Origin of the sequence: Paraburkholderia phymatum (assembly GCF_040965635.1) — a bacterium.
Lineage (GTDB): Bacteria > Pseudomonadota > Gammaproteobacteria > Burkholderiales > Burkholderiaceae > Paraburkholderia > Paraburkholderia phymatum_B.
Genome location: NZ_JBFRCH010000005.1, coordinates 115,344 through 172,660 on the forward strand (window position 1 = coordinate 115,344; position 57,317 = coordinate 172,660).

48 protein-coding genes, 2 tRNA genes and 5 pseudogenes (1 of these 55 only partly in view) are annotated in these 57,317 nt (G+C 63.4%); 33 read left to right on the forward strand and 22 right to left on the reverse strand.

Annotated features, from left to right (window positions below):
* Positions 1-504, reverse strand: the 5' portion of a protein-coding gene (thiC, locus tag AB4Y32_RS12220; protein ID WP_368721602.1) for a phosphomethylpyrimidine synthase ThiC. It extends 1,428 nt beyond the left edge of the window; 504 of the gene's 1,932 nt are visible here — the first part of the coding sequence; it begins with the start codon at positions 502-504; the stop codon falls past the left edge of the window.
* A gap of 535 nt (positions 505-1,039) precedes the next feature.
* Here thiC and AB4Y32_RS12225 point away from each other — a divergent pair.
* From AB4Y32_RS12225 to AB4Y32_RS12235, 3 genes are all read left to right on the forward strand, one after another.
* Positions 1,040-1,504 carry a hypothetical protein gene (locus tag AB4Y32_RS12225; protein WP_368721603.1) on the forward strand — a complete coding sequence of 155 codons (465 nt, stop codon included), beginning with the start codon at positions 1,040-1,042 and terminating at the stop codon, positions 1,502-1,504.
* 432 nt (positions 1,505-1,936) lie between these two features.
* Positions 1,937-2,884 carry an EamA family transporter gene (locus AB4Y32_RS12230; RefSeq protein ID WP_368721826.1) on the forward strand — a complete coding sequence of 316 codons (948 nt, stop codon included), beginning with the start codon at positions 1,937-1,939 and terminating at the stop codon, positions 2,882-2,884.
* 518 nt (positions 2,885-3,402) lie between these two features.
* Positions 3,403-4,191 carry a DUF4397 domain-containing protein gene (locus tag AB4Y32_RS12235; RefSeq protein ID WP_368721604.1) on the forward strand — a complete coding sequence of 263 codons (789 nt, stop codon included), beginning with the start codon at positions 3,403-3,405 and terminating at the stop codon, positions 4,189-4,191.
* A 120-nt stretch (positions 4,192-4,311) separates the two neighbouring features.
* Here AB4Y32_RS12235 and AB4Y32_RS12240 read toward each other — a convergent pair whose 3' ends face one another.
* Entirely contained in the window at positions 4,312-4,452 is a 141-nt protein-coding gene (locus tag AB4Y32_RS12240) for an entericidin A/B family lipoprotein (RefSeq protein ID WP_368721605.1), read from the reverse strand.
* Positions 4,453-4,753: 301 nt separating this feature from the next.
* Positions 4,754-6,226 (reverse strand): sensor histidine kinase, encoded by a 1,473-nt coding sequence (locus AB4Y32_RS12245; RefSeq protein ID WP_368721606.1) that lies wholly within the window; start codon positions 6,224-6,226, stop codon positions 4,754-4,756.
* A 185-nt stretch (positions 6,227-6,411) separates the two neighbouring features.
* On the opposite strand from AB4Y32_RS12245, the gene AB4Y32_RS12250 reads away from it, so the two are divergent.
* The 5 genes from AB4Y32_RS12250 (at position 6,412) to AB4Y32_RS12270 (ending at position 8,702) form a co-directional block, all read left to right on the forward strand.
* Positions 6,412-6,588 carry a DUF1328 domain-containing protein gene (locus tag AB4Y32_RS12250; RefSeq protein WP_368721607.1) on the forward strand — a complete coding sequence of 59 codons (177 nt, stop codon included), beginning with the start codon at positions 6,412-6,414 and terminating at the stop codon, positions 6,586-6,588.
* Between the two features lie 96 nt (positions 6,589-6,684).
* On the forward strand, positions 6,685-6,846 hold the full coding sequence (locus tag AB4Y32_RS12255; RefSeq protein WP_090872098.1) for a DUF1328 domain-containing protein: 162 nt from the start codon (positions 6,685-6,687) through the stop codon (positions 6,844-6,846).
* Positions 6,847-6,945: 99 nt separating this feature from the next.
* Positions 6,946-7,491 (forward strand): bacterioferritin, encoded by a 546-nt coding sequence (locus AB4Y32_RS12260; protein WP_368721608.1) that lies wholly within the window; start codon positions 6,946-6,948, stop codon positions 7,489-7,491.
* Between the two features lie 112 nt (positions 7,492-7,603).
* A complete protein-coding gene (locus AB4Y32_RS12265; protein WP_368721827.1) occupies positions 7,604-8,236 on the forward strand; it encodes a response regulator in 633 nt (210 codons plus the stop codon).
* A 34-nt stretch (positions 8,237-8,270) separates the two neighbouring features.
* Positions 8,271-8,702: a response regulator gene (locus tag AB4Y32_RS12270; protein ID WP_368721609.1), complete on the forward strand. Its 432-nt coding sequence runs from the start codon at positions 8,271-8,273 to the stop codon at positions 8,700-8,702.
* A gap of 81 nt (positions 8,703-8,783) precedes the next feature.
* Here the strand turns inward: AB4Y32_RS12270 and AB4Y32_RS12275 are convergent, their stop codons facing one another.
* The 7 genes from AB4Y32_RS12275 to AB4Y32_RS12305 all read right to left on the reverse strand — a co-directional run bounded on the left by AB4Y32_RS12275 (position 8,784) and on the right by AB4Y32_RS12305 (position 16,411).
* Positions 8,784-9,998 carry an MFS transporter gene (locus tag AB4Y32_RS12275; protein ID WP_368721610.1) on the reverse strand — a complete coding sequence of 405 codons (1,215 nt, stop codon included), beginning with the start codon at positions 9,996-9,998 and terminating at the stop codon, positions 8,784-8,786.
* 116 nt (positions 9,999-10,114) lie between these two features.
* Positions 10,115-10,954: a phosphodiesterase gene (locus AB4Y32_RS12280; protein WP_368721611.1), complete on the reverse strand. Its 840-nt coding sequence runs from the start codon at positions 10,952-10,954 to the stop codon at positions 10,115-10,117.
* Positions 10,955-11,362: 408 nt separating this feature from the next.
* Complete coding sequence (locus AB4Y32_RS12285; RefSeq protein WP_368721612.1) at positions 11,363-12,424, reverse strand: ABC transporter ATP-binding protein; 1,062 nt, start codon at positions 12,422-12,424, stop codon at positions 11,363-11,365.
* Complete coding sequence (locus tag AB4Y32_RS12290; protein ID WP_368721613.1) at positions 12,421-13,347, reverse strand: ABC transporter permease; 927 nt, start codon at positions 13,345-13,347, stop codon at positions 12,421-12,423. The genes AB4Y32_RS12285 and AB4Y32_RS12290 overlap by 4 nt, the downstream gene beginning before the upstream one ends.
* Before the next feature lie 30 nt (positions 13,348-13,377).
* Positions 13,378-14,202 carry an ABC transporter permease gene (locus tag AB4Y32_RS12295; protein ID WP_368721614.1) on the reverse strand — a complete coding sequence of 275 codons (825 nt, stop codon included), beginning with the start codon at positions 14,200-14,202 and terminating at the stop codon, positions 13,378-13,380.
* Positions 14,199-15,263, reverse strand: coding sequence for an ABC transporter substrate-binding protein (locus AB4Y32_RS12300; protein WP_368721615.1), 1,065 nt, complete (start codon positions 15,261-15,263; stop codon positions 14,199-14,201). The genes AB4Y32_RS12295 and AB4Y32_RS12300 overlap by 4 nt, the downstream gene beginning before the upstream one ends.
* A 74-nt stretch (positions 15,264-15,337) precedes the next feature.
* Positions 15,338-16,411 (reverse strand): LacI family DNA-binding transcriptional regulator, encoded by a 1,074-nt coding sequence (locus AB4Y32_RS12305; RefSeq protein WP_368721616.1) that lies wholly within the window; start codon positions 16,409-16,411, stop codon positions 15,338-15,340.
* A 461-nt stretch (positions 16,412-16,872) separates the two neighbouring features.
* Here AB4Y32_RS12305 and AB4Y32_RS12310 point away from each other — a divergent pair.
* The 3 genes and pseudogenes from AB4Y32_RS12310 (at position 16,873) to AB4Y32_RS12320 (ending at position 19,683) form a co-directional block, all read left to right on the forward strand.
* A tRNA-OTHER gene (locus tag AB4Y32_RS12310) sits at positions 16,873-16,982 on the forward strand.
* Between the two features lie 186 nt (positions 16,983-17,168).
* Positions 17,169-18,342 (forward strand): annotated as a pseudogene (locus tag AB4Y32_RS12315) (tyrosine-type recombinase/integrase).
* Positions 18,343-18,523: 181 nt separating this feature from the next.
* Positions 18,524-19,683 (forward strand): IS3 family transposase gene (locus tag AB4Y32_RS12320; protein ID WP_368721617.1). Its coding sequence is split into 2 segments (ribosomal slippage): positions 18,524-18,755 and positions 18,755-19,683, totalling 1,161 coding nucleotides; the frame shifts between segments, so codons are not numbered across the junction.
* 518 nt (positions 19,684-20,201) lie between these two features.
* On the opposite strand, the gene AB4Y32_RS12325 is transcribed toward AB4Y32_RS12320, so the two are convergent.
* From AB4Y32_RS12325 to AB4Y32_RS12335, 3 genes and pseudogenes are all read right to left on the reverse strand, one after another.
* A complete protein-coding gene (locus AB4Y32_RS12325) occupies positions 20,202-21,167 on the reverse strand; it encodes a SphA family protein (RefSeq protein WP_368721618.1) in 966 nt (321 codons plus the stop codon).
* Positions 21,168-21,202: 35 nt separating this feature from the next.
* Positions 21,203-21,361 carry a pyocin activator PrtN family protein gene (locus AB4Y32_RS12330; RefSeq protein WP_368721619.1) on the reverse strand — a complete coding sequence of 53 codons (159 nt, stop codon included), beginning with the start codon at positions 21,359-21,361 and terminating at the stop codon, positions 21,203-21,205.
* 16 nt (positions 21,362-21,377) lie between these two features.
* Positions 21,378-21,509, reverse strand: a pseudogene (locus tag AB4Y32_RS12335) (hypothetical protein); the annotation flags it as partial.
* A gap of 454 nt (positions 21,510-21,963) precedes the next feature.
* Here AB4Y32_RS12335 and AB4Y32_RS12340 point away from each other — a divergent pair.
* Complete coding sequence (locus AB4Y32_RS12340; RefSeq protein ID WP_368721620.1) at positions 21,964-22,113, forward strand: hypothetical protein; 150 nt, start codon at positions 21,964-21,966, stop codon at positions 22,111-22,113.
* A complete protein-coding gene (locus AB4Y32_RS12345) occupies positions 22,113-22,829 on the forward strand; it encodes a hypothetical protein (RefSeq protein ID WP_368721621.1) in 717 nt (238 codons plus the stop codon). The genes AB4Y32_RS12340 and AB4Y32_RS12345 overlap by 1 nt, the downstream gene beginning before the upstream one ends.
* A gap of 68 nt (positions 22,830-22,897) precedes the next feature.
* On the opposite strand, the gene AB4Y32_RS12350 is transcribed toward AB4Y32_RS12345, so the two are convergent.
* A complete protein-coding gene (locus AB4Y32_RS12350) occupies positions 22,898-23,272 on the reverse strand; it encodes a hypothetical protein (protein ID WP_368721622.1) in 375 nt (124 codons plus the stop codon).
* 423 nt (positions 23,273-23,695) lie between these two features.
* Between AB4Y32_RS12350 and AB4Y32_RS12355 the strand changes: the two are divergent.
* From AB4Y32_RS12355 to AB4Y32_RS12390, 8 genes and pseudogenes are all read left to right on the forward strand, one after another.
* A pseudogene (locus tag AB4Y32_RS12355) lies at positions 23,696-24,803 on the forward strand (transposase).
* 1,031 nt (positions 24,804-25,834) lie between these two features.
* Entirely contained in the window at positions 25,835-25,978 is a 144-nt protein-coding gene (locus tag AB4Y32_RS12360; protein ID WP_368721623.1) for a hypothetical protein, read from the forward strand.
* Positions 25,979-26,553: 575 nt separating this feature from the next.
* Positions 26,554-27,174: a glutathione S-transferase family protein gene (locus tag AB4Y32_RS12365; protein ID WP_368721624.1), complete on the forward strand. Its 621-nt coding sequence runs from the start codon at positions 26,554-26,556 to the stop codon at positions 27,172-27,174.
* A 196-nt stretch (positions 27,175-27,370) separates the two neighbouring features.
* Complete coding sequence (locus AB4Y32_RS12370; RefSeq protein ID WP_368721625.1) at positions 27,371-27,562, forward strand: hypothetical protein; 192 nt, start codon at positions 27,371-27,373, stop codon at positions 27,560-27,562.
* A gap of 123 nt (positions 27,563-27,685) precedes the next feature.
* Positions 27,686-29,089 (forward strand): FAD-containing oxidoreductase, encoded by a 1,404-nt coding sequence (locus tag AB4Y32_RS12375; RefSeq protein ID WP_368721626.1) that lies wholly within the window; start codon positions 27,686-27,688, stop codon positions 29,087-29,089.
* A gap of 8 nt (positions 29,090-29,097) precedes the next feature.
* Complete coding sequence (locus AB4Y32_RS12380) at positions 29,098-29,439, forward strand: cupin domain-containing protein (RefSeq protein ID WP_368721627.1); 342 nt, start codon at positions 29,098-29,100, stop codon at positions 29,437-29,439.
* Positions 29,440-29,654: 215 nt separating this feature from the next.
* Positions 29,655-30,443: a hypothetical protein gene (locus tag AB4Y32_RS12385; protein ID WP_368721828.1), complete on the forward strand. Its 789-nt coding sequence runs from the start codon at positions 29,655-29,657 to the stop codon at positions 30,441-30,443.
* 23 nt (positions 30,444-30,466) lie between these two features.
* The gene (locus tag AB4Y32_RS12390) at positions 30,467-30,949 is read left to right on the forward strand and encodes a metallophosphoesterase family protein (RefSeq protein ID WP_368721628.1); all 483 of its coding nucleotides are present in this window, start codon (positions 30,467-30,469) and stop codon (positions 30,947-30,949) included.
* A gap of 66 nt (positions 30,950-31,015) precedes the next feature.
* On the opposite strand, the gene proP is transcribed toward AB4Y32_RS12390, so the two are convergent.
* From proP to argA, 3 genes are all read right to left on the reverse strand, one after another.
* Positions 31,016-32,485 (reverse strand): glycine betaine/L-proline transporter ProP, encoded by a 1,470-nt coding sequence (gene proP / locus AB4Y32_RS12395; RefSeq protein WP_368721629.1) that lies wholly within the window; start codon positions 32,483-32,485, stop codon positions 31,016-31,018.
* Positions 32,486-33,221: 736 nt separating this feature from the next.
* Entirely contained in the window at positions 33,222-33,497 is a 276-nt protein-coding gene (locus AB4Y32_RS12400; RefSeq protein ID WP_012400884.1) for an oxidative damage protection protein, read from the reverse strand.
* 62 nt (positions 33,498-33,559) lie between these two features.
* A complete protein-coding gene (argA, locus tag AB4Y32_RS12405) occupies positions 33,560-34,939 on the reverse strand; it encodes an amino-acid N-acetyltransferase (RefSeq protein WP_368721630.1) in 1,380 nt (459 codons plus the stop codon).
* Between the two features lie 23 nt (positions 34,940-34,962).
* On the opposite strand from argA, the gene hrpA reads away from it, so the two are divergent.
* Positions 34,963-39,324, forward strand: coding sequence for an ATP-dependent RNA helicase HrpA (gene hrpA / locus AB4Y32_RS12410; protein ID WP_368721631.1), 4,362 nt, complete (start codon positions 34,963-34,965; stop codon positions 39,322-39,324).
* A 156-nt stretch (positions 39,325-39,480) separates the two neighbouring features.
* Here the strand turns inward: hrpA and AB4Y32_RS12415 are convergent.
* Positions 39,481-40,116: pseudogene (locus tag AB4Y32_RS12415) on the reverse strand (YadA family autotransporter adhesin); the annotation flags it as partial.
* A gap of 149 nt (positions 40,117-40,265) precedes the next feature.
* Between AB4Y32_RS12415 and AB4Y32_RS12420 the strand changes: the two are divergent.
* From AB4Y32_RS12420 to AB4Y32_RS12435, 4 genes are all read left to right on the forward strand, one after another.
* Complete coding sequence (locus tag AB4Y32_RS12420) at positions 40,266-41,279, forward strand: YVTN family beta-propeller repeat protein (protein WP_368721632.1); 1,014 nt, start codon at positions 40,266-40,268, stop codon at positions 41,277-41,279.
* 102 nt (positions 41,280-41,381) lie between these two features.
* A complete protein-coding gene (locus tag AB4Y32_RS12425; protein ID WP_368721633.1) occupies positions 41,382-42,365 on the forward strand; it encodes a sterol desaturase family protein in 984 nt (327 codons plus the stop codon).
* A 212-nt stretch (positions 42,366-42,577) separates the two neighbouring features.
* Positions 42,578-43,456 (forward strand): EI24 domain-containing protein, encoded by an 879-nt coding sequence (locus tag AB4Y32_RS12430; protein WP_368721634.1) that lies wholly within the window; start codon positions 42,578-42,580, stop codon positions 43,454-43,456.
* A gap of 19 nt (positions 43,457-43,475) precedes the next feature.
* Positions 43,476-44,312, forward strand: a complete 837-nt coding sequence (locus tag AB4Y32_RS12435; RefSeq protein WP_368721635.1) for a competence/damage-inducible protein A — start codon at positions 43,476-43,478, stop codon at positions 44,310-44,312.
* 215 nt (positions 44,313-44,527) lie between these two features.
* Here the strand turns inward: AB4Y32_RS12435 and AB4Y32_RS12440 are convergent, their stop codons facing one another.
* Entirely contained in the window at positions 44,528-44,992 is a 465-nt protein-coding gene (locus tag AB4Y32_RS12440) for a rhodanese-like domain-containing protein (protein WP_368721636.1), read from the reverse strand.
* Positions 44,993-45,438: 446 nt separating this feature from the next.
* On the opposite strand from AB4Y32_RS12440, the gene glnA reads away from it, so the two are divergent.
* The 3 genes from glnA (at position 45,439) to ntrC (ending at position 49,788) form a co-directional block, all read left to right on the forward strand.
* The gene (gene glnA, locus AB4Y32_RS12445; protein ID WP_368721637.1) at positions 45,439-46,854 is read left to right on the forward strand and encodes a type I glutamate--ammonia ligase; all 1,416 of its coding nucleotides are present in this window, start codon (positions 45,439-45,441) and stop codon (positions 46,852-46,854) included.
* Between the two features lie 241 nt (positions 46,855-47,095).
* Positions 47,096-48,238: a nitrogen regulation protein NR(II) gene (glnL, locus tag AB4Y32_RS12450; protein WP_368721829.1), complete on the forward strand. Its 1,143-nt coding sequence runs from the start codon at positions 47,096-47,098 to the stop codon at positions 48,236-48,238.
* A 35-nt stretch (positions 48,239-48,273) separates the two neighbouring features.
* Positions 48,274-49,788 (forward strand): nitrogen regulation protein NR(I), encoded by a 1,515-nt coding sequence (gene ntrC, locus AB4Y32_RS12455; protein ID WP_368721638.1) that lies wholly within the window; start codon positions 48,274-48,276, stop codon positions 49,786-49,788.
* A 78-nt stretch (positions 49,789-49,866) separates the two neighbouring features.
* On the opposite strand, the gene AB4Y32_RS12460 is transcribed toward ntrC, so the two are convergent.
* The gene (locus AB4Y32_RS12460) at positions 49,867-51,156 is read right to left on the reverse strand and encodes an amidohydrolase family protein (protein ID WP_368721639.1); all 1,290 of its coding nucleotides are present in this window, start codon (positions 51,154-51,156) and stop codon (positions 49,867-49,869) included.
* Between the two features lie 198 nt (positions 51,157-51,354).
* On the opposite strand from AB4Y32_RS12460, the gene AB4Y32_RS12465 reads away from it, so the two are divergent.
* The 3 genes from AB4Y32_RS12465 to xth all read left to right on the forward strand — a co-directional run bounded on the left by AB4Y32_RS12465 (position 51,355) and on the right by xth (position 53,183).
* Positions 51,355-52,059, forward strand: a complete 705-nt coding sequence (locus AB4Y32_RS12465) for an aspartate/glutamate racemase family protein (protein ID WP_368721640.1) — start codon at positions 51,355-51,357, stop codon at positions 52,057-52,059.
* A 104-nt stretch (positions 52,060-52,163) separates the two neighbouring features.
* Positions 52,164-52,240: transfer RNA gene (locus AB4Y32_RS12470), tRNA-Met, on the forward strand.
* 166 nt (positions 52,241-52,406) lie between these two features.
* Positions 52,407-53,183, forward strand: coding sequence for an exodeoxyribonuclease III (xth, locus tag AB4Y32_RS12475; RefSeq protein WP_368721641.1), 777 nt, complete (start codon positions 52,407-52,409; stop codon positions 53,181-53,183).
* Between the two features lie 129 nt (positions 53,184-53,312).
* On the opposite strand, the gene AB4Y32_RS12480 is transcribed toward xth, so the two are convergent.
* The gene (locus tag AB4Y32_RS12480) at positions 53,313-55,427 is read right to left on the reverse strand and encodes a M3 family metallopeptidase (protein WP_368721642.1); all 2,115 of its coding nucleotides are present in this window, start codon (positions 55,425-55,427) and stop codon (positions 53,313-53,315) included.
* 416 nt (positions 55,428-55,843) lie between these two features.
* On the opposite strand from AB4Y32_RS12480, the pseudogene AB4Y32_RS12485 reads away from it, so the two are divergent.
* Positions 55,844-56,076, forward strand: a pseudogene (locus tag AB4Y32_RS12485) (acyltransferase family protein); the annotation flags it as partial.
* Positions 56,077-56,188: 112 nt separating this feature from the next.
* On the opposite strand, the gene folD reads toward AB4Y32_RS12485, so the two are convergent.
* Positions 56,189-57,046 carry a bifunctional methylenetetrahydrofolate dehydrogenase/methenyltetrahydrofolate cyclohydrolase FolD gene (folD, locus tag AB4Y32_RS12490; RefSeq protein WP_368721643.1) on the reverse strand — a complete coding sequence of 286 codons (858 nt, stop codon included), beginning with the start codon at positions 57,044-57,046 and terminating at the stop codon, positions 56,189-56,191.
* Positions 57,047-57,317 lie beyond the last annotated feature (271 nt).

Here is a 57,317-nt window from a genome sequence, read left to right on the forward strand (position 1 = left end):
CAGATACTCGGCGCGGCGCTGGTTCTCGCGGATCGCGATGTATTCCATTTCCGGCGTGATGATGCCCTGCTTCGCGTAGTGCATCTGGGAGACGTTCTTGCCGGGCATCGCGCGGCGCGGCGTGCGATGCAGGCCGGGAAAGCGCAGTTGCGCGGTGGCGGGATCGGCGGCGCGTTCCCGGCCGTATTCGCTCGACAGGCCTTTCAGCGATTCCGTGTCTCCGCGCGCTTCGATCCAGCGCTGACGCAGCGCGGGCAGGCCCGCGCGGATGTCGATCTTCGCGTCCGGGTCGGTGTACGGGCCCGACGTGTCGTACACGTAGATGGGCGGATTCTTTTCGCCGCCGAAGCCCGTCGGCGTGTCCGACTGCGTGATCTCACGCATCGGCACGCGGATATCGGGTTGCGAGCCGGTCACGTAGACCTTGCGCGAGTTCGGCAGCGGCGCAACGGCGGCCTCGTCGACGTGCGCGTTCGCGGAAATGAATTTCGGGTTGGCGTTCATGCATCTCTCCTGTCTCAACGTGGGGCAACACAGCTACGCAGGAGAACGAGATGGAGGGGAAGTTGGCCGGGTTCGCGCGAGGAGGGTGGTACGTCAGGTGAAGCGGCGAGCCCGAACGCTTCCCTGCGCTGGCATTATCCAGATCAGGTTCAAAGGGTATTTCTCACCCACGCCGTACGCCGCCCGTTTTTGCTCCCCGGCGACGCACAACGCAGGACCCCCGCGTTAGCAGCGCACACGATAACCTGGCGGGGCGGGGTTTGGCAACACATCTCAAAATTGATGGCGCGCGCAAAAGCGCAAGGCTTTCGATTAGCTGAAAGCCGCGCCACGCCCGGCTTTCGCTGCGTCCGTGCCACTCGTGCGCACTACGCATCGAATCAGTCTCTAATCTCATAAATACGGGAAAGACCTCATCCCCGGGCGAATTTCCATCGCCCATATTCAAGATTGCCCGAAGCGAGCCGTTAGATCAGTTCGCGGCGGGCAATTGATCAGTCTGCCTAACAAAAATCAATTCAAAACGGAGAGTGCAATGAAAACATCGAGGCTGGCAGTCGATCTGCTCGGCGCATGCGTTGTCGCCGCAGGGCTGGCCGCGCCGCTGGCGGCCGGTGCGACGCCGCAGTTTTCCACGGGTGGGACCATCACGTTCACAGGCGCGATCGTTGCCCCGTCGTACGGTATCGCGACTTCTGTATCAGAATATTCTCAAGGATTCCGTACTGATGTTCCGTTAAATAGGAATGCGTCGACGGTCGATGTGAAGTTCACGCGCGCGCCGAATACATCGACGGCTGCGCATGTCTATGTGCTGGTCAACACGGCGTCGGGCGTCACGGCTCCGCGCACGCTGACCACGCGTTTCGTCGATAACGCAAAGCGCGCCGCGCCGCAGACGGGCACGCAGTTCAGCATGGGTCGGGCAGGCGGCACGCTGTCGATCGCAAGCGGCGCAGTGGGCGAAAGTGCGGTGACGGTGGTGGTGAGCTACGACTGAGCGCGCATCGCAGCGAACTCGACATCACACGGGCGGCGACGGATGCCGCCCGTGTCGTTTCCATATCGGCCTTCGGCACGCGGATAAAGCGGAAAAACCCTCGCGCAAAGCGCTCGCGTTCTTTCGATTACCGGTTTCGTCCCGCTTGCAACGAAAGTTACGATTCTCTTGCCGAAGGGTCGTCCGGATATTGCATAATGCACGGCGGCGCGGCTGCTCGCGCCCGTTGGCCGCTGTCGATGCATTCCGCATCACGAAGGCCATCAATTCGCGCCATTGACATGGTGCTTCCGTTGCCGATCGACGGCTTTCGACTGCCGCTTACCGTTCTACTGCCATGCCCGCCCGCTTTGCCCTTCATGCCGTGTCGCTGACGCGGCGTCCGCCGTCCTGTTCGTGGCTGTTCATCGGGGCTGTGGCGCCATCACCGGCATGGGCGGGCTGAACGTGGCGCTGAATCTCCCTGCCCGTTTTCCGTTCCGCCTGCCTCAGTCCCACGGTGGACAGATCGCGCTCGCGCTCGGCGTCGTCTATATCGTCTGGGGCTCGACCTATCTGGCCGTGCACGTTGCGCTCGGGTCGTTCCCGCCGCTGCTGATGTCGGGGCTGCGCAACTTCTTCGCGGGCGTCGGGCTCTTCATCTTCGCGATGCGGCGCAAGCCCGTCTGGCCGCCCGTCGCGGAAATCCGCAATGCGGGCCTCGTCGGCACGATGCTCGTCGGGCTGTCGAGCGGCATGCTCGCGTACGGGATGCGCACCGTCGGCACGGGCACGGCGGCCGTGATGGTCGCGACCGTGCCGCTCTTCGCGACCGTCATCGCGGCGATCGCGGGGCGCAAGATCGCGAGGGTCGAATGGTTCGCCGTCGGGCTGGGGCTCGTCGGCATCGCGATCCTCAGTCACGGCGACCAGACGGCGGGCTCGGCGGGCGGCAGTCTCGCGATTCTGTGCGGCGCGCTCTTCTGGGCGGGCGGCGCGCATCTCGCGTCGCGCCTGAAGCTGCCGTCCGATCTTTTCCTGTCGACCGCGCTGCAGATCGGCCTCGGCGGCGCGATGTCGACAATGGTCGCGTGGCTCTCCGGCGAGCGGATGATGGACATTCACTTCCTGCCCGTGCTGGCGTTCGTGTATCTGATGCTGATCGGCACGATGGCCGCCTACGTCGCGTATGGCTTTCTGATCCGCCATACGAGCCCGATCATCGCGAGCAGCTGCATGTACGTGAATCCTGTCGTCGCCGTGGCGCTGGGCGCGCTGCTGCTCGGCGAGCCCGTGACGCGCTCGACGGTCATCGCAACGGCCGTGATTCTGGCAAGCGTCGGCCTGTCGTTCTGGTTCGACTACCGGCGGCGCGGTACGGCGCGAAGCAGCGCGTCGTAAAGCGGCGCGCGACGTCACTGACGCGTGCGTCACGCCATGCCACAGCGCCGGCAACCTGTTGTTGCTCAGCGGCAAGCGCACGCCGGAAACGCGCGGTTTCCGGCGAGTGCCTTGGATAAGACGTGCATGGCGCCATGTAAAGTTGCGCCGCGCATGAATCACACGCGCCGGAGCCCCACCACACCTTCGGGAAAACTCCGCTCGCCTGACACCCCATAAAGCGCCAGATCCTTTATTCGCCCTTGGTAACTAATAAGCGATGCGGCACGGCAATTGCTGACGATACTCGTCCAATCGATGCCGGCAAGCGGGCGTAGCGCGCTGTCCGGCCTCCGGGACAAGCGGGCGCGCCGCCAAGGCGAACGCGCCGGCGCGCGGCATCGGTGAACAACGGCGGCACTGCAGCGATACCAACGAGGACGTCAACGATACGGCAGCGTCGACAACGAACGGTCGCATCGGCGCAGGCGGCAAGCCACGGATCAACGGGTTCATACCCAATCAGGGAGAGGTGGCAAATGAAGGTTATCCGGACCATGACCGCGCTGGCGGGCGCGGCCGCGCTGATGACGGCGTGCGGAGGCGGCTCCAGCGATGTCGGCAAGGAAGTCGGCTTGCAGAACCCGTTGATCCATTTCGTGCACGCGATTCCGAGCGGGCCGACCGTCGACTTCGTCGTGAACGGCGGCGCATTGCAGAAGGGCATCTCGTACAAGAACGTGACGAACTTCGCGAACATCAATACGGGGCAGACGTCGGTTGCCTATGCGCTGACGGGCACGACGACGCCGCTCGCGAGCGGCTCGTTCCCTGATGTCGCGCAAGGCCACGAATACGCGGTGATTGCCGTGCCCGGCTCGACGGGGCCGGACATAGGCCTGATCGACGATCCGTTCGACAAGGGGCTGCTGTCGAACAGCGCGCGCGTGCGGGCATTCAACGCATCGGCGAATGCGAGCAATCTCGACCTGTATCTGGTGCCGTCGAACAACGCCAACATCGCGAACGTGAGTCCGTCGATGGCGGGCGTGTCGTTCAAGAACGCGGTGCCGCCAAGCGGGCAGGACTCGATCTACGTATCGGGCGGCTCATACGTGCTGATCGCCACGCCGGCGGGCACCAAGACGGCGATCTTCCAGTCGGGCGCGTTCGATCTCGCGAACAACTCGGACTGGCTGGTGACGTCCGTGCCCATCGGCGGCGCAGTGACCCAGTTGCTGCCGAATCAGATTCACCTGCTGGTGGCGCAAGGAGGGAATACGTCGCAGCCGGCGCTCGAACTGACGAACGCGTTGAACGGCCAGTAAATCGACGATAGTTCAACGGACACAGCGCAACAAACAGCACGGCGGCTCATGCGATTGAGCCGCCGCGCTGTTTGTTGTGCCGTCGTGCGGTTGCACCGCGTGCAGCGTAGGGCAGCGCGTTTAATCCGAATGCTTCTCCGCCGAATTCGTAATCGCGTGGCCACCCTTCGAGATATCCTGGCCTGCGCCGGCGACCGTATGGCAGGCCGCGAGCGTCGCCGTGCCGGCGAGCAACAAGAGTGCGATGAGTCGTCGAGTCATGGGTTCTCTCCCTATCAGGTACGCGCAGGTACGCGCCCGAACGCGTCGAGGTGCACGCAGGAACGCGTCGGTCGCGATTCGCGCTTGCCGGCCTGTGCCGATGCGACATCCGGCCGTGTCCAGCGTGCGCGCGTTGTTGTCGACCGGGGCATCACGCACGCGGGCCGATCCGGTCTGATTCCATGGTAAGAGACGCACGTCCGTGCTGCTGTCAGTCTCGCCATGAATTTCATGTCGGCGCAATCCTACGCAGCCGAACGCTGATCACGCGATGGCGCGACGCATCAGGAGCGCAAGTGCATCAGCCGTCTTCCAGGCTTGCATGTCCCGCCGGCGTATCCGTGCGAGCCGCTTCCTGTGTCGCGCTGACGTTCGCGACGGGCAGCACGACGCGGATATCGGTGCCGCGCAGATCGCCGCGCCGGATGTCGAAGCGCCCGCCGCGCGCGGCCACCCGCTGACGCATGCCCATCAGCCCATGCGTATGCGTGCGCTTCAGGTCCTCGGGCAGGATGCCGATGCCGTTGTCCGCGATATGCAGCGACACGTCGCCTTCGCCCGCCGTCAGGCCGATCGTGATCTGCGTCGCGCGCGCGTATTTGGCCGCGTTGGTGAGCGACTCCTGCGCGACGCGAAAGAGCGCGATCTCGGTCTGCTCGTCGAGCTGGATATCGTCGGCGGGCAGTTGCAGGTCGAGCAGCCAGCCGTTGCGCTGCGCTGCTTCGTCGCCGAGCGTTCGCAGCGCGGTGACGAGCCCGAAGTTCGCGAGCACGGTCGGCCGCATGTCCTCGATGATGCGGCGCTTCAACGCGATGCCCTGATCGAGCGTCGCGAGCGCGCGCGCCAGTTTCTCCGCGATGACGGGATCGGCGTCTTGCAGCTTGCGCCTCGCCCACGCGACGTCCATCTTGCTTGCCGTGAGAATCGCGCCGAGTTCGTCGTGCAGTTCGCGCGCAAGCTGCGTCTTTTCGTTTTCGCTGACGGCCTGCAGGTGCCAGCCGAGCGCTTCGAGTTGCCGCGTGCGTTCGTTGACGAGCTGATCGAGTTCTTCCTGCTGCGTGATCAACTGCTTCTGCACGCGCGCCTGACTGTCGATCTGAATGCCGAGATTGCGGAACAGCAGGATGAACAACACGATGTTGAGCGCCGACAGTCCCGCCGCGACGAAGGTCGACACGCGCTGATCGGCGCGGCTCGCATCGAGCGCGCGTTGCGCGCGGCGCTCTTCGTTGTCGCGCAGCAAGGCGAGGGTGCTCGTCACGAGCGACGCATCGACGGCGCCCGCGGCATCGACCTTGCCGCACGCAGAGAGATCGAGTGGATCGGGCGCGGCGCGCTGCATCGCCCGCGCGCCGTCGCCGATGCGTTTGTCGATCAGCGCGGCGATGTGCATGAAACTGGCGAGCTCGGCGCTGTCCGCAGCACGTCTGAAGTAGCTGTCGAGCGAGCCGACGGCGCGGCGGATGTCGATCGCGCTCGAGCAGTAGCTGCGCGCGTCGCTATCGCTGCTGGTCAGAAGAAAGCCGCTCTCGTGCACGCTCATCTGCGCGAGATGACGTTCGAGATCGCTCAGCTGTACGGTCGCGCTGCGTGCTTCGAGGGCCGCTTCGTATTCCGATGCGATGCGCTGCCGCGCCGTCTCCAGAATGACGAGGCCGCCGCACGTGATGACGATCGCGACCGTCATCGCGATTGCCCAGCTGCGCCTTCGCATCCAGTCCGTCAGCCTTGTCGTGAATCCCGCTTCGGCTACGCCCGACACAGCTGTCTCCATGAGATCCCGTCATCGACAGTGTAGCGTCGCTGACGCTTCTGCGTTCCCGTAACAAGCGCGGGCCGCGCGCCGAAAGCCGGTGTCGGCGGATTCCCACATGAAAAACAGCGGGCCTCCGAATGCGGGTACGCAACGTGCTCCCTACGATAGGTGTTAGCGATCGTTTATCGAGGGAGGTTGCCGTCATGCTGAAGTGGGCATTGTTCTTCGCCGTGATTGCCGTGATCGCAGGACTGCTCGGCTTTACGGGCATTGCGGCAGGCGCGGCGGCCATCGCGAAGTTACTGTTCGTGGTGTTCCTGATCCTGTGCGTCGTGTTCCTCGTGCTCGGCTTCATCGTCACGAAAAAGATGATCGATTAGCGAAGCCCAGCCCCATGCAACGCAACAGAAAAGGAAAGCACGCACCACTCGTCGGACCGCGATAGCAACATCGCTTAAACAGCAAGGAGCGTCGCCATGCTGCACTACGCACTCGTTTTCTTCGTGATCGCGATCATCGCCGCCATATTCGGCTTCACGGGCATTGCAGCCGGCGCCGCCGAAATCGCGAAGATTCTGTTCTACATCTTCCTGGTTGTGTTCGTCGTCACGCTGCTGCTTGGCGTGTTCCGAACGTAGCTCAGGCATCACTTCCCCAGCGCGCACGGGCCGCTGCCGCGCATCTCAGACGGCGGCCCGGTGCGCATTTCCCACGATATCGGTACAAGGAGTCAGTCAATGTCGAAGTCATCGAAAGGCGAGTTCGTGATGGACCTCCAGAAAATTCGCGAGCAGGCCCGCAAGGACATGGATGAGGGCCCCGTCACGCAAAGCTATGGCGCAGACCGCGAGGCGGTGCTCAAGCTGCTGAACGGCGCGCTCGCGACGGAGCTGATCTGCACGCTGCGCTACAAGCGCCACTATTTCATGGCGAAGGGCATCAATTCGGAAGCCGTCGCGCAGGAGTTCCTGGAGCATGCGACGCAAGAGCAGGAGCATGCCGACCAGCTCGCCGCGCGCATCGTGCAACTGGGCGGCGAGCCCGACTTCGCGCCCGACAGCCTGACGGCGCGCTCGCACTCGGAATACAAGGAAGGCCGCGACCTGACCGACATGATTCGCGAGAACCTGGTCGCGGAACGCATAGCGATCGATACGTATCGCGAGATCATCCGCTACCTCGGCGACGGCGATGTCACGACGCGCCGCATCTTCGAGGAGATCCTCTCCGTCGAGGAAGAGCACGCGGACGACATGGTCGATCTGCTGGCGGGCCGCGGGTAGGGCGAGCGCATCGCGCGAACGCGGCTCGTGCGCTTGCGCCGTGTTCCCGTGTATCGCACTGCATGGACAACGACGTAGCCGACTGCGTGCATAGCTGGGCGGACAGCGAATGATGATTCGAGTCTTGATAGCCGACGATCACGCGATCGTCAGAGGCGGGTTCAGACAGTTCGTCGCCGACGAGCCGGACATGTGCGTCGCGGCGGAAGCATCGACGGGCGACGAGACGATTCGCCTCGTGCGCGAGCAGCCGTTCGACGTCGTGCTGCTCGATATCGCGATGCCCGACAAGAACGGCATCGACACGTTGCGCGTCATTCGCCAGATGCGCCCGGAGCAGGGCGTGCTGATCCTCTCCGGCTATCCCGAGAGCCAGTACGCGATCAACCTGCTGCGCGCGGGCGCGAACGGTTATCTGAACAAGGAGTGCGAGCCCGACGAGATCGTGCGCGCGATACGTTCGGTGGCGCGCGGGCACCGCTATCTGTCGGAGGCCATCGCCGATACGCTCGCGAACAGTCTCGACCGGCCCGCCGCCGCGCATCCGCACGAACTGCTGTCCGGGCGCGAGTTCCAGATCTTCTGCAAGCTCGCGTCCGGGCAGATTCCGACCGATATCGCCGAAGAACTGAACCTGTCCGTGAAGACGATCAGCACGTATCGAGCGCGCGTGCTCGACAAGATGCACATGACGAACAACGCCGACATGACCTACTACGCGATCAAGAACGGATTGATCGAATGAAGCCGCAATGAACTGAGAGCATGGAACGCCACCGATGAACGCCGACTCCGCCACTGCACACAACGATTCCGGCCGCGCGCCGCTGCGTGTGCTGCTGATCGAGGACTCGCCGCTGATTCGCCGCAGCGTCGTCGAAGCAATCGACGCGTCGGGCGTGATGCAGGTGGCCGCGCATGCCGAGTCCGCCGACGAAGCGATTGCGCTGCTCGACGGCGAAGCGTTCGACGCCGTGATCGTCGATCTGCAGCTGAAGGGCGGATCGAGCGTGCCCGTGCTCGCGTATATGCAGAAGGAAGGGCTGATCGACTCGACTTTCGCCGCCGTGCTGACCAATCATGCGCTGCCTGCCTATCGCGAGCGATGCGAGCAATACGGCGTGCGGCACTTCTACGACAAGTCATTCGAGTTCGATCGCGTGATCGACGCGCTGCACGAGTATGCGCAGGCGCGTCTCGATGGGCGCTAGCGCGATGCTGCTCGCGCGATGGCTGCCAGCGCGGATGCAATAACGGAGCGGTAACGAAACGCTAGCCGGCGACAGCAGAGTTCACTCGGCCGTGCCGGAAGCCGCGATCGACTCGGGACGGCCGCGCATGTGATTGAATCCGGCAGCGGCCGTGAACAGCAAGCCGGCGATGCTCACGCCGACCCATCCGAACAGCGGCCACACGAACGCGCCGACTGCAGACCCCGCCGCGCCGCCGATGAAATAGCAGACCATGAACACCGTATTGACGCGGCTGCGCGCTTCGGGCTTGAGCGCGTAGATGCGCGACTGGTTCGAGATCTGCGCGGCCTGCACGCCGACGTCGAGCACGATCACGCCGATCACGAGGCCGATGAGGCTCGTGCCCGACAACGCGAACACGACGAACGAGATTGCCGCCAGCACGATCGACAGCGAAACGATCGCGCGCGGCCCGCGCCGGTCGGCGAACTTGCCCGCGAGGGGCGCGGCCATCGCGCCCGCCGCGCCGACGATCCCGAAGAGCCCCGCTGCTTGCGGCCCGTAGTGAAACGGCGCGCCAGCCAGCAGCAGCGCGAGCGTCGACCAGAAGAGGCTGAACGCGGCGAAGAGCGCCGCGCCCGTCAGCGACGCTTCACGCAGGCCGCGCAACTCGATGACGAGATGCCACATCGAGCCGATCAGCTTGCCGTATGCGAGCGTCGAGGTCGGCTTGCTGTGCGGCAGCTTCGAGATGATGACGGCGGCGAGCGCGATTAGCGCGATGATCGATGCGCCGAATACCGCGCGCCAGCCGAAATACTGGCCGACGAAACCGGCCGCCGTGCGCGCGAGCAGAATGCCGAGCAGCAGGCCGCTCATCACGGTGCCGACGGCCTGGCCGCGGCCCGAGGGCGGCGCGAGCTCGGCGGAAAACGGCACCGCTTGCTGCGCGATCGTTGCAAGCACGCCGATCGCGAGGCTTGCGAACACGAGCACGACGAGATTCGGCGCGGCGGCCGCGAACAGCAACGCGATGCACATGCCCGCGATCTGCAGCAGGATCAGTCTGCGCCGATCGAAACGGTCGCCGAGCGGCGCGAGCAGCAGCATGCCCGCGGCGTAGCCGAGCTGCGTCATCGACGGCACCACGCCGATCCACGATGCGCTCTGCGGAAACGACTTGCGGAAGTCGTCGAGCAGCGGCTGGTTGTAGTAGATGTTCGCGACGGAGACGCCCGCGATCGTCGCGAGCAGCAGCAAAAGGCCGTGCAGCGAGCGTTCGGACGTAACGGTGTCGGAGGAAGATGTGGACATGTTGCGGCGGCCGGCAAGCGCCGGCGCAAGAGAGTCGAGCGTGCCGATCATACCGGAGCGTGGCGGAGTTTGCTGGAGGCGTTCCGACCTCGAACTCTTGGCAACACGCACACCCCTCAATCGATCAACTTTCCCTCCGGCTCATAGAACGGATATGGCCCATCCGCCGCATCGACATACGCATGATGCGTGATCAGCCCGTTCACGCTGTCGTAGCGGTGCAGCGCGAACGCGGGCGGCTCCATCATGAACGCCGACGGCGCGTCGTCGCGCAGATCGAGCGCCACTTGATGCGCGGGCGCGGGCACGGCTGAAGCGATCGTGCCGCCGAAGCGCACGAACATTGGGCGATGCACGTGTCCGCAGATCACGCGCTCGACGTTCGGGTGACGCGCGACGATGGCCGCGAGCTTGTCCGCCGATGTCGGTTCGAGCCGCAGCGCGTCCATATGGCCAATGCCCGTCACGAACGGCGGATGGTGCAGCGCGACGATCACGGGCTTGCCGCGCGCCGCGTCGAGCTGTTCTTCGAGCCACGCGAGGCGCGCATCACACAGCAGACCCGCGCTCTCGCCCGGCACCATCGAATCGAGCGCGATCAGGCGCAGCGGACCGCGCTTGGGACCGATATCGACCGCGTATTGCACGAACTCGCCGCCCGTCTGCAATTCTTCGCGCTCGCGGAACGCATCGCGCAGCGCCTTGCGATCGTCGTGATTGCCGACCAGCAGGTAGTACGGAATCTCGAGCGTCGCAAGCAGCGACTTGAGGTGCTCGTACTGTTCAGGTTCGCCCTGGTCGACGAGATCGCCCGTCATCACGACGGCGTCGGGACGCGGATCGAGCGCGTTCAGGCGCTCGATGCAGCGCGCCAGATGCGCGGCCGTGTCGACGCGCCGGTAGGCGAGCGCGCCGGGGCGTTTGATGTGCAGATCGCTGATCTGGGCTAGGAGCATGGAGATTCCTTTAACGGTTTTACCCAAGGGCACGCAACATTCGAGGGCCCCAAGACGCCTTGGTCACGCGAAGGCAGCGCCCGCAATGACATACCTACAGCTACGATACAGGTGCCTTTGGAAGCAGGCTATTGCGGTAAAAAACAACAGCCGCATGTACGTACGTGTTTGCAGGCACTTGCTTCTCGTTACCGACGCGCGGGTTAGGGCCCAGGAACGTTGAGAGCCCGTGGGTAATACGTAGCACTAGCGGTGTGAGCGGCTTTCTTTTGCCTACTTTTCTTTGCCGCTGCAAAGAAAAGTAGGTGCCGCCCCGCACAGGGGCAACGCCCGCGCCGCGAGGCGCATCGCGGATGCCAACTAGATCGCAAGCAAACCAAACCAAACCAAACCAAAACAGCCAAAAACTCACGATAGCGCAATCAGCGCCTCTTGCGCGATCGAAATGCCGACGCGCGTACCGCGTGCGAGTTCGACGCGGCCCGGCACATCGACGATCAGCGCATCGGGCGCCGCATCGCGGATCGTCAGACGCGTGCGTTCGCCGAGAAACGCGGAACTGTCGACGGTGCCGCGCAATTGCGCGCTCTGCGGATCGGCGAGCCACGCATCTTCAGGGCGGAAGAAGACTTCGTCACCATGGCTCGCGATGTGCGGCGCGCGCGTCGCGTGCATCGGCGGCAGCGGGATCATGCCGCCCGTCGTCGCGAGCATGCCGTCGTGCGCTTCGCCCGACACGCGGTTGATCGTGCCGACGAACTGCGCGACGTTGCGGTTCGCGGGGCGGTAGTAGATGTCGCGCGGCGTGCCGATCTGCTCGATGCGTCCCGCGCTCATCACGACGATGCGGTCCCCCAGTTCCATCGCTTCCGCCTGATCGTGCGTCACGTATACCGTCGTGATGCGGAGTTCGCGCAGCAACGCATTCATCTCGCTGCGCAAGGTGTCGCGCAGTCTTGCGTCGAGTGCCGTAAGAGGCTCGTCGAGCAGCAGCACGCGCGGCTGCGGCGCGAGCGCGCGCGCCAGCGCAACGCGCTGACGCTGTCCTCCCGACAGCTGATCGATCGGCTTGTCCGCGTGATCGGCGAGACGCATCATCGCGAGCAATTCGTCGACGCGCTGGCGCGCCACGTCCGCGTTCACGCGCTTGATCTTCAGACCATAGCCGATATTGCCGCGCACGGTCAGGTTCGGAAAGAGCGCATAGCTTTGAAACACCATGCCGACCTGACGCTTTTCGATGGGCAGCGCGGTCACGTCTTCGTCGCCGAATGCGACGCGGCCTCCCGCATCCGGCCGTTCGAGCCCGGCGATCATGCGCAGCGTCGTCGTCTTGCCGCAACCGGACGGGCCGAGCAGCACCAGCGTTTCACCCGCGCCGATGGAGAGATCGAGCGGTTCGAGCACGCGCGTGCCGCGAAATGTCTTCGCGCAGCACGTCAGCGTGATGGGAATGGAGTCGAGTTTCATGCCTGGTCCGGGAGTGCCGCTTGCGTATCGGTGACGCGTGCGTTCTTCTGCTTCGCCTTCTGCCTGATGCTGCGCTGGCCCGTCGCATCGACGCCGAGCCACTGCATCGCGACGAGCAGCGGCATCGTCATGATGAAAAAGAGCATGGTGTACGCGCTGCCGATCTCGATGCGCAACGACGCATACGTATCGGCGAGCCCGACGGGCAGCGTTTTCGTTTCGGGCGTATGCAGCATCCACGTCAGGTTGAATTCGCCGATCGACAGCGTGACGACGGCGAGCGCGCCCGCGACGATGCCGGGCCGCACGTTCGGCAGCACGATCGTCACGAAGCGCTGAAAGAAGCCGGCGCCGAGGCTCGCTGCGCCTTCTTCGAGCGTGCGCAATCCCGAGCTCGCGCATACGGCCGCGACGGCGCGCACCATGAACGGCAGCGTGAACACCACATGCCCGACGACGATGAACGCGGCGCTCGTGCGAAACATCGTGAATCCGCCGTACACGACGAGCAGCGCCAGTGCCGACGCGAGACCGGGCAATGCGATGGGCAGCACGAGAAATTCCTCGATGACGCGCGAGAGGCGCGTCTCGCTGCGCGCAAGCACATAGCCTGCGGGCACGCCCGTCAGCAGCGTGACGACGAGCGTCGCGAGGGCGACTTCGAGGGACAGGAACACGGACGCGTGATACTGCGTCCACACTTCGCCGAGCCAGCGCAGCGTGAGGCCGCTCGCGATGCCCCGAAAGTAGTTGACCGTGAGCCACGCGAGTATCGACATCACGACGGGCACGATCAGGAACGCGCACAAGAGCAGCGTCACGAGCCATTGGCCCGCGGCGAGCCACGCGCGCAGCGAGGGCAGGGCGAACGCGCGCCTGCGGCTTGCAGGCGGCGTGCCGGTAGCGTGGGCAATGGAATTCATGCGAGTGTCGTCATGGGATATGAAGGAGGATCAGGCGGTCGCCGCAACGGCCGAGCCGCTGATGCTGCGCGCCGCATACAGCACGACCCACGTGACGATGCCGAGCACGATCGACAGGCCCGCCGCCGTCACCATGTTCGCGTTCAGCGTGAACTCGGTGTAGATGGTCATCGGCAGCACGTCGATGTCGGTGGCGAGCGTGAATGCCGTGCCGAACGCGCCCATCGCTGTCGCGAAGCACACGGCGCCCGCCGCGATCAGCCCCGGCGACAGCGCAGGCAGCACGATGTCGCGCATGATCCGCCACGGCGACGCGCCGAGCGAGCGTGCTGCCTCTTCGAGCGACGCATCGAGCTTCGTCGCCGATGCCATCACCGTCACGATCACGCGCGGAATCGAGAAGTACAGATAGCCGAGAAAGAGCCCCGTCATCGAATAGGCGAACACCCACTTGTCGCCCGAAAGCTTCAGCGACAGCGCGCCGATCAGTCCCTGGCGGCCCGCCAGCATGATCACCATGAAGCCGACGACGACGCCGGGGAACGCAAGCGGAAACGTCAGCAGCGCGAGCAGCACGCGCTTGCCAGCGAACTCGCGGCGCGCGAGCAGCAGGCCCGAGATCACCGAGAGTGCGAGCGTCGTCGCCGTCACGGCCGCCGACAGGACGACCGTTGCAAAGAGGCTCTTCATGTAGCGCGCGTTCGCGAGCATCGCAGCGTACGTTTTCAGCAGATGACCGTCGGCGCTCACTTGCACGAGCGCCGTCATCGGCAGCAGCCAGAACGCGATGAACACGGCGAGCGCCGGCGCGATCAACGCGATGCGCCAGCGCAGCGGGAACGTGATGTCGTTCAATGCATCACCTGCAGATACTGCTCGCCGAACGCCTGCTGCTTCTCGGCCATCTTCGCGAAGTCGACGGCGCGCGCGCGCGCATAGTCGCTCGCGGGCAGGAACTTCGCGGCGGCGTCGGCGCTCATCGCGTTCGCGCGCACAGGGCGCAGATACGCGCTCGCCCACAGCTTCTGGCCTTCGTCCGACAGCACGAAGTCGAGCACCTTCTTGCCGTTCGCGTCGTGCGGCGCGCCCTTCACGAGGCTCATCACGTACGGCACTTCGATCGTGCCTTCCTTCGGAATCACGAACTCGACGTTCGCGTGATCCTTGTATTTCGCGCGATACGCGTCGAAGTCGTAGTCGAGCAGGATGGGGATTTCACCCGACAGCACGCGCGCATAGGCCGTCTGCTTCGGCACGATCGGCTGGTTGGCCTTCAGTTTCGCGAACCAGTCGAGGCCCGGCTTGAAGTTGTCGAAGCTGCCGCCGAGCGCCTGATTGACGGCCACGGCGCCCGCATAGCCGACGAACGCGCTCGACGGATCGAGGTAGCCGATCATTCCCTTGTACTCGGGCTTGAGCAGGTCGGCCCACGAGCGCGGCACGGGCTTGCCTTCGAGCGCGTCCTTGTTGACGAAGAAGCCGAGCGTGCCCGAATGGATCGCGAACCAGTAGCCTTGCGGGTCCTTCAGGTTCGCGGGGATGTCGTTCCAGTGCGCGGGCTTGTACGGCGCGATCACGCCCTTGTCCTTCGCCTGGAACGCCGACGACACGCCCAGATACACGACGTCGGCCACGGGGCTCTTCTGCTCGGCCATCAGCTGCGCGATCGCCTGGCCGGAGTTCTTGTTGTCGAACGGCACATGGATGCCCGTCTTCTGCTGGATCGCGTTGATCTGGCTCGCCCAGTCGGCCCATTCGGGCGGGCAGTTGTAGCAGATCGCGGTTTCGTCGGCGTGCGCGACGGATGGCGCGGCCAGCGTCAGCACGAACGATGAGGTCAGCACGAACGACGATGCAGCCAGCGCGGCGCGCGCAACGCGCAACGCTGCGGTACCGATGGAGGAACGGCGGTTCACGGCAGGTCTCCCGGAGGTGGAAAAGAAATTGTTCTGAAGCCGATGGTGCTTGCGGTGGTGCTCGTATCCGGGCGTCACGCGAACGAGCGCGCGTTGCGATTCGGCGATGCGCCCGCCATGTCGGAGATCGCGGCGATCGTCGCGCCTTCGCGCAGTGTGTGCGGCAAGGTCAGCGACAGTGACGGCGCGCGCAGTGCGTCGTCGAAGTCCGCAGGCTTCATGCTGTCGAGGCGCCCAATCAGCCGGCGCCACGCGGCGCAGCCGATCTCGCGATTCGGCGCGCAGACACTCGCAAGCGGCGGCGACAGCAGCTCGCCCATCGCGAGACCGTCGAAGCCGAGAATCGACATGTCGCCGGGCATCTCGAAGCGCGCGCGGCGCAGGCCGCGCATCACGACCATCGCAAGTAGATCGTTCGAGCAGAAGAGGGCCGTCGGGCGATTCGGGCCCGTCGTCAGATGGTTGAGCACGGAGGGCGCAAGCTCGTCCGCGTTGAAATCGATTTCGAGCGCGGGCGCGGGCGTGAGTCCCGCCTGCTGCATCGCCTGCACGTAGCCGAGATGGCGCAGCCGCGCGCGATCCGATGCGGCGAGTGTGCCCGCGAGCATCAGGATGCGGCGATGGCCGTGCGCGATCAGCATGCGCACGCCGTCGTAGGCGGCGAGCCGGTTGTCGACGGACACGGACGGGCGGCGCACCGTATCGTTGTGCATCAGCACGTACAGCATGCCGTCACGGTCGAGGTCGTCGAGGAGGGGGTGCGTGTCCGCATCGGCGACCGTCAGGATCAGCCCTTCGACGCGCTGCTCGCGCAGCGTCTCGATCGCGTGGCGCTCGCGCTCGGCGTCGTACTGCGTCGTCATCAGCATCAACCGGTAGCCTTGCGCGGACGCGAGTTCGTCGATGCCTTGCAGGCATTCCGCGAACACGGGATTGGCGAGCGTCGGCAGCACGACGCCGATCAGGCGCGAGCGCTCGCCGCGCAGCTGACGGCCGAGCGGGCTCGGTCGGAAGTTGAGGGCGTCGATCGACTGACGCACTTTTTCGAGGGTGACGGGGTTGACCGTGTGCGGCGCGTTGATCGCGCGCGAGACGGTCGCGATCGAAAAGCCCGCGTGGGCGGCGACATCCTTGATCGTGGGCGTCATCGTCTGGGTTCCCCTTGGTGGCGCTGTTAGCGCAAGCTGTTCGAGCGGCGGGCGCTGTTGTAAACGTTTTCGTCGGCGGATTATCGGGAACGTTTGTGACGGGTCGATGAATGCGCGCGGCGCGCGGAGAACTCGGGTATGCGCCCGTTTGGTCAGGGTGCGGCGCGATGGTAGAATCGCGTCCGCCCTGCCGGGGTGATGAAATTGGTAAACATAGCGGACTTAAAGCATTGAGTGCCCAGCCGGAAACGGCCGGTGCAGAACCCTTCAAATTCGGCGAAACCCCTGACCCGCGGATGCGTGCACGAGGCGACGCCGAGCCAAGCCGGTTCTTCTTCCTGCCGAAGGCAGGACGGAAGGCGCCGGAAGGTGTAGAGACTAGACGGGGGGCGCCTAAGGCGATGGGTGTGCAATACGCGTATCGCGATGGCGAAGGCATAGTCCAGCGCACGAACGTGGCTGCCGGTCGATCGTTATCGATTGTTGTCCGGGCAGACGGCGTCGAAAGACGTAGTGTGACGAAAATCCGCCGCTTAACAGCTTGCCGGTTCGAGTCCGGTCCCCGGCACCATTGGTTCTCCCAAACGTTTCCTGGGATCTACCAAGAAACATCGTAAGTCAAGGACTTTTCAAGGACTTACGCGTTTTGTATGGCGATTGTTTCCCATATTCCGCCATAGACACCCAAGAAAAAAGGCGGCATCTTCGGGGGCATATTTTGACTATCCGGGGCCAGTCGATGCCCCCTCGCTGAATTATGCCACCTACCGACGCCGCTGTGCGCGCGGCAGAACCACGGGAAAAGTCCTACAAACTGACCGACGGCCAAGGCATGTATCTGGAGGTGATGCCGAATGGCTCGAAGTACTGGCGCCTGAAGTATCGCGTCGACGGGAAAGAGAATCGGCTCGCCTTGGGCGTCTACCCTGGGGTGTCGTTGCTGGCGGCGCGCAAAGCACGCGATGAAGCGAAAGACCAGCTCCGGGCTGGACTTGATCCGTCGGCGGAAAAGAAGCGCGTTGCCGAAGCTAGGGTTGTCGAGCAGGAAAAGAAGACGGCTGAAGCGCGCACCGTGGCCGACGCGATCAACGAATACAGCGAAAAAGTCTCGCCCAACAAGGAGGGCGGACGATGGGAGAAATTGCGCCTCGATCGCTTATGTACGCGAATTTCCGCAGTTGGCTTCCCTTTCCCTCGCCGAATTCAACACGCCGCACGTGGCCCAGTGGCGGGACGCCCGTCTGAAAGGGTACGTCCGACCCGATGGCACGAAGGCAAAAGCGATCACGGGGGCATCGGTGAATCGCGAGATCAACCTGATCCGCAACGTATTCACGATCGCCCGGGAAGAGTGGCATTGGATGGGGCATAACCCGTTCAAGGGTCTGCGTATGCCCCCAGAGGGTGCTGCGCGCACACGCCGCATCGACCCGTGGAAGGAAGTGCGTCCGATTGTCCGGTGGCTCGGGTATCGGACTGGCCATGCCCCCGAAACCAAACAGCAGGAAGTGGCGCTCGCGTTCCTCGTTGCACTTCGCACCGCCATGCGCGCCGGCGAGATCGTGGCACTCGGCAAGGGCAGCCTCGATCTGAGGAAGCGCATCGTCACGATCAAGCACAAGATGCAATACCTGACCGGCCGGCCTCGGGAGATCCCGCTGGCGCGAGCGGCGGCGCGTCTGCTGCAGGTCGTCGCTGATCGGGATCAATGCTTCACCGTGACGTCCGCATCGCTCGACGTCCTGTTCCGGAAGGCCAAGGCGGCGCTTTGCATTGAGGATCTACATTTCCATGACAGCCGGGCAGAGGCATTGACCCGCCTGTCACGAAAGGTCGACGTGATGACGCTCGCGAAGATCAGCGGGCACAAGGACTTGAGGCTGCTGCATTACTACCGGGAGACTACTGAGCAGATTGCGGCGCGGTTGTGACCCATCATTAAGCCGGCAACAAGCAGGCGATCGACCACCATGAAAAGGAATCTTTTCAGCGAACTCAAAGAGGGCATGGAAGCGCTCACTGAGCTTCCCCTGAAATTTCGCCTTCCAGCAGGTCGCGTATAAACTCGACCCAAAGGAAGGAAAGAAGAGATGTTTCAAGGTACCGCACCAGGTGTACACGGCAGAGTTCAAGAAAGCGGCCGTGCAACGAGTCAGGGACGGGCAAAGCGTAAGCGCTGTGGCCCGCGAACTGGGCATGTCGATGCAGACGCTGCGTAACTGGCTCAAAGCGTCGGAAGCCGGCAAGCTCAATGGTCCCGGGGCGAAGGTCGTCACAGCGGAACAGATGGAGCTTTCGCGTCTGCGGGCGGAGAACAAGCGCTTGCAGATGGAGCTGGAAATCGCAAAAAAAGCGGCGGCGTTCTTCGCGAAGGACCTCCTGTGAAGTTCGCCTGGATTGACACGCAGTGCCGACACTATCCGCTGTCGGCGCTGTGCGAGGTCCTTGGTGTAAGCGTCAATGGCTACCGCGCGTGGAAGCGCGGCGGCACACCCGAGCGACAGCGGCTCACCGATGCCCAGTTGCTCACGTTGATTCGAACGATTCATGCCAAGTTCAAAGGTGCCTACGGTTCGCCGCGCATGACCGACGAGGTGCGCTCTCGCGGCTTTCCGGCCAGCAAAGCACGGGTGGAGCGGCTGATGAGCGCCAACGGTATCCGAGCTCGCCACAAGCGCCGTTATCGGGTGACAACCGATTCTCGACACAAGCTACCGGTCGCACCGAACGTGTTGAACCGTAACTTCACGGCGGTCGAGCCCAACCAGGTGTTTACCTCGGACATCACGTACATCTGGACCGACGAAGGCTGGCTGTATCTGGCGGTCACGCTGGACCTGTTCAATCGGGAGGTCGTGGGCTGGTCGGTCAAGCCGCGTATGACGGCGGACCTCGTAACCGATGCGTTGACGATGGCATGGTTCCGGCGCCGGCCTGCGCCCGGCGCGCTGCACCACTCGGACAGAGGCAGTCAATACGCGAGCCATGAATTCCAGCGCAAGCTGGCTACCTACGGGATGCGCTGCTCGATGAGTCGCAAAGGGAATTGCTGGGACAACGCGCCGACGGAAAGCTTCTTCAACAGCCTGAAGAACGAGCGGGTACACGGCACGAGGTATCGCACGCATCGCGAAGCCATTGCGGACTTGTTCGAATACATCGAAGTGTTTTATAACCGCAGTCGTCGTCATTCATCGCTCGGCTTCACGTCGCCAACTCAGTTCATGCAAGACTGGCTTGCGGCTCAGCGGACAAAGGATACGGCCGCATAACCCCGGGCCTCTGGAAGGCGAAAAACCGAAGGAAGCTCACGACGCCGATGCCCTTTGCCATCGACACGAACGTATCCGGCCAGTACCCGACCGTGGCAGAAGCCGTATCCGCCGCAGAGCGAACCGCCAGGCCGATCATCGATGCTGTCGAGAGCGGGGGAATATATTTCCCTTCGAACGACGACCCGACATAACGCTCACTAGTCCATTGAACCGGATGAATTGCGCCGGATGCGTTGAGTTGGATCGGAATACTTCCATTTCAATGGGGCAGCCTGCTTGTTGTATTGGCAGACGTAGCGCATGAGCTTTTTGTCGAGATCTCTGGTGCTGGTGAATTCGCAACGCGGCCATGTTTAATCTGGGTCGTCGCCGATAGATTTGCTTTGTAGCGCGCTGTTTGGAGCAGCGGTGCTACGCCGCTAATGAAGCCATCCTTTCGCTCTCGCAGCCCCCTCTGGCGTGCCGACCCATGCCAAGGAATGACCCAGACAGTCCTTCGCTATTCCTTTGCTGGCCTACTTTCCCGATCCAAGCGGGATTGCAAGCGTAAGCCAGATATTCCAACCCGCGGCCCGGTTCTGGGCGCTGAATTCGTAATAACCCTTGGCGTTGGCGTACCACTTGCGTTCATCCACCTTGAAAAAATAGCCAAGCTGCGGACCAATTGCCGCAACGCGCGACTTGTAGCCACCAAGGGTTGCGCCGGCGCCGCTGTCGCCGGTCAACTGTTGAAAGAAATAGCCGACCAACCCCACGTGAACTTTCTCCGACAGAAATTGCGAGGCGGCCCAGTCGAGATGCGAGTCGACGCCGTTCTTGTAATTGGTGTCGTGATTTTCGAAGTTGTAGGTGAAGCCGAACACGGCGGAAAATTCATGCCCCGCTTTTGGATCAAGGTAGGTATAGCCGCCGCCGGCGTCGATCGCCCAGTGGTTCAGTCCGAGGTTGACCAGCCGGTTCGTGTTGTAGGAACCGACCGGTAGCGCGCTCATGGCATAGACCATATAGTTGTGGACGCCTTGGTTCCACCTCAGCGTACCCTGCGCGAATATGTCACTGAAGCCGGTTACGGAGTCTTTCTCATTCCCCGATATTGCAAAACCGCGCGGGCCACTAAGCGTTGCCTGCACCGATGCTCTCTCGCGCCCAGGTGCTGCCAGTAGTGAGATAGCAGCCTGTCCTCCTGCAACCGGAGATGCAAATGTGTAAGTAGGCGCGAGGAACAACAGGTCCGCCCTCGCGTCGACACCGACTGTAACGCGTCCACCGCGATTGCTCGCCTCGTCGGCTCCCAGACTTGCCGACGAGTGGTAGTACGTCGCACCAAGGGTCCAGCCCGGGTCGGAGGGCGTCGCTGCAAAGCTGCCGAAACTTCCCGGCAGCCAGAACCCCACGCCACCCTCGTCGGCGCTCGCCGTCCATGAAGTGATGCCTAACGACAACCCCAGTATTAGTTTCGTTACAGGATTGCTGATTGACATGTCCGCCCTCCGCGAATCTTGAGATTCTTACAGGTTCAGCCATTTGATGGCCGACCTGCTCCCATCCGCACGAGTGGTAGAGCGATGTCGCCCGTCGCAATCTTCCGCAGCAGCTTGTTGACTTCGAGGTGTGGGAAGTAGTCGCGGCACACCTCGTCGATCGGGGTGATGGCTTTGACTCCGTATTGGGCCATGAGGATGAGGCGGTGTTCAAGGCTGATCCTCGTGTGTCGTACCGCTCGGCGGCGGCAACAGGTCAGCGATCGGCCTGGCCTCCATCCATTCCTCCAGCTCGCGCACCAGCCATCCAATTCGGCGTTCCGACAGAAGTCTAGGCTTCGGAAAGTTATCTGATCTTCTCCCTCATCGCCAGCATCACCGGCTGGCACGTTCTCAATAACCTGCCGAGCAGGCCCGCCGCACCGCCTCAACCTCCCCAGCAGTAACCCTTCGTCAACTCCTCAAGGAACTCACTATGAAGATGCTGCGTATCGCGGCAGGCGTTGCCCTGTCCGCTTGCTTTGCCACGCTCGCCGCGTGCTCGACGCCAGCCTAGCAACACGTCGCCACGGTCGACACGAACGCGCAGACACAGGTCACAAAGGCGTGTGGCGTATTCCAGCCGGTCGCGACGGATGCACAGCTGCTGTACAAGCTCAACCCGGACATTGATCTGGCGATCGCAGGCCTCAACGGCTTGTGCGCTGCGAACGCCGCGATCGACCCGACAAACGTCCAGACGCTGGCGAAGACGGTCATCCCTGCTGCGATTAGGGCTCTGGCCACGACGGCGGGCATGTCGTCGACGCTCGCGCAGGAAATTGGCGGTGCAATGACACTCGCAAACGTAGCGCTGAATCTCGCGGTTCAGACTTACGCACCCGCGACGCTAACTACCGGCGCATCTGCTCCCGTCGCGTCCGCGCCCATCGCCGAGAGCCAGTAATGGACTTCGCGCCCATCCTTGCCGCAGCGAAGCGCGCACAAGCGGCATATCTGATGGACGCGGCGCAGGCAAAGGCCGCGTTCGAAGCGCTCGGTCACACGTTCGTGAGCCAGTACAAGGACGCCGACAGCCAGGCCGTGCTGTCGGTCGATCGCTCGGGCTCGACATTCCTGAGCATCTCGGGCACGCGCTTTTCTGACCGGCAAATCGGTGGCCTATTCGACGATATTGACCTGGCGCCGGTCGATGTCGGCGGTGGAGGGAAGGTTACGCGCGGCGCGTACGAGAGCGCAAAGGAGATCTGCGACTGGGCGCGGAAGCTCGCGCCGGCCGGCGCGGTATTCAACGTGTGCGGGCACAGTCTCGGCGGCTGGCGAACGAGCTTCACGCCGCTGTTCATCCCGGCTTCGCAGATCGGCGCGCTGCACGCCTTCGAGCCGCCGAAGGGCGCGAACGCCGCGTACTACCAGAAGTTCGCGAACGAGCTGGCGGGGCTGGTGATCGTCGGCAACGGGCGCGACATTTGGTTCGGGTATCCGCGCCTTGGTGGCTGGCTGCATCGGCCCGGTGGCATGATCTGGCTGCCGTCGCTCGGCTTCGAGATCATCGACACGTCAGATTGGGCTGGCGGCATGAGCCTCAATGATCATTCGGTCGATCTGGTGGTCGAGCGGCTTGAGAAGCTTGCCGCAGCGCCGCTGAAGCCCGCCGCCTGAAAACAGTCCGCAGCATGTTCTGCCTTTACAGGCTGCGGGCTGTATTTGTCTGTGCGCAATCGGTTGAATCACGCTGCGCTGGTCGAGCGGTTCCGAAAGTACAAGTAAGCAAGGCCGACTGGCGCAATGAATATAGCTAGGTACCAGCAGATAAACATCGTCATGATCTTGACGACTAGCATCATGATTGCGTTAACCAGGAAGACATTGCGGCCAACAATGTAGTCGATGATGCTCTCATAGGCGAAGCGGGAGTAGGGATAGAGAAGCGTATTGAGTATGGAAAAGCCGATCATGAACGTAAGCATTCCCACGGGAGCATTGCCTTTCGCATGACTGAATATGAAATAAAGCATTGCCGGAAAGATGAGGCCAAAAAGAAAATTCCGGACGTAACAGGCGCGATTCAGCCCGCAAAAAGAGCGCTCGATGATGGGATGCATACCGATTTCTTCCTCGTCAAAAGCTGACTATCGGCAGCATCTATAAAAACTTGAGCGAAAAGCTAGAAGGTATGCTCGATGGATGGGCGAACGCTCACCTCTACGGCTGATCACGCCCATTGCGCGGACCCGACTCGTCCTCTGAACCAGTCGCGCGCACCAGAACACGCAGCCAAACTCGCCGTCAGCGTGCACCTGAACTCGAATTCCACGCAGACAAACGGCATGTGACGTTCCGTTCACGGATCCGCCACAATTGTTCGCCTTCGCTACATCAATGACGCTTCGATGTGTAGGGATGCGCCTATGCGAGCGTGGAGCGAGGCTGGTTCTTGGATAGCGGCCAGGAGGCTCCGCACTGGGCCGGCCCCCGCGAAAACCGGACACTGGGTAACGCTTAAACTTTGAGGTAGTCTTCCGCCAATGTTTAAGCCTACAACTAACAACATCGAACCCGTTGAGGTTCTGACCCAGCCGGAGCAACGCCGACGACGCTCGGTTGAAGAGAAACTGGCGATTGTGCGTGAAACCTTCGAACCCGGAGCCACCGTCTCCGGGGTGGCCCGTCGTCATCAGGTGAATGCGAATCAGGTGTTTGCGTGGCGCAAGCTCTATCAGGACGGCAGCCTGTCGGCGGTGAGTGCCGGTGAGCAGGTGGTGCCGGCATCGGACCTGGCCGAAGCCATGAAGCAGATTCGTGAACTGCAGCGACTGCTGGGTAAAAAGACAATGGAAGTGGAAATCCTCCGCGAAGCAGTGGAGTATGGTCGGGCAAAAAATTGATTGCGCGCTCACCTTTGCTGCCGGGGGACGACCGATGAAGAAGGTCTGTGAAGTCCTGGGTGTGTCGCGCTCGAATCTCGCAGTCAAATCAAGGCGACAGTCCGATTGAGTCGACCGGCGCAAGACACCGACCATGGATGACAAGCCGCTTGTTGCAGAGCTTCAGGAGCTCGTTGCCGACCTGCCCACATACGGCTACCGGCGTGCATGGGCGCTGCAAGGTCGCGGTGGGCAGGAGCAATGCCCGCTGGTGCTCGGACGGCTTCGAATTCCGTTGTGATGACGGCGCGCCGTTGCGCGTCATCTTTGCACTGGACTGCTGCGACCGGGAAGCCATAAGCGGGAGGCGACGACAGGTGGCTACACCGGGGATATGCGCGACGTGATGCTTCAGGCGGTGGAGAACCGTTTCAATGGCGCGCTGAAGGCCGACAGCGAAATCGAGTGGCTCAGCGATAACGGTTCCAGCTACATTGCCGAGGAAACGCTGACGTTCTCGCGGAAAATCGGTTTGAGGCCCGTCACGACCCCTGTCAGAAGTCCGCAGAGCAACGGGATGGCGGAAAGTTTCGTCAAAATGATAAAGCGAGACTACGTTTCGTGGATGCCCAAGCCTGACATCAGAACCGCACTGCAAAACCTGGCCATCGCGTTTGACCACTACAACGAGTCGCATCCGCACAGCGCCTTGAAATACTGCTCGCCACGCGAATTCCGCCAGCGCGCAACTTCACCAACCGAAGCGTGATCGCGTGTCCGGTAATGCGGGGGCAAGTCCACGCACCCCCAAGGATCGCTTAAGGGGAGCCCGGATCGGTCGCTAACGCGTAGTCAACTTCCACAACAGCACCGTCAATCGATACCGTCGTGTTCTCGGGCGAAAAACGTTCTCCCAGCCTGCAATCAAGTCGCTTCGGCTCATCCTGAGAAATGTAGGATGGCTCGCGGTGACAGACATAGGTTATCCTGGTTCTGCGTTCCCCCTCTGGCCGTATCACGACAAGTCCGCTCTCCGCAATTGGTCCTGCCGCCTGGTTCGGTTCAAACTCTGCGTGCAGGACCGCAAACGGTTGCCAGTTGCAACGACCGGGTAGATACCGGTCGAGAAAGAAACGCGCAGAAAATGTCGTTTGCCCGGCTGGTATCCGGACAGAATCAGTCACAGTTTGAGCCACGTTCGGAGCACCAAAAATATGGGCAAGCAACGTCTGCTGTTGCAATTTTCGTTGTTCGTTCCATAGAACAAGCGTAACCAGACTTCGATGTGCGCATCCTTGCTGCCTTGTACCACTAAGACTTTTCCGGGGGAGGGGTTAATTTGCGGCCTATCGAAAAACCGATCCAGTTCCGCTTCTGAATGTTCGTGAAACTCCGCCACGGCTGGCTGTGATTGTGCCAGCATCGTATGTCCAGTCAGACTTAACAGAACACTCACCGCTGTTATTAGCTTTCGTCTAGGCGTGGCTCAGTCTGGGATAGAAACTATCATCAGTATAATTTGTGCGCTCGTGGGCTGATCGGGGACATACACGTCAGCTAGCCAATTACCGCCGGCAATCCGGCCAGCCTTAGCGTGTATTTCCATACCTGGAGACGAACCCGCTGACTATGCCGCGACCAAGGCGATGCTCGAGCAGATTGACACGCCGGCGACCGCCTGAGTCTCGGTGACCGAGAACATGGCGGAAAATGCCAGTGGGGGAGCACACATAGTCGAGAGCGATATTTGGGCGCCCTCGCTAAGCTGAAGTGTCCAAACACGCTAGGCGCTTGCAACCAATGGCCGCTCTCTCGTTCTGTCTGTCGGCTGTGATGGCTGGCGCGGGATTCGGCACGTCAAACCTCTTCGGCACGCTGTTTGACTGGTCGAGTGTGCTCCTCCTGTTCCTGACGTTCTTTTTCGAAGCGGTCGATGGAGCTTGACCGCCTTCTTCTTTCAGCCCGCATCTCTTGCGGCGTTTTTTCCACCCAGCCCTAACGACAAAATCTGAACCGATGGCGCTGACCCAGAACACCAGCCGTCTTCCCTATGGTCTGCGAGGTGGCATCTTAGGGGGCATCAAAATCGATCGCTCAGCGCGATGTTCCGCCGAGTAAGGCGGTCCATCCCGTCTTACGTTCAACCGACGCGACGGGCGTTCCGCCTTCCAAAAACCCGCTTCGCCTGCGCTCAAGCCCCCGATAAGCCTCAATCCCTGTATTCGCGACGATGCAATCCGGAGCCACAAACTCGCGATAGAGGATGGCGATACGCACAAATGCCACCACCGCTTCCTGTGGCGCACGCCTATGGACGAAGTCCGATGGATTTGCCGGACGTGCGGGACGCTGACGGTGCGGGCAAAACTCTACGAATCGCTGTGAGCCGCTATGAACCGCCCGGCCGCCCGCGCGCCGCGCGGCTCTAAATCATCGCGCCGTGGCAGGGCGCACATTGGCCAGACCACCCGTTCGTCTACAGTACGGCGCTGGGCCCCAACAACCACGGAGAAAGCAGGATGCTATTGATCGGCATGATGGATTCGCCGTACGTTCGACGCGTCGCTATTTCACTCGCCATGCTCGGCCTGCCGTTCGAGCACCGCAGCGTGTCGGTGTTCCGGCACTTCGACGAGTTCGCGCAGGTCAATCCCGTGGTCAAGGCGCCGACCTTCATCGCTGACGACGGCACGATGCTGATCGATTCGTCGCTGATCCTCGACTATCTGGATCATCTGAGCACGCCGGAAAAACGCCTGATGCCCGCTGAAACGTCCACGCGCGCGCGGGCGCTGGGCTTGATCGGCTTCGCGCTCGCCGCCTGCGAGAAGACGATGCAGAACGTCTACGAAGTGAATCTGCGGCCCGCCGAGCGGCAGCATCAGCCGTGGATCGAGCGCGTGCAGAAACAGCTTTTCGCCGCCTACGATCATCTGGAGCAGGCAATCGAGGGCCACGGCGCAAACGGCTGGCTGTTCGGCGACCGGCCCATGCAGCCGGACATCACGTTGGCCGTCACGTGGCGGTTCCAGCAGTTCATGTTGCCGGGCCTCGTCGATCCGGAACGTTATCCTGCGCTGTCCGCGTTTTCGGCGCGAACCGAAGCGCTGCCGCAGTTCGTCGCCGCGCCGCTCGAATGACCGCTTGAAAGACTCTGTACACGCGCGGCCGGACCACGCTTTGCCGCGCGTACCCGGATTGTTCTAATCCGGCGACAACTATCTTCGCGTTTGGCTCATTTATCTCTAACTATCCGCTCTCTACAATCCATCCATCGAAACAGGTATGCAGAACGGCGCCGCGAGAAACAGGCGGCGTCATGCGATGGAGAAGGCCATGAGAGCGATCATCGAACGACAGCTTTATCACCCGGCAGTGGTGCTGCCGATGGTGTCGCTCATCCAGATCATGGTGCAGGTGGATTTCAACCTGAGCCAGGCCGGCTTCGTCGTCGCGACGCAGGGCGCGCGCGCCGCGTTGCAACGCTCGCGCGAACTCCTTTGCTCGTTTCATCACTGCGACGCTTGAGCGGCTGCGTTCGCGCGGCAAGTCTCTCCGGCCAGCCTTCAAAAGGATTCGCAACCACGCACTTCGAATGACGCAACGCAGGCGTAAGATGACCGACTCGACACGCGTTTCGGGAGGTCCGCCATGCCACAGCACTTCGACGCCGTTGTGATCGGCACGGGACAGGGCGGCTCGCCGCTTGCCGTGCGGCTTGCCAAAAGCGGCCGCAAGACAGCCGTGATCGAGCGCGAGAAATTCGGCGGCACTTGCGTGAACGTCGGTTGCACGCCGACCAAGGCATACGTGGCGAGCGCCCGTGCCGCGCATGTCGCGCGCCATGCGGCCGATTACGGCGTGCGCATTGCCGGTGACCTGAGCGTCGATCTCGCGCAGGTGAAGGCGCGCAAGGACGCGATCATCGGACAGTCGCGCGACGGCGTCGAACACTGGCTGCGCCACACGAAGAACGTCACCGTTTTCAAAGGGCATGCGCGCTTCACGGGCCCGCATGCACTCGCGATCACCGATCCCGCCAACGGCAACGCGATCGCCGAACTCCAGGCCGACGACATCTTCATCAATACGGGCACGCGCGCTGTCATTCCGCAGATCGACGGGATCGAACGCATCCGCTATCACACGAACTCGACGCTGCTCGACCTGACCACGTTGCCGGAGCATCTGGCGATTGTCGGCGGCAGCTATATCGCGCTCGAATTCGCGCAGGTGTTCCGCCGTTTCGGCAGCCGCGTGACGGTGATCGTGCGCGGCAATCGCGTGCTGACGCGCGAGGACGAGGACTTCGCACGCAACGTGCAGGACGTGCTCGCGCATGAAGGCGTGGAATTCCGTTACGGCAATGAGCCGTCGCGCGTCGAGCCATTGCACGCGGACGGCGACGGCGTGCGCATCTTCTTCGGCGCCGACGCCGCGCCGCTCGAAGCGTCGCATCTGCTCTTCGCCACAGGCCGCCGCCCGAACACCGACGACCTCGGCCTCGATGTCGCGGGCGTCACTGTCGACGGGCACGGCACGATTCCCGTCGACGGCCAGTTGCGCACGGGCGTGCAGGGCATCTGGGCGATCGGCGACGTCAACGGACGCGGCGCGTTCACGCACACGTCCTATGACGACTACCAGATCGTATCGGCGAATCTCTTCGACGGCGGCAAGCGCAGCGTCGACGACCGGATCATGGCGTATGCCGTGTTCGTCGATCCGCCGCTTGCGCGCGTCGGTATGTCCGAGAGTGAGGTGCGCAAGGCAGGCCGCGACGCGCTGGTCGCGACGATGCCGATGACGCGCATCGGCCGCGCGCGAGAGAAGGGCGAGACACAGGGCTTCATGAAAGTGCTCGTCGACAGACAGTCGAAGCAGATACTCGGCGCGACGATCCTGGGCGTCGACGGCGACGAGGCGATCCACACGTTCATCGACATCATGACGGCGCGCGCACCGTACACGACGCTGCAATTCGCGATGCACATCCATCCGACGATCAGCGAGCTGATCCCGACGCTGCTCGACGGTCTTGCGCCTTTGAAATGAGGTCGGCCATGCAGCTTCGAACCGGCAATCTGTTCAGCGTCGACAATCGTGAGATCAGGCGCAGCGGCGAAGAGCGGGTCGACGTGCTCGTGACGGGGCAGCGTCTGAACGTGGAGCGGATCGTGTCGATGGGTCACGTGAGCCCCGAAGGCTTCTGGTACGACGACTCGCGCGCCGAATGGGTCGTGCTGCTGTCGGGCGCGGCCGTGCTCGAGTTCGAAGAAGACGCGACGCTGCACGAGATGCGGCCCGGCGATTACGTGCTGATCGAGCCACATCGCCGGCATCGCGTCGCGTGGACGCATGCGGAGGAGCGGACTGTCTGGCTCGCGATTTATCACGAGCGCTGAGGGTTCGGCTCGTTTGACGATCGTCGACATGCAAGCGCTTCATCGCGGATAATCGGCGGCTGCGGCGCGCCGCTTGTGTGCGCACCGTTTCAGCGGCAGGCGTGGTGCCTGCTTTCATCGCGCTGTGGGTGCCGACGGCGCTCCCTATGTCGCGCGCGGCAAGGTGGCACACGCCCGGCGGTCGCGTCGACCACCCGATACAGGAACAGCGGATGCTGCTCGCGCTCAAGCTCGCACTCGTGCCCGGCTTTCTCGCCGCTTTGACGATGGTAGGGCGCGCGTGGGGGCCATCGGTCGCGGGTTGGCTGGCGGGACTGCCTGTGGTCGCGGGCCCGATCGTGCTGCTGCTCGCGCTTGAACGCGGGACGGCGTTCGCGGCGCAAGCATCGGCGACGTCGATTGCGGCGATTGCCGCCTTGGAGGCGTTCAACCTCGCGTATGCGTGGACCTGCCGCACGTGCCGTTGGCCTGTCGCGCTTGGCGCCGGGCTGCTTGCGTGGGCCGTCGTCGCTGCATCGCTCGTGCGTTTGCCGGCGACGCTTGCATGGTCGCTCATGGCGGCGTGCGTTGCGGTCGCGGTGTCGCAGGCAGGGTTGCCGCGCGTCGCGGGCGCAGTGCCCTCAGCGCGTGCCGGCGTGGCCGACCTCGTCGCGCGCATGCTGGCGGGCGCGCTGCTGACACTCGCCGTCACGACGCTTTCCGCGTCGATGGGCGCCGCCTGGAGCGGCATGCTGTCGGTGTTTCCGTTGCTCGGCATCGTGCTCGCGGTCTCGGCGCAACGCGCGCACGGCGCGGGCTTCGTCGCGCTGTTGATGCGCGGCATGGTGATCGGTCGCGCATCGTTCGCGGCGTTCTTCGCTGTCATCGCGCTGATGCTGCCGACATTCGGCGTGCTACCCGCGTTTGCTTGCGGCGCGCTCGTGTCGGTACTCGTGCAGGGCGCCACGAAGCGCCTGATTGCGATGTCGCGCAAGTCGCGCGCGCCGCTTGCCGCGCTCGATTGAGCCCGGGTTAAGGAATACACACGATGCCCCAACGCCCCCCACACCCTTCCCGCATCGGCCTGATTTCGGACACGCACAATCTCGTGCGTCCCGAAGCGTTGGTGCATCTCTCCGGATGCGACGCGATCGTTCACGCCGGAGACATCTGCAATCAGGCCGTGCTCGATGCGCTCGCGCAGATCGCGCCGTTGACGGCCGTGCGCGGCAACAACGACATGGGCGAATGGGCCACGTCGATTCCGACGCACGCGACGCTCGTCGTGCAGCAGGTGAAGATTCTCGTCGTCCACGATATCGCCGATGTGCCGCGCAATCTGTACGACGACGATGTGCGTGTCGTCGTGACGGGGCACTCGCACAAGCCGCTGATCGCCGAACGCGACGGCGTGCTGTTCGTCAATCCCGGCAGCGCGGGGCCACGGCGGTTCAAGCTGCCGATCTCCGCCGGCATGTTGACGATCGATGGCGCGCGCGTCGAAGCCACGCTGCACACGCTGACGGCATAAAAAAACGGGTCAGCCGAAGCCGACCCGTTTCGTGTGCATCTGTTGTCCGGGCGATGCGGTCAGGCGTCAAGCGCGCGCCGTGGCAGTTGCCGCATACGCTTCTTCGATCTCCGCGGCTTCGCGTTCGCCGCGCAGCACGGCATGCGCTTCGGCGCGCGTGGCCACGCACGGACCCGAGCCGAGCAGCGGCTTGCGAGCCGTCTCGCGCAGCGCGATCACGGATACGACACCAATCAGCGACGCGCCCATCAGATAGTACGCGGGCATCATCAGATTGCCAGTGCTATCGACCAGCCACGCTGCAACGAGCGGTGTCGTGCCGCCGAACAGCGACACCGACACATTGAAGCCGATCGCAAGCGCGCCATAGCGGATCTTCGTCGGAAAGAGCGCGGGCAGCGACGAGGGCATCACGCCCGTGAACGTCGACAGCAGCGCGCCGAGAATCAGCAGCCCGCCGAACACGGGCAGCACTGCGCCCGTGCGGATCAGCAGCAGTGCCGGAATCGACAGCAGAAAGAGACCCACACAGCCGAGCAGCATCACCGGCTTGCGGCCGATCCTGTCCGACAGGTGGCCTGCGTAGAGCGTCATCGGCATCATCAGCACCATCACGGCCAGCACGAGGAACAGGCCGTGCGATTCGTTGAAGTGCAGCGTCGCCGACAGATAGCTCGGCAGATACGACAGCGCCATATAGTCGGTCACGTTGAAGATCAGCACGAGCCCGACGCATTGCAGAAGCGGCTTCCACTGCTGCGCGAGCAGCTCCATGAACTTCTGCTTCGGACGCGACTTCTCTTCGACTTCACGCGCTTCGGCTTCCTTCTTGAAGGCGGGCGTTTCTTCGAGCTTCATCCGGATGTACAGGCCCACGAGACCCAGCGGCCCGGCGATGAAGAACGGCACCCGCCAGCCCCACGACAGCAGCGCGTCCTGAGACAGCGAGGACGTCAGCACCGCGACCGTGCCCGCGCCGAGGATATAGCCGACCAGCGTGCCGAACTCGAGGAAGCTGCCGGCGAAGCCGCGTCGGCGGTCCGTCGAGAACTCGGCGATGAAGGTGGCCGCGCCGCCATACTCGCCGCCCGTCGAGAACCCTTGCACGAGGCGCGCGACGAGCAGCAGCACGGGCGCGAGAATGCCGATCGCGCCGTAGCTCGGAATCAGCCCGATCGCGAAGGTGCCGAGTGCCATCATGATCATCGTCATCGCGAGCACGCGCTGGCGGCCGATGCGGTCGCCGAGCGGGCCGAACACCATGCCGCCGATCGGGCGCACGAGAAACGCGGCCGCAAACGTGCCGAAGGTCGCGATCAATTGTGCGGACGGGCTGCTCGACGGGAAGAACACCTTGCCCAACGTGACGGCGATGTAGCTGTACACGCCGAAGTCGAACCATTCCATCGCGTTGCCGAGTGCCATCGCGCCGACGGCACGCTTGAGAAGGGTGTTGTCGACGACCGTGATGTCGTCGAGGGTGAGGCTGTTGTCGTTGGACTTGTGTCGCCAGAAGCCGTTGCTGGAAGCGGTCAAGGTTTAAAACTCCTATGACTGCGGCCGAACGCGGAAGCGTTCCGCCACGGATTGCTGGAAATGCAGTTTCGCGAGCGGCCAAAGGCATTTTGCCTGGCGCGGACCGCGCGAGGGCGCACTGCGCAGACGTGCGGGGCACTCGCGCAGAAAAATGACGCCCGTGCAACGCGAAGGTCGTCGCGAAATTGCACTCGTGGGGTTGCTGCTAAACGTTGGTATCCGCGTGGCCTTGCAGGGGGGCAGATACCGGAGGGCATTCACGCACGCAGGGCATTCACGCACGCAGTGCGCTCATGCCGCTTGAAAGGCTTGAAACGAAAAAGGCCGGCGAGGCGTCGCTCTGGATCGCGTCAATTCAGTCTGCGCGACTTGCAACGAAACAACCGACAAGCCTTCTTGTATAAAAACAGTTCAATCCGAACCCGGCAAGCACGGCTGGATTATGCACGGCTGGGTCGTGAACCGAATGCGAATGAAGGGTTAATGCTGTTAGAACGACGCACATGTTAGCACGATGAGCGAGGATCACGCAAACCTCCCGTCCGGCAAGGGACGCGAACGTGGGGCAATCCCTTGTCAGGCGGAGGATTGCGGGAATTCGGCCGCGGCTGAAGAAGTGGGGTGGGATTAACGGTTGCGTTCAATTTTTCGCGATGCGCGCGTACAAGGTGCAAGCAGGTATGGGCGAAAAAAATCCGCGCCCGAAGCGCGGACTCTTGTTGAGTTCGCGGCGCGTTCAGCCTTGCGCCGGGGGCACGTAGCCCGAAGCCTGGTCGGCGCCTTCGCCGAAGAAGAACTTCTCCGTCTGCTTCATCAGGTACTGACGCGCGCGCGGATCGGCCATGTTCAGCCGGTTTTCGTTGATCAGCATCGTCTGTTGCTTCAGCCACTGCTGCCACGCTTCTTTCGAAATGCTCTCGTAGATCCGCTTGCCGAGTTCGCCCGGCAGCGGCGGGAAATCGAGACCTTCGGCTTCCTTGCCGAGCTTCGTGCATTGAACCATGCGAGTCATGCTGTGCTTCTCCTGTAATCGATATGGGACGGCGGCGCGCGATAGGGCGTTATGTTGAGCGCTCAGAGCTGTTTCATCAGCACGAGCGACTTGCGCTGCCAGTTGTAGAGCCGGCGGCGATCTTCGGGCAGATCGTCGACGGTGGCCTTCACGAAGCCTCGTTTGAGGAACCAGTGTTCGGTGCGCGTCGTCAGCACGAAGATGCGAGTGAGGCCGCGCGCCCTCGCGCGCTGTTCGATGCGCTTCAGGAGCCGCTCGCCATCGCCCGAGCCCTGCGCTTCGGGCGCGACCGTCAGACAAGCCATTTCGCCGATGCGCTCCTGCGTGTACGGATACAGCGCAGCGCAGCCGAACAGCACGCCGTCGTGCTCGATCACCGAGAAATGGTCGATGTCGCGCTCGATCTGGTGACGTCCGCGCCGCACGAGCGTGCCGTCCGTCTCCAGCGGCTCGATCAGCGTGAGAATGCCGCCGACGTCGTCGGGCGTCGCTTCGCGGAGGCTCTCGAGGTTCTCGTACGAGATCATCGTGCCGACGCCGTCGTGCAAGAACAGTTCCAGCAGCAGGCTGCCGTCGAGCGCGTACGGAATGATGTGTGCGCGCGCCACGCCGCCGCGGCAGGCGCGGATCGAGTGCTTCAGATAGAAACCGGCATCGCCCGTCACTGCGCCGCTTTCGTGCAACCGGTAAGCGTCGTCCAGCGACATTTCGCGAATCAGCGAGCCTTCTTCGTCGAGCAGGCCGTCCGTTTCGGTGAGAAACACGATCTTGTCCGCGCGCAGCGCAATCGCGGCCGCCGACGCGACGTCTTCCATCGCCAGATTGAACGCCTCGCCCGTCGGCGAGAAGCCGAGCGGCGACAGCAGCACGAGCTTGCGGCTCGCGAGTGAGTGACGGATGGACTCGGCATCGATCTTGCGCACGACACCCGTGTGCTGGAAATCGACTCCGTCCAGAATGCCGACCGGGCGCGCCGTCACGAAGTTGCCCGACACCACGCTGATGTGCGCGTGCGCCATCGGTGTGTTCGGCAAGCCCTGGCTGATCGCGGCCTCGATGTCGAGACGCACTTCGCCCGCCGCTTCCTTCGCGGACTCGAGCGCGCGCGCATCGGTGATGCGCATGCCGTGCGAAAACTCGGATTCGACACCATGCAGGCTCATCTGCTCTTCGACTTGCGGACGAGACCCGTGCACGAGCACGATCTGGATACCCATGGCCTGCAACAGCGCGATATCGGAGACGAGTGCGTTGAGCAGCCCCTGATGCACGACTTCGCCGCCGAACCCAACGACGAACGTCTTGTTTCGGAACGCGTGAATATACGGCGCGACCGATCGCATCCAGTCGACGAATTGCGCGTGCTGCAACAGGATTTCCGCGTCGCTGGACGAGGCCGGCGAACTGGCGGGCGAGGGGACGAGGTCGGTTTGGGAATTCATGCCCCGGATTATAATGCGCCCCCATGTCGAATGTACCCAAAAGCTCCGCTGGAGCTGATACGAAAAACGCGGCTGACGCTGCTGCGAAGGACGCCGCGAAGGCGACGCCGCGCGACCGTCACAACGCGCCGCGCGACGCACACGGCGAAGCTTCGCGTCGTGACGTTTCCGTGAACGCCGCGAATGCGCCGCGTCCGGACGATTCCGCGTCCGGCGCCGCGGCCACAAAAGATGCAGGCGCCGCTCGCGATCGCGCGAAAAGCGGCGCGCACGGCCAGCCGCGCGCACAGGGCGGCAAGCACGCCGGCGGCCAGCAGAATGAAAGGCCGCATGCAAAGCCGAACGACAAGCCGAACGACAAGCCGCGCACAGGGCCGCGCGAACCGCGCAAGCCCGCGCGAATAATCGAACCGAATCCGATTCCGCCCATCACGTTCCCCGAAGCGTTGCCCGTTTCCGGCAGACGCGAGGAAATCGCGCGCGCGATCGCGGGTCATCAGGTCGTGATCGTCAGCGGCGAGACGGGTTCGGGCAAGACGACCCAGCTGCCGAAAATCTGCCTTGCGCTCGGACGCGGGCTCGGCGCGGGCGGCAGCGGTCTGATCGGACACACGCAGCCGCGCCGGATCGCGGCGTCGGCGACGGGCCGGCGCATCGCCGAGGAACTCGGCACGCCGTTCGGCGAAGTGGTCGGCTACAAGGTGCGCTTCACCGACAATCTCGCGCCGGGCGCCTCCGTCAAGCTGATGACGGACGGCATTCTGCTCGCGGAAACGCAGACCGATCCGCTGCTGAAGGCGTACGACACGCTGATCATCGACGAAGCGCACGAGCGCAGTCTCAACATCGATTTTCTGCTCGGCTATCTGAAGGAAATCCTGCCGAAGCGTCCCGATCTGAAGCTGATCGTGACGTCCGCGACCATCGATGCCAACCGTTTCGCGCGCCATTTCGGCAGCGAAGAAAAGCCCGCGCCCGTGATCGAAGTGAGCGGGCGGCTCTATCCCGTCGAAGTGCGCTATCGCGCCGTCGCCGAAGATTCGCCGGCTGTGAAAGCGGCGGAAGGCCATGCAGGCCGCGAGCGCTGTGATCGTTCCGATCGGCCCGATCGACCGAGAACGCAGCGCGAGACGGATCGCGATCTGATGGACGCGATCGTCGAAGCTGCCGACGAGCTGTGCCGCGAAGGCCCCGGCGACGTGCTCGTGTTCCTGCCCGGCGAGCGCGAAATTCGCGACGCGGCGGAGGCGCTGCGCAAGCACCATCCGCCGCATACGGAAATCCTGCCGCTGTTCGCGCGGCTTTCCGCGGCGGAACAGGAGCGCGTGTTCCGTCCGTCGAACGCGCGGCGCATCGTGCTCGCGACCAACGTCGCCGAAACGTCGCTGACGGTGCCGGGCATCCGTTATGTGATCGACACGGGCCTCGCGCGCGTGAAGCGCTACTCGTACCGCAACAAGGTCGAGCAGTTGCAGGTCGAGTCGATCTCGCAGGCGGCCGCGAACCAGCGGGCAGGGCGCTGCGGCCGCGTCGCCGACGGCATCTGCATTCGGCTCTATGACGAAGCCGATTTCCAGGCGCGAGCGCGCTTCACCGACCCCGAGATTCTGCGTTCGTCGCTGGCCGCCGTCATCTTGCGGATGAAGTCGCTGCATCTGACGGCGATTGAAACGTTTCCGTTCATCGAGCCGCCGCCCGGACGCGCAATCGCCGACGGTTACCAGTTGCTCAACGAACTCGGCGCCGTCGACGACGACAACGCGCTGACGCCGCTCGGCCGTGAGCTCGCGCGTCTGCCGCTCGATCCGCGCGTCGGCCGGATGATTCTCGCCGCGCGCGACCAGCAGTCGCTGCGCGAACTGCTGATCATCGCGAGCGCGCTATCGGTGCAGGACCCGCGCGATCGCCCGATCGACGCGCAGGAGCAGGCGGACCAGGCGCATCGCAAGTTTGCCGACGAGCGCTCGGAGTTCCTGCAATGGCTCAAGATCTGGGCGTGGTTCGAAGAGGCCGTCGCGCACAAGAAGTCGAACAAGCAGCTAACCGATGCATGCAGGCAGAACTTCCTGTCGCATCTGCGTCTGCGCGAATGGCGCGACGTGCATTCGCAACTGCTGACGGTGGTGCGCGAACACGGCTGGCGTCTGAACGAAAGCGACGCGACCTTCGAGCAGATCCATCTCGCGCTGCTGACGGGCCTGCTCGGCAACATCGGCCTGAAAGCCGACGACGAGCCGTACTATCTCGGCGCGCGCGGCATCAAATTCTATCTGTGGCCGGGCTCGGCGCTCGTGAAGAAGGCGGGCAAGTGGGCGATGGCGGCGGAACTGGTCGAGACGAGCCGGCTGTACGCGCGGTGTATCGCGAAGATCGAGCCGGAGTGGGTCGAGCGGGTGGGCGCGCATCTGTTGAAGAAGTCGCTCTCCGAGCCGCATTGGGAAAAGCGCGCCGCGCAGGTGTCGGCGTTCGAGCGCGCGATGCTGTACGGCTTGCCCGTCTATCACCGGCGGCGCGTGAGCTTCGGCAAGCAGGACCCGGCGCGCGCGCGGGAGCTGTTCATTCGCGGCGCGCTCGTCGAAGGCGAGTTCGACACGAAGCTCGCGTTCTTCGCGCACAACCGCAAGCTGCTCGGCGAAATCGAGCAGCTCGAACACAAGTCGCGCCGGCAGGACGTGCTGGTCGACGACGAACTCATCTACGCGTTCTACGATCACGCGATTCCGAACGGCATCTATACGGGCGCGGCGTTCGAGCGCTGGTATCGCGACGAAGTGAAGAAGAGCGGGCAGCAGGAAGACAAGCTGCGTCTGCTGTACCTGTCGCGCGACGACCTGATGCGTCACGAAGCGGCCGGCGTCACGACCGATCTGTTTCCTAAGCGGATGACGATGTCGGGCGTCGAGATGGCGCTGACGTATCACTTCGAACCGGGCTCGCCGCGCGATGGCGTGACGCTCGCCGTGCCGCTCTTCGCGCTCAACCAGGTGGATGCGCGGCGCGTCGAGTGGCTCGTGCCGGGCATGCTGAAAGAGAAGACGCAACTGCTGCTCAAGTCGCTGCCGCAGAAGCTGCGCCGCCATTGCGTGCCGCTGCCGGAGTACGCGGCGGGTTTCGTCGAGCGTCATGGCGGCACGCGCTTCGGCACGGGCGGCCTGCTCGATGCGCTGATCGCCGATGTCCGCGAGCAGAAGCAGGTCGCGATGAAACAGTCGGACTTCAAGCTCGAAACGCTCGCGCCGCATCTGTTCATGAACTTCAAGGTCATCGACGAGCACGGCCGTCAGCTCGCGATGGGTCGCAACCTCGCGCAACTGCGCGCCGAACTCGGCGGCCAGGCGCAACAGCATTTTCAGAAGATCGCGGCGAGCGCGGCAGGGGCGGCGCTCGCCAATGCGACTTCGGGTGGCATCGCGCCTGCTCGCGGCGCGACGGGCGGTGGTTCACGTGGTCCGAACAGCGCTGCCGCGCGAAGCGCTTTGAGCGCGCCGCACACGCCATCGACAGCAGAATCCGCCGCGGCATCCGCGACCGCGCTCTATGAAAACCTGACGACCTGGAATTTCGGCAAGCTGCCCGAGCTGCTCGAAATCCGCCGGGGCGGGCAGACGCTGTTCGGCTATCCGGCGCTCGTCGACCGAGGCACGCATTGCGACGTGGAAGTGTTCGATTCGCCCGACGAGGCCGCGCGCATCCATCGCGCGGGGCTGCGGCGGCTCTTCGCGTTGCAGTTGCGCGAGCCGATCAAGTACCTCGAAAAGAACCTGCCGGGCTTGCGCGAAATGGCAATGCAGTTCATGCCGCGCGGCACGCAGGAAGAGCTGCGCGATCAACTGATCGACACGGCGCTCGACCGCGCGTGCCTGCAAGACCCGCTTCCCGACGACGACGCGAGCTTCCACGCGCGCAAGGACGAGGGCCGCAGCCGGTTGACGCTGCTCGCGCAAGAGATTGCGCGCCTCGTTGGACTGATCCTTGGCGAATACGCGGTTGTCGTCAAGAAGCTGGCGCAGGCGAAGCCGTTCGCCGCGCCTTATGCGGACATGCAGAACCAGTTGGATGCGCTGATCGGCAAGCGCTTTGTCGTCGATACGCCGTACACGCAACTGACCCATTTTCCGCGTTACCTGAAGGGCATCGCGCTGCGCATCGACAAGCTGAAAGCCGATCCGGCGCGCGACGCGCGTCAGTCCGCGGAATTGCAGCCGCTCGCGCAGCATTACCAGCGCGCGCTCGCGCAGCGCGGCGGCGTGCCCGATGTGCGGCTCGCCGAGTTCCGCTGGCTACTCGAAGAGTTGCGCGTGTCGCTCTTCGCGCAGGAACTGCGCACGCCGATGCCTGTTTCCGTCAAGCGGCTGTACAAGGTCTGGGAATCGATGCAGCGGTGACGAGTTCGGTGCCTCTCGTTCGGTTCGCCGGATGGTGTGCATTGGAGCGCTTGTCGCGCAGTGTGGCGTGGCCTCGCGAAAGCGGACGAAAATCACATGGGCAAAATCACACCCTGTGATTTTTGTCGTTCGCTTTCGTGTCAGGCGGCACGCGTCTCACCAGTGCATCCCCGCGCCGATCGACGCGCCGACTTCGCCGCGCGAGCTCGCTGTGCCCTGGAACTTGTACACCCACTTACCCGTGTCCGACAGTTGCGACACGCCGAGCGCCATCGCCAACTGTCCGCCGTACGTGCCCGCTGCGAGCGCGACCATGCCGCGACCCGGCAGCACCGCTTGCGGAAGGCCCGCCATCGCGATCGCCGCGGCTGCGCCGCCGTAGCCGTCCTTGCGGACCGAGCGCACCTTGTCGTCGCTATAGCTCTTTGCCTCGCCGACTGCGCTGCTCACGCTCTGGTTCAACTGGTTGACGTTGACGGCATCCGTGCCCTGGATACCCGCCGCGACGTTCGTGATTTGCCGTTCCTGGGCAGCCACGCCGACCGATACGGTATTCGCGCGATCGGCGACCGAGCCTTGGCCGAGCGCGACTGAATTGTCCGCGCTCGCGTTCGAGCCTGCGCCCAGCGCGACCGCATTCGCGCCGCTGGCCTGCGCATTGGCGCCCGCTGCGATGGAGTGTGCGCCGCTGGCCACTGCCGGTTCAGTGGCGGGCGAGCCTCCGGCGCTGAACATCGGATTCGATGTGTTCACCGTGATGTTGCCGACGGCGCTGTCGAGCAGCGCGGAAAGCCCGCGCACCAGCGGTAAAAATGCCCACATCGGATCGTGCGAAGCCCCTTGCGGCAACGCGCCGCAACGCCTGTTTTTCCGCGATCCGGGTCAACCGTTGGGCTGAGCAAACGTTCTACAATGGCAACTGTCCCCTGATGTGAGTTTTCATGCGCAAATTTTCCCTTCCCGGCTTGACCAGCACGTTTGCAGCCGGCGCGGCGCTCGTCGCGGCAGCAAGCTTCTTCTCCCCGGCAGTTCATGCGAACAACGTGATCGTGCTCAATTCCGGCGAAGCCACGTTGAGCCTGATCGACGAGGCCACGCGTCAGGTCGTCGATACCGTGCCGACCGGCAAGGAGCCGCATCACCTGATGGCGACGCCGGATAATTCCTCGCTGATCGTCGCGAATTCGGTGTCGAACAATCTGATGTTCGTCGACCCGAAAACGGGCAAGCTGCAGCGCTGGATGGAAAACATCGAAGATCCGTATCAGATCGGTTTCTCGCCGGATCGCAAATGGCTGGTGACGACGGGCCTGCGCCTCGACCGGCTCGACATTTACCACTACGACGGCCACAACATGACGCTGGCGAACCGTCTGCCGCTCGCCGTGATGCCGAGCCACATCGCGTTCACGAACGACAGCAAGACGGTGTTCATCACGCTGCAGGTGTCGGGCGAACTGGCGGCCGTCGATCTCGCCACGCAGACGGTCAAGTGGAAGATGAAAGTCGGCAAGGTGCCGGCCGGCCTGTGGATGACGCCCGGTGACAAATACCTGCTCGTCGGCATGACAGGCGCGGACTATGTGGCTGTCGTCGACTGGAGAAACCAGAAGGTCGTGAAGACGATCACGACGGGCAAGGGCGCGCACAACTTCCGCTCGCTCGCCGACGGCAAGCACGTCGCGGTGTCGAACCGGGTGGCGAGCACGATCAGCATCATCGACGAGGACACGCTCACCAACGTCGGCGACATCACGGGCCTGATGCCAGGGCCGGACGACATGGAACTTTCCGCGGACAAACGGTATCTGTGGGTGACGTTCCGTTTCGCGAAGCATGTCGGCGTGATCGACCTGAGCACGCGCAAGCTGATCCAGACGATCGCCGTGGGCCGCTCGCCGCACGGCATCTATTTCTTCGATCGCGCGCCCGTCACCGCGCCGAACGGAGCGTAATGCGACATATGACGCAGGCGGCGCGCCTTGCCTGAGCGCGCGCCTGCGAGCCGCGAAGCCACGCGGTAAAGTCATGGGTAACGCCGAACGACGAAGAGCACGATGTTCCATCTGATCGTTTCCAATCTCGATAGCTTCATCTCGTCGATCCAGACGCTGCTGTACGTCGATGTCGTGCAGCCGCTGCTGTTTCGCTTCGACCTGATGGGCTACGACGAAGACACGTACGACAGCCTCTACTGGGCGATCGTCGGCGTGCTGGAAGTGCTTGCGATGTACGCGCTGCTACGGCCGCTCGAAGCGCTTCGGCCGGTGGAGCAGTGGAAGGACCGCAAGGCGGTGCGCGTCGACGTGCTGTACACGTGGATCGCGAAGCTCGGCATTCTCAACCTGTTTTTCTTTTTCGCGCTGCAGCCGTTTTTCGACTCGGTGCAAGGCTGGCTGCGCCTGCATGGCATCGCGAACATCGAGCTCGACAATCTGTGGCCCGGCGTGACAACGCAGCCGATCGTCACGTTCATCATGTATCTGCTGGTGCTCGATTTCGCCGGCTACTGGTATCACCGCGGGCAGCACGGGATCGGCGTCTGGTGGGAGCTGCACGCGGTGCATCACAGCCAGCAGCAGATGTCACTCTGGGCCGACGACCGCAACCATCTGCTCGACAATCTGCTGCAAGCATGCTTCTTTGCGGTCATCGCGCTCTTCATCGGCGTGCCGCCGTCGCAGTTCGTCGTGCTGGTCGCCGTCACGAATCTTGCGCAGAGCGTGCAGCACGCGAACATTCGCATGTACTTCGGCCGGATCGGCGAGCGCCTGCTCGTCAGCCCGACGTTCCACCGCCGTCATCACGCGATCGGCTACGGCCACGAAGGGTTGAAGTACGGCTGCAATTTCGGCGTGCTCTTTCCGTGGTGGGACATGATGTTCGGCAGCGCATCATGGAGCCGCGAGATGGAGCCGACGGGCATCCGCGATCAGCTCAGCGGCCGGCGTTACGGCGAAGGTTTCTGGGCGCAACACTGGCTGGCGTTCGTGCGCATCGCGCAGCGCATCGGCGGCAAGAAGCAGCGGCGCGCGGCCTGAGGCGCTGTCGACGTACTTTCTCCATTGCCTTTTCACAAGCGTAGCGCGCCCGGCAATCGCCGGCTTCTCGTGCGTGGATGAGGCCGGCGCAGCGGCGCACTCACGTTGCTGTCCGCGCTGCAAGTCCGCAATCGCCGTCCGAACTCGACGTGGTTTATCCTGTCCACGTTTCCCTCTTTTCCCTGCGTTCCAGCTACCGTCATTGACTTCGCATGAATGATCTCTTGCGCTCGTTTGGGCGCGCGCTTTCTTCCGTGCTGCATCCGCGCATGCTCTGGCTGACGTTCATGCCGTTTGCGGCGGCGGCGATCGTCTGGGGCGTGGTCCTCTGGTTTTCCTGGCAGACGTTGATCGGCGCGACGCGCAACTGGCTCGAAGGCTGGCCGCTCACGACCACGCTCTACCGGCTGTTCGACTGGCTCGGGTTTTCATCGCTGCATGCGGCCGTTGCGCCGTTCATTGTGATCGCGGTCGCGATCCCCCTTATCGTCGTGACGGTGCTGCTGCTGATTGCGACGCTGTCGATGCCCGCCGTGATACGTCATCTGTCCGCGCGTCAGTTCGCCGGGCTGGAGATGCGGCGCGGCGGCACGTGGTACGGGAGTCTCGTCCACTCTCTCTGGACGACGCTCGTGTGCCTCGTCGTGCTCGTGGTCACGCTGCCCCTGTGGCTGATCCCGCCTTTTTTCGCGCTGATCCCGCCGCTGCTGTGGGGCTGGCTCACGTATCGCGTGATGACGTATGACGCGCTCGCGCTGCACGCGAGCACCGAGGAGCGGCGCGCGCTCGTGAGCCGGCATCGTTTGCCGCTGCTGCTGATCGGCGTGGCGAGCGGGCTGCTCGGCTCGCTGCCGACGCTCATTTGGGCGTCGTCCGTCTGGCTGATCGTGCTGTTCCCTGTCATGACCGCGGCGACCATCTGGATCTATGCTTTCATCCTGGTGTTTACGGCGCTGTGGTTCGGCTTCTACTGCCTGCGCGCGCTGCAGCGGATGCGCGCCGACGAGCACGGCGCGAATGGTCATCACGGTCGGGATGGCCCGCACGATGGCCCATACGGTGCGCGGGACCCGGCGCGCATTTCCTACTGACATTCGACAAGAGGCTGCAATGGCATTTGGCGTCATCATCATCGGCGATGAAATCCTGTCGGGCAGGCGCGTCGACAAGCATCTGCCCAAAGTTATCCAGCTTCTGAGCGCGCGCGGGCTGTCGCTCGCATGGGCCGAATATATCGGCGACGATCCCGCGCGCATCACAGCGACGCTGCGCCGCTCGTTCGCAACGGGCGATGTCGTGTTCTCGACGGGGGGGATCGGCGCGACGCCGGACGATCACACGCGCCAATGCGCGGCCGCCGCGCTCGCCCTGCCGCTCGAACTGCATCTGGAAGCGAAAGTGCTGATCCAGGAGCGCATCCGCGAGATGCATCCCGCCAACGCGCCGACACCCGTCGATTTCTATTCGCCCGAGAATCTGCATCGTCTGAACATGGGCACGTTTCCGCGCGGCGCATCGATCATTCCGAACGGCTACAACAAGATTCCTGGCTTCTCGGTCGGCGATCATCATTTCGTGCCCGGCTTCCCGGTGATGGCCTGGCCGATGATCGAGTGGGTGCTGGATACGAAGTATGCGCATCTGCATCACTCGACTCCGCATGCGGAAAAGTCCCTGCTGGTTTTCGAGTTGCCTGAATCGACGCTGACGCCGTTGATGGAAAAGATCGAGCGCGACTTTCCGGGCGTGCGCGTGTTCAGCCTGCCGAGCGTCGGCGATGCGGAGCGCGGCGGCATCTATGCGCGCCGTCATATCGATCTTGGCGTGAAGGGCGAGCCCGAGGCCGTCGCAGCGGCGTTCGTCAAGCTGCGCGAAGGTGTGCATCTGCTCGGCGGCGATATCGTCGAGGCGGAAGCGATTGCGGCACAAGCCCAGCCGCGCGGCTGATCGCGGCTAGGCGAGGCAATCGGCGCTGCGCAGGCGGGGAGGGTAACGCGCGCCGTCTGAAGAACGTCATTCGCGTGTCATATCGCGCGCGGACGATTCAAATGGAATCGCAAACGAAAGGAAGCGCAAACGAAAGCGGCGCACGGTTCACACCGTGCGCCGCTTGATTCTGCAAATCCCTCGGCTTCGGTTCGTCGTATTCGAGTCTCGCGTCTTTATGCGCCGATCCACGGCAAGCCGCGGTAACACCAGCCCGATACCATCTTGCGATGCCCTTGGCCATCCTTGTCGCCTTCGAAGCCTTCGAGTAGATCCAGCGCCTTTGTGAAGCCGGCCTGCGTCGCGGCAATGGCGGCGAGCTTCGAGCGCGCGGCACTGCGGCACAGGAGCAGCACGGGCGTATCGGGTGTCGCGACCTGGCGAAGCTGGTCGATGAACTCGACATTCGGCACGCCGCCCGGATAGCGCGTCCATTCGACATGTGCATACTGGCCGTCGCCGACGACGGGGCGGCCGACCCAATCGAGCTCGGCGCGCGTGCGGACGTCGACGAGGCGGGCGCGCGGGTCGAGTTGCAGAAGCTCGAACGCTTCGGCAGGCGTGACTGCGCCCGCATACGGAAGCTGGTTTTCGACACGGCGCTTTTCAGCCTGGCTGTACAACTGTTCGAGCGTACTCATGACAGCAGATCTCCTCGGAGCCAAAAAATCATTCTAGCAAGCACGCGCATACGGGGCGCACAATCGCAAGCGGAGCTTGACGTACGGGGAGGTGCTCCATTCTGGTGCAAAATGAGATCAACGCACCAAAATAGGATATTAAGCAGGTGCGGATTTTTATGATGCACGTTGGTGGTGCAGCAAGCCGGCTTCGGGTCGCGCGATTCCCGCAAACAGTGTGCGCCGATTCCCCGCAAAGGCGCATCAACATTAGCGCTGCAACGAGCCGGCATATGTTCAACAAAAATATGGCATGGAAGCTGCTTTATTGGTCCCGATCGAACTGGCCCGACGCCAGAAACGGTCTGCTCCAATATGTCGGTATTCGAGGGGTGGACGCGTCGGGGCTGGTCAGCTAGATTGGGCGGCGGCTCAACCCGCCGAATTCGTTAATCAGGAGATAGGTTATGAGTAAATCCGTGGCCGACGTCATGCAGCTCGTCAAGGACGAGGACGTCAAGTTTGTCGACTTCCGTTTCACCGACACGCGCGGCAAAGAGCAACACGTTTCGGTGCCGGTGTCGGCATTCGACGAAGACAAGTTTGAAAGCGGCCATGCATTTGACGGTTCTTCGATTGCCGGCTGGAAGGGCATCGAAGCGTCGGACATGCTGCTCGTGCCGGATGCGAACACCGCCTACATCGACCCGTTCTATGAAGAGTCGACCCTCGTGCTGACCTGCGATGTCGTCGAACCGGCTGACGGCAAGGGCTATGAGCGCGACCCGCGCTCGCTCGCGAAGCGCGCCGAAGCGTACCTGAAGAGCACGGGTCTCGGCGACACGGCCTTCTTCGGTCCGGAACCGGAATTTTTCATTTTCGACTCGGTCCAGTGGAACACGGACCAGTCGGGCTGCTTCGTCAAGATCGGCTCGGAAGAAGCACCGTGGTCGTCGGGCAAGGAACTCGAAGGCGGCAACACGGGCCACCGTCCGGGCACGAAGGGCGGCTACTTCCCGGTCGCTCCCGTCGACACGTTCCAGGACATCCGCTCGGAAATGTGTCTGCTGCTCGAACAGATCGGCATCCCCGTCGAAGTTCACCACCACGAAGTGGCAGGCCAGGGCCAGAACGAAATCGGCACGAAGTTCTCGACACTGGTTCAGCGCGCTGACTGGACGCAGCAACTGAAGTACATCGTCCACAACGTCGCGCACACGTACGGCAAGACGGCGACGTTCATGCCGAAGCCCGTCGTCGGCGACAACGGTTCGGGCATGCACGTTCACCAGTCGATCTGGAAGGACGGCCAGAACATGTTCGCAGGCAACGGCTATGCTGGCCTGTCGGAATTCGCGCTGTTCTACATCGGCGGCATCATCAAGCACGCTCGCGCGCTGAACGCGATCACGAACCCGGGTACGAACTCGTACAAGCGTCTCGTGCCGCACTTCGAAGCGCCTGTGAAGCTCGCTTACTCGGCACGCAACCGTTCGGCATCGATCCGTATTCCGCACGTCGCGAATCCGAAGGGCCGCCGTATCGAAACGCGCTTCCCGGACCCGCTCGCGAACCCGTACCTGTGCTTCTCCGCGCTGATGATGGCGGGTCTGGACGGCGTGCAGAACAAGATCCATCCGGGCGAAGCCGCGGACAAGAACCTGTACGACCTGCCGCCGGAAGAGGATGCAAAGATCCCGACCGTGTGTGCCGGCCTCGATCAGGCGCTGGAAGCGCTCGACAAGGATCGCGAGTTCCTGACGCGCGGTGGCGTGTTCACGGATGCGATGCTCGACGCTTACATCGAACTGAAGGAAAGCGAACTGCAACGCGTGCGTATGACCACGCACCCGGTCGAGTTCGAACTGTACTACTCGCTGTAAGAGGCGCTGCGCTCTGCTCGCACGTGTGCGGGCAGGCGTAGCCCCGACGCTGCGATCGGTCATGAAGGGACGGCGGCGCCGTCCCTTTTTCGTTGGATCGAAGCGATGACTGTTCTATTTCAGATTGATGTAGCCGTATCGAACCGCGTGCGCTGAAGCCCGCTTCACCATCGCTGTCGGCGGGAGTTGGCGCTTTGGCGCTTACTCCAGCCCCATGCAACGCTATCTACCCGACTGCAAGATGGTACTGAAGAACCTCATCAAGGCCAGAAAAGGGCATACCGACGCGCTGTCGGATGATGTGCAGCTCGTCGAGTCCGGTTTGCTGCCGGGCTTCGAGGCGCTGCCCACGGTCGTGCTCGTGCTCGACAAGCGAACGCTGCGTGTCGCGTTCGCGAACCCGTCGGCGGAATCGATGCTCGAAATGTCGCGCCGGCAACTGACGCAGATGGCGTGGCCCGACATCTTCACGAACGGCGAGGAGCTGACGGCGACCATCGCCGCGATCGCCGCGCACCGTTTTCACGCGACGCATCTGGATGCCGTGCTCGAGCGTCCCGGCCACGAACCGCTGCATGTGCATGCCGTCGTTGGCTTTATCGAGAGCGCACAGGACTACGTGCTGCTCGAACTCTTCGAGAACGAGCGGCATCTGCGCTCCGATCGCGAAGAACGTATTCACGATCTGACGGCCGTCAACAAGCAGCTGATCCGCAATCTCGCGCATGAGATCAAGAATCCGCTCGGCGGCATTCGCGGCGCGGCGCAACTGCTCGAGTTCGAACTCGGCGCGCGCGAACGCGATGAGCTGCGCGAGTACACACAGGTCGTCATCAAGGAATCGGACCGGCTGCAGACGCTCGTCGACCGGCTGCTCGAACCGCATCGCCATCCGCATATCGTCGGCGACGTGAACATTCACGAAGTGTGCGAACGCGTGCGCGCGGTGATTCTCGCGGAGTTTCCGCGCGGCCTCACGATCGAGCGCGACTACGACGTGAGCGTGCCCGATCTGCGCGGCGACAAGGAGCAATTGATCCAGGCGCTGCTGAACATCGTGCGCAACGCGGCCGAAGCATTGCGCGAACGCATCTCGCAAGGCGATGCGCGCATCGAGTTGCGCACGCGCGTTGCGCGCAAGGTGACGATCGCAAAACGCCTTTGCAAGCTGGCACTGGACTTGCATATCGTCGATAACGGGCCCGGCATTCCCGAAGAGATACGCGAGCGCATCTTCTATCCGCTCGTATCGGGGCGCGACGATGGCAGCGGTCTCGGCCTGACGCTCGCGCAGACATTCGTGCAACAACACGAAGGGATGATCGAAGTGGAGAGCCGTCCGGGTCACACCGAGTTTCAGATCCTGCTGCCGCTCAACTGCTGACAAGACACGCAATACAAGACTTCTGACGGACCTATATGAAGCCGATCTGGATAGTAGACGACGACCAATCGATCCGCTGGGTGCTCGAGAAAGCACTCGCACGCGAGAACTTCGCGACGCGCAGCTTCGCCAACGTCCGCGAAGCCGCGGGCGCGCTGGAACACGATAGCCCGCAAGTGCTCGTCTCCGATATCAGGATGCCAGGCGGCTCCGGGCTCGAACTGCTGCAGACCGTGCGCGACCGCGTGCCGGGGCTACCCGTCATCATCATGACGGCGTTCTCGGATCTCGACAGCGCCGTCGCGGCATTCCAGGGCGGCGCATTCGAATACCTCGCGAAACCGTTCGATATCGACAAGGCCGTCGAACTGATTCGCCGGGCCGTCGACGAAAGCGTGCGCGGCGAGCATACATGGGACGACCGCGTGGCCGAAGCGCCGGAGATGCTCGGCCAGGCGCCCGCGATGCAGGACATGTTCCGCGCGATCGGCCGGCTGTCGCATTCGGCGGCGACCGTGCTCATTACGGGCGAATCAGGCACCGGTAAGGAACTCGTCGCGCGCGCCTTGCACCGACATAGCCCACGCGCGAACGGTCCGTTCATCGCGCTCAACACGGCAGCGATTCCGAAAGATCTGCTGGAATCCGAACTGTTTGGCCATGAGCGCGGCGCGTTCACGGGCGCGCAGGCGATGCGCCAGGGCCGGTTTGAACAGGCTGAGAACGGCACGCTGTTTCTCGATGAAATCGGCGATATGCCCTTCGATTTGCAGACGCGTCTGTTGCGCGTGCTGTCCGATGGGCAGTTCTATCGCGTCGGCGGACACAACCCGCTGCGCGCGAACGTGCGCGTGATCGCCGCGACACATCAGAATCTCGAATCGCGCGTGCGTCAGGGCCTGTTTCGCGAGGACCTGTATCACCGGCTGAATGTGATCCGCTTGCGTCTTCCCGCTTTGCGCGAGCGCAGCGAAGACATTCCTCTACTGACGCGCCACTTCCTGCAGAAAAGCGCGCGCGATCTCGGCGTCGAGCCGAAGCGCGTATCGGATGAGGCGTTGGCGTATCTCACGTCGTTGCCGTTTCCGGGCAACGTGCGCCAACTCGAAAACCTCGCGAACTGGCTGACGGTGATGGCGCCCGCGCAGACGATCGAGGTGAAGGACTTGCCGCCTGACCTCGTGTCGACGCAACAGGCCGGCGCGGAACTCGTGTCGCCCGGCAGGGCTGCATCGATCGATGCCGTGTCGGGCGGCGCGGGCGTTGCGAACGGCACGGCGTCGATGCTGGGCACGCCCGCCGTGCAGGGCGGCGTGGCGTTACCGTCGCCCGTCGCCGCGTGGGAGAGCGGACTGCGCACGGAAGTCGCGAAGCTCTTGCGCGAGAACGCCGCCGATGTGATGGACGAACTGTCGCGCCGTTTCGAGGCGGCCGTGATCCGCGAAGCGCTCGATTTCACGCGCGGACGCAAGGTGGAAGCGGCGGAGCGCCTCGGCATCGGACGCAATACGATCACGCGCAAGATTCAGGAGTTGAACCTCGAATCGTGAGCGCGGTGTTATCCATTGCGTTCAGGTGATGGAAACGAAAGCGGCTCGACAGCGCCACGCGCCATCGAGCCGCTTTTTTTATTCGCGATGCAGCTTGAAGTCCACTTCCTCGGGCCGCCCTTCGAGCGACAACTGCGCCCGCGCCGCGGGTGCGCGGCTCACCACTTTTCCTCGACTCACGACGGCGAGCCGCGCCGCGCGCAAGCGTATCGCTTCGACGGCGTCGCGCGCGTCGAGCACGACGAGATTCGCATCGCACCCCGGCTCGATGCCATAACGCTCGAGCCCGAGGATACGCGCCGCGTTTGCCGTGACGGCGTCAAAGCAGGCATGCATTGCGTCGATGCCCGTCATCTGCGCGACGTGCAGGCCCATATGCGCGACTTCGAGCATGTCGCCGGAACCGAGGCTGTACCACGGGTCCATCACGCAATCGTGACCGAACGCGACGTCGATGCCCGCCGCCATCATCTCCGGCACGCGCGTCATGCCGCGCCGCTTCGGATACGAATCCGAACGCCCTTGCAGCGTGATGTTGATCAGCGGGTTTGCAATGGCCGCGACGCCTGCCTCGCGCATTAGCGGCAGCAGCTTGCTGACGTAGTAGTTGTCCATCGAATGCATCGACGTCAGATGCGAGCCCGTCACGCGCCCTTGCATGCCGAGACGGTGAGCCTGCGCGGCAAGCGTTTCGATATGACGCGACATCGGGTCGTCCGATTCGTCGCAGTGCATGTCGACGCGCAAGCCTTTCCCGGCAGCGAACTCGCATAGCAGACGCACTGACTCCGCACCGTCCGTCATCGTGCGCTCGAAATGCGGAATGCCGCCGACCACGTCGACGCCCATCGCGATCGCGCGCTTGAGGTTGTCGAACGCGCCCGCGCTGCGCAGCAGTCCGTCTTGCGGAAACGCGACCAGTTGCAGATCCATATAACGCGCGACGCGGCGCTTCACTTCGAGCAGCGCTTCGACGGCGAGCAGGCGCTCGTCGCACACATCGACGTGTGTGCGGATGGCCAGCAGCCCGCGCGCGACGGCCCAATCGCAATACTGCAACGCGCGTGCGACGAGCGCTTCCTGTGTCAGATGCGGCTTCAGTTCGCCCCATAGCGTAATGCCTTCGAGCAAGGTGCCCGACGCGTTGACGCGCGGCAAACCATACGAGAGCGTCGCGTCCATATGGAAGTGCGCATCGACGAACGGCGGCGTGACAAGGGAGCCGTTTGCGTCGATTTCTTCACGCGCGGTGGCGGAGAGCGTCGGCTCGACGGCGGCGATGCGGCCGGCCTCGATGCCGATGTCGACAGGGCCATTCGGTTGAGCCGCGCTGCGCGGCAATACGGCACGACGGATGATCAGGTCCATGGGCGGCTCCTTTGCATGACACCGATTCTATCGGCGGAACAAAGGCGTGTGGCGCTGATCCCGCATCGTCCCGACAGCATAGGACAAACGACATTGCTGTACCGGCTTGCAGCGCGCGATCCGTACCGCTCGGGCGCGCCGCCGCCGGCCTATACTCGGCGGACGGCACACAACCAACATGAACGGGCACAAAGCGACATGAAGACGATAGGCGTGGTCGGCGGGATGAGCTGGGAATCGTCGGCCGAGTACTACCGGCTGATGAACCGTCACGCGAAGGCGCGCCTCGGCGGCCATCACAATGCACGCAGCCTGATGCTGACCGTCGATTTCGCGCCCGTCGAAGCGCATCAGCGCACGGGCGACTGGCAAGCGCTCGGCGTGCAGATGGCCGATGCGGCGCGGCAACTTGAGCGCGGCGGCGCCGATCTCGTGCTGCTCGCGACGAACACGATGCATCGCGTGTACGAAGCGATCGAAGCGGCGATCACCGTGCCTTTCCTGCACATCGCCGACCCGACGGGCGAAGCGCTGCGCGCGGCGGGTGTCGAGCGTGTCGGGCTGCTCGGCACGCGCTATACGATGGAGCAGACGTTCTATGCCGGACGTCTGCGCGAGCGTTTCGGGCTCGATACATTGGTCCCCGATGACGAAGGCCGTGCGAACGTGCACGGGATCATCTACGACGAGTTGTGCCATGGCGTGATCGAGCCGCATTCGCGCGCGATCTATCGGAGCGTGATCGACGACTTGAAAGCGCGCGGCGCGCAAGCCGTCATTCTCGGCTGCACGGAGATCACGCTGCTGATCAAACAGGAAGACTCCGCATTGCCCGTCTTCGATACGACGGCGCTGCATGCGCAAAGGGCCGTCGACTGGGCGATCGAAGCGGACCCAATGTGAGCCTGATACGCCATCGTCGCCGGCCTCTAGCAGAGGATGGTTAAAAAAATTCGCTCAAGTGTTTGACGCGTGCAGCAGGTGTCAGTACAATTCGCTTCCTCTGACGCGGGGTGGAGCAGTCTGGCAGCTCGTCGGGCTCATAACCCGAAGGTCACAGGTTCAAATCCTGTCCCCGCAACCAGTTTCATGGCATCGTGTCCTGCTCCACACGGCCTCAGCATCCGAAGCCCGCATCGCCGCAAGCGTTGCGGGTTTTTGCTTTTTTACTTGCGCACGTTGCCGCACTGAGCCGCGCCGCATGATCGCGGTAAGATTCCATCCAGCACCCGAGAGAACGAGAACGAGCGATGAAATTAGCCACGTGGAACGTGAACTCCCTGAAGGTTCGTCAGCAGCATGTGATCGACTGGCTCGAACTCAGCCAGACCGACGTGCTGTGTCTTCAGGAACTGAAGCTGCCCGACGAAAAATTTCCGCGCGCCGAACTCGAAGCAAAGGGCTATCGCAGCTGGTTCGCGGGACAGAAGACTTATAACGGCGTCGGCATTCTCGTGCGCGACGGCGTGAGCGTCGATGAAAGCAACATCGTGCGCAATATTCCCGGCTTCGACGACCCGCAGCAGCGCGTGATCGCCGCGACCATCGATGGCGTGCGCGTGATCTCCGCTTACTTCCCGAACGGCCAGGCGCCCGGCACCGACAAGTTCGCGTACAAGCTGCGCTGGCTCGATGCGCTACACGACTGGATCGCGCGCGAACTTGCGCAATATCCGAAGCTCGCGCTGCTCGGCGACTACAACATCGCGCCCGAAGATCGCGATGTGCATGATCCGAAGGCGTGGGAAGGGCAGAACCTCGTGTCGCCGGAAGAGCGCGCGCGGTTCCAGCGTCTCATCGAACTTGGCCTTGTCGATTCGTTCCGGCTCTTCGAGCAGCCCGAGAAAACCTTCACGTGGTGGGACTACCGGATGCTCGCGTTCCGCCGCAATGCGGGCCTGCGCATCGACCACATTCTGCTGTCGAAGCCGCTCGCGGCGAGCTGCACGCATTGCGACGTCGACAAGACGCCGCGCAAGTGGGATCAGCCTTCGGACCACGCGCCCGTCATCGCGTTGACGGAGTAAGCGCCCACGCCAATGAAAAAAGCGGGTTCGGTGATTATCCCGAACCCGCCTTGCAGCAGAACGCGCAAGCCCCCACGTTGAGGCGCTACGCGCGAACGCGCCAGCTGCGCGTCCGTGCCCGCAGCAACATCAATGCGCCGTCCCAGGCACCGCGCCGGGCGCCATGCCGTTGTGACGCAGCAGCGCGTCGATATTCGGCTCGCGGCCGCGGAACGCCTTGAACGATTCCATCGCGGGACGACTGCCGCCCACCTCGAGAATCTCCTTGCGATACCGCGTGCCTGTCGCCGCGTCGAGCACGCTGCCGGTGCCCGATTGCGCCGCTTCTTCGAATGCCGCATACGCATCGGCGGAGAGCACTTCAGCCCACTTGTAGCTGTAGTAGCCCGCCGCGTAGCCGCCAGCGAAGATATGGCTGAACGTATTCGGCCAGCGCGAGAACGCAGCCTGCGGAATCACATGGAAGCGCTCGTTGATTTCGCGTGCGAGATCGTTCGCGCTCTTCGCAGCGGACGTATCGAAGTCGACGTGCAGCTTCATGTCGAACATCGAGAATACGATCTGGCGCAGCGTGCCCAGGCCGCTCTGGAAGTTCTTCGCGGCGAGCATCTTGTCGAACAGCTCGCGCGGCAGCGGCTTCGCGGTATCGACGTGCGAAGTCATGTCGCTCAGCACGTCCCACTCCCAGCAGAAGTTTTCCATGAACTGCGACGGCAGCTCGACGGCGTCCCATTCGACACCGTTGATGCCCGACACGCCCAGTTCGTCGACGCGCGTCAGCATGTGATGCAGCCCGTGCCCGAACTCGTGGAAGAGGGTGATCACCTCGTCGTGCGTGAAGCACGCGGGCTTGCCGCCGACGGGCGCCGAGAAGTTGCACGTCAGATACGCGACAGGCGTTTGCACTGCGCCGTCGGCGGGCTTGCGGCGCGAGCGCGCATCGTCCATCCATGCGCCGCCGCGCTTGCCTTCGCGCGCGTACAGATCGAGATAGAACTGCGCGACGAGGCCGCCGTCCTGATTCTCGACGCGGAAGAAGCGCACGTCGGGATGCCAGGTCGCCGCCTGGTCGCGGCGGATCGTCACGCCGAAGAGCGTCTCCGTGACCTTGAACACGCCCTTGAGCACCGTGTCTTCCGGAAAGTATTGCTTCACTTCGTTTTCGGAAAACGAGTAGCGCTTCTGACGCAGACGCTCGGCGGCGAACGCGACATCCCACGGTTGCAATTCGCCGAGGCCCAGCTCGCTCGCGGCGAACTCGCGCAGTTCCTGCCAGTCGTGCTCGGCGTGCGGACGCGCGCGCGTCGCGAGGTCTTCGAGGAACGTCATCACCTGCTCGGGCGACTCGGCCATCTTCGGCGCGAGCGACACTTCGGCGAAATTTTTGTAGCCGAGCATATGCGCCTCTTCTTCGCGCAGCTTCAGGCTTTCGGCGATGTTCGCGGTGTTGTCCCAGTCGGCGTTGCCCTTGCCGTATTGCGGCCCGAGCTCCGATGCGCGCGTAACGTAGGCGCGGTACATCGTCTCGCGCATCGCCCGGTTTTCCGAGTACTGCATCACCGGGAAGTACGACGGGAAATGCAGCGTGAACTTCCAGCCGCTCTTGCCGTCGCGCTCGGCCGCTTCGCGGGCGGCTGCGATCACGTCTTCGGGCAGCCCGGCCAGCTCGTCCTGGCTTTCGGCGACATACGCGTAGGCATTGGTCGCGTCGAGCACGTGATCCGAAAACGCCTTCGACAGCGCGGCCTGACGTTCCTGCAGTTCCGCGAAACGCGGCTTCTGGTCTTCGGGCAGTTCGGCGCCCGACAGTCGGAAGTCACGCAGCGCGTTGTTCAGGATCTTCTTGCGCTCGCCCGTCAGCGATTCGAAATCGCTGGCGGCAGCAATTGCCTTGTACTTCTCGTAGAGCGCGAGATTCTGTCCGACGCTTGACCAGAACTCGGTGACGCGCGGCAGGTTCTCGCCATAGACGGCGCGCAGCTCGGGCGTATCGGCGACGGCGTTCAGATGGCCGATCACGCCCCATGCGCGCGACAGCGGTTCCGTCGCGCGTTCGACGGGCTCGACGATGTCGGCCCACGACGCGGGCGTCGACGGCTCGCTCGCGCGATTGACGGCGGCGTTCGCATCCGCGAGCAGCACGTCGAGGGCGGGCGTTACGTGTTCGGGGCGGATCTCGCCAAAGCGCGGCAGATCGGAGAAATCGAGGAGCGGATTGCCGGATGTCGATTGGGATGTGGACATGTTGCTTCCTGTCTGACGCGTTGAGTGGAGGCCCGGATGACGGTCAGCCGGGCACGAAACGGAGCGGCGCACATGGCACGGCCCGCGCGCATGCGGGCCGTCGATTGGCGTCCTGTGGAGCATATTGGGGCGCCATTCGCCATTTCCAGCCGGGATCGATCGGTTGCAGCACAAATTATCAGAACTGCCGCCCGCGCGCAGAAGCTGCGGGCTCACGCATATTTGTACCAGAACGGGAAAGCAGGCAAGCGAACGGGTCGCAACAGGAATTCTCGCGGATCGTTGAACGGTCGGCGCGTGGGTTTTGCGTGGGTCTTGCGTGCGCTTCGCGCGCACCTGTCGTTCGCGCGGATTGCGCATCCTTCAATTGCCGCTCGCCGTGGCGTGGCGGCCGCTTCGCAGCAGGTAGCTTCCCGATGACTCCGCATTCGAGCACTCTCTCACGCGCCCTCGCTCGCGATGCCAACGATTTCGATCTCGTGCGACTGGTCGCTGCGTGCGCCGTCGTTTATAGCCATGCCCACGTGATCGAGACGACGGACGCGACCGACGGCATCGCGGCCGCGTTGGGTTCGATGGCGCGGGCAGTCTCGGCGTGTACGCGTTCTTTCTGCTGAGCGGAATGCTGGTCAGCGCGAGCTTTGACCGTCCGCCGGCCGCCTTTCTGATGATGCGCTGATCCGCTGACGGCACGCGCGCGGCGCGAACGGCTATGGCAATCCGCGCGATCCGACGAAGCGGGCAGTGGTCCCGACGACCGTTCAGGCCTTGCCCGCCGCGCGCTCGGCGGCTTCGATCGTATTGACGAGCAGCATCGTGATCGTCATCGGGCCGACGCCGCCCGGCACGGGCGTGATATGGCCGGCCACTTCCTTCACGTTCGCGAAGTCGACGTCGCCGCACAGCTTGCCGAGATCGTCGCGATTCATGCCGACGTCGATCACGGTTGCACCCGGCTTCACCATGTCGGCCGTCAGCGTGTTGCGCAGACCCGTCGCGACCACGACGATATCGGCATTGCGGGTGTACGCGGCGATATCGCGCGTCTTGCTGTGGCAGACCGTCACCGTCGCGTTCGCCTGAAGCAGCAGCAGCGACATCGGCTTGCCGACGATGTTCGAGCGGCCGATCACGACGGCGTTCGCGCTCTTCAGCTCGATGCCGTGCGCTTCGAACATCTTCATCACGCCATACGGCGTGCACGGGCGAAAGAGCGGCTTGCCCGTCATCAGCGCGCCCGCGTTCGCGACGTGAAAGCCGTCGACGTCCTTCTCGGGCGCGATCGCTTCGATCACCTTGTGGCTGTCGATATGCGCGGGCAGCGGCAGCTGCACGAGGATGCCGTCAATCTTCGGATCGCGGTTGAGCTCGTCGATGCGCGCGAGCAGTTCCGCTTCCGTCATGCTGGCGGGATAGCGGTCGTACGACGAGAAGAGTCCGTTGTCCTCGCAGGCCTTCACCTTGTTGCGGACGTAGACCTCGCTGGCGGGATTGTCGCCGACGAGCACGACGGCAAGACCGGGCTGATGTCCGCGGGCGGTGAGGGCGGCGGCGCGCGTGGCGACGTCGGCGCGCAAGGTCTTGGAAAGGGCGATGCCGTCGATCAGTTTGGCTGTCATGGTCGGTCGAGATACGGTGTTCGGAATGCGGGCGGGGCGGGCAGGCGCGGGGCGTTTGATCATGTTGCCGCGCATGCAGTGCGTGCTGCGCGCGGGTTCGTGACGTGCGCTCTCGCGCGGCCGTCGCGAATCGCACGGATGGCGCTCGGAGGCAGGTACGGGTCGCGTGCCGAAAAGCGCACGGCGCGAAAACCGCGCCGCAGCGAAGTTCGACATTATACCGTCGGGGATGGGATCGGTTGGCTTCGCGGATCATCGCACTGGCCGCCGC

Coding starts and splice junctions, on each gene's coding strand:
- AB4Y32_RS12225 (WP_368721603.1), top strand. CDS start 1,040: ATGAAAACATCGAGGCTGGCAGTCGATCTGCTCGGCGCATGCGTTGTC.
- AB4Y32_RS12230 (WP_368721826.1), top strand. CDS start 1,937: ATGGGCGGGCTGAACGTGGCGCTGAATCTCCCTGCCCGTTTTCCGTTC.
- AB4Y32_RS12235 (WP_368721604.1), top strand. CDS start 3,403: ATGAAGGTTATCCGGACCATGACCGCGCTGGCGGGCGCGGCCGCGCTG.
- AB4Y32_RS12240 (WP_368721605.1), bottom strand. CDS start 4,452: ATGACTCGACGACTCATCGCACTCTTGTTGCTCGCCGGCACGGCGACG.
- AB4Y32_RS12245 (WP_368721606.1), bottom strand. CDS start 6,226: ATGGAGACAGCTGTGTCGGGCGTAGCCGAAGCGGGATTCACGACAAGG.
- AB4Y32_RS12250 (WP_368721607.1), top strand. CDS start 6,412: ATGCTGAAGTGGGCATTGTTCTTCGCCGTGATTGCCGTGATCGCAGGA.
- AB4Y32_RS12255 (WP_090872098.1), top strand. CDS start 6,685: ATGCTGCACTACGCACTCGTTTTCTTCGTGATCGCGATCATCGCCGCC.
- AB4Y32_RS12260 (WP_368721608.1), top strand. CDS start 6,946: ATGTCGAAGTCATCGAAAGGCGAGTTCGTGATGGACCTCCAGAAAATT.
- AB4Y32_RS12265 (WP_368721827.1), top strand. CDS start 7,604: ATGATTCGAGTCTTGATAGCCGACGATCACGCGATCGTCAGAGGCGGG.
- AB4Y32_RS12270 (WP_368721609.1), top strand. CDS start 8,271: ATGAACGCCGACTCCGCCACTGCACACAACGATTCCGGCCGCGCGCCG.
- AB4Y32_RS12275 (WP_368721610.1), bottom strand. CDS start 9,998: ATGTCCACATCTTCCTCCGACACCGTTACGTCCGAACGCTCGCTGCAC.
- AB4Y32_RS12280 (WP_368721611.1), bottom strand. CDS start 10,954: ATGCTCCTAGCCCAGATCAGCGATCTGCACATCAAACGCCCCGGCGCG.
- AB4Y32_RS12285 (WP_368721612.1), bottom strand. CDS start 12,424: ATGAAACTCGACTCCATTCCCATCACGCTGACGTGCTGCGCGAAGACA.
- AB4Y32_RS12290 (WP_368721613.1), bottom strand. CDS start 13,347: ATGAATTCCATTGCCCACGCTACCGGCACGCCGCCTGCAAGCCGCAGG.
- AB4Y32_RS12305 (WP_368721616.1), bottom strand. CDS start 16,411: ATGACGCCCACGATCAAGGATGTCGCCGCCCACGCGGGCTTTTCGATC.
- AB4Y32_RS12325 (WP_368721618.1), bottom strand. CDS start 21,167: ATGTCAATCAGCAATCCTGTAACGAAACTAATACTGGGGTTGTCGTTA.
- AB4Y32_RS12330 (WP_368721619.1), bottom strand. CDS start 21,361: ATGGCCCAATACGGAGTCAAAGCCATCACCCCGATCGACGAGGTGTGC.
- AB4Y32_RS12340 (WP_368721620.1), top strand. CDS start 21,964: ATGTCGTCGACGCTCGCGCAGGAAATTGGCGGTGCAATGACACTCGCA.
- AB4Y32_RS12345 (WP_368721621.1), top strand. CDS start 22,113: ATGGACTTCGCGCCCATCCTTGCCGCAGCGAAGCGCGCACAAGCGGCA.
- AB4Y32_RS12350 (WP_368721622.1), bottom strand. CDS start 23,272: ATGCATCCCATCATCGAGCGCTCTTTTTGCGGGCTGAATCGCGCCTGT.
- AB4Y32_RS12360 (WP_368721623.1), top strand. CDS start 25,835: ATGGCCGCTCTCTCGTTCTGTCTGTCGGCTGTGATGGCTGGCGCGGGA.
- AB4Y32_RS12365 (WP_368721624.1), top strand. CDS start 26,554: ATGCTATTGATCGGCATGATGGATTCGCCGTACGTTCGACGCGTCGCT.
- AB4Y32_RS12370 (WP_368721625.1), top strand. CDS start 27,371: ATGAGAGCGATCATCGAACGACAGCTTTATCACCCGGCAGTGGTGCTG.
- AB4Y32_RS12375 (WP_368721626.1), top strand. CDS start 27,686: ATGCCACAGCACTTCGACGCCGTTGTGATCGGCACGGGACAGGGCGGC.
- AB4Y32_RS12380 (WP_368721627.1), top strand. CDS start 29,098: ATGCAGCTTCGAACCGGCAATCTGTTCAGCGTCGACAATCGTGAGATC.
- AB4Y32_RS12390 (WP_368721628.1), top strand. CDS start 30,467: ATGCCCCAACGCCCCCCACACCCTTCCCGCATCGGCCTGATTTCGGAC.
- AB4Y32_RS12400 (WP_012400884.1), bottom strand. CDS start 33,497: ATGACTCGCATGGTTCAATGCACGAAGCTCGGCAAGGAAGCCGAAGGT.
- argA (WP_368721630.1), bottom strand. CDS start 34,939: ATGAATTCCCAAACCGACCTCGTCCCCTCGCCCGCCAGTTCGCCGGCC.
- hrpA (WP_368721631.1), top strand. CDS start 34,963: ATGTCGAATGTACCCAAAAGCTCCGCTGGAGCTGATACGAAAAACGCG.
- AB4Y32_RS12420 (WP_368721632.1), top strand. CDS start 40,266: ATGCGCAAATTTTCCCTTCCCGGCTTGACCAGCACGTTTGCAGCCGGC.
- AB4Y32_RS12425 (WP_368721633.1), top strand. CDS start 41,382: ATGTTCCATCTGATCGTTTCCAATCTCGATAGCTTCATCTCGTCGATC.
- AB4Y32_RS12430 (WP_368721634.1), top strand. CDS start 42,578: ATGAATGATCTCTTGCGCTCGTTTGGGCGCGCGCTTTCTTCCGTGCTG.
- AB4Y32_RS12435 (WP_368721635.1), top strand. CDS start 43,476: ATGGCATTTGGCGTCATCATCATCGGCGATGAAATCCTGTCGGGCAGG.
- AB4Y32_RS12440 (WP_368721636.1), bottom strand. CDS start 44,992: ATGAGTACGCTCGAACAGTTGTACAGCCAGGCTGAAAAGCGCCGTGTC.
- glnA (WP_368721637.1), top strand. CDS start 45,439: ATGAGTAAATCCGTGGCCGACGTCATGCAGCTCGTCAAGGACGAGGAC.
- glnL (WP_368721829.1), top strand. CDS start 47,096: ATGGTACTGAAGAACCTCATCAAGGCCAGAAAAGGGCATACCGACGCG.
- ntrC (WP_368721638.1), top strand. CDS start 48,274: ATGAAGCCGATCTGGATAGTAGACGACGACCAATCGATCCGCTGGGTG.
- AB4Y32_RS12460 (WP_368721639.1), bottom strand. CDS start 51,156: ATGGACCTGATCATCCGTCGTGCCGTATTGCCGCGCAGCGCGGCTCAA.
- AB4Y32_RS12465 (WP_368721640.1), top strand. CDS start 51,355: ATGAAGACGATAGGCGTGGTCGGCGGGATGAGCTGGGAATCGTCGGCC.
- xth (WP_368721641.1), top strand. CDS start 52,407: ATGAAATTAGCCACGTGGAACGTGAACTCCCTGAAGGTTCGTCAGCAG.
- AB4Y32_RS12480 (WP_368721642.1), bottom strand. CDS start 55,427: ATGTCCACATCCCAATCGACATCCGGCAATCCGCTCCTCGATTTCTCC.
- folD (WP_368721643.1), bottom strand. CDS start 57,046: ATGACAGCCAAACTGATCGACGGCATCGCCCTTTCCAAGACCTTGCGC.